Source organism: Carnobacterium divergens DSM 20623 (genome assembly GCF_000744255.1).
Taxonomy (GTDB): domain Bacteria; phylum Bacillota; class Bacilli; order Lactobacillales; family Carnobacteriaceae; genus Carnobacterium; species Carnobacterium divergens.
On record NZ_JQLO01000001.1, the window covers coordinates 1 to 57,671 of the forward strand.

Sequence of the window (57,671 nt, forward strand, 5' to 3'; positions counted from 1 at the left end):
TGCGTGAATATCATGGTTTATATCATGTCCTACATGGCGTATTGTCACCAATTGAAGGCACTGGTCCTGAAGATATCAACATTCCAAGTTTAATCAAACGACTTCAATCGGATGAAATCAATGAAGTGATTATTGCTACAAATGCAACCGCAGAAGGCGAAGCAACCGCTATGTATTTATCACGTTTAATTAAGCCAGCAGGAATTAAGGTGACGCGTTTAGCTCATGGATTATCTGTAGGTAGTGATATTGAATATGCCGATGAAATTACGTTATTGAAAGCTGTTGAAGGACGTAGAGAACTTTAAGGAAGAGGGAAGCGAAAATGTTTTTTAAGAAAAATAAAAAAGGATTATTGCGTAAAGAATACGATGAAGCCCTTTTAAACTTGATGTATCGTACAAAAGACCAATGGGAAAATAAGAAAGAAATTGAAGAGGCTGTATTTGATAAAGATGGGTTATTATTTGCAGAAACGAAATTAGCTGAAGCTAAATACTTCTATTTATTTAAAGAAGCACGAATTCGTAAAATTAAAAGTACAAAAATTAGATAGGTTTGATTAGAGGAGGTCATTAGCCGATGGAGAAAGAACAACTTAACCAACAGCAACGGCCTCTTTTTGACGCTTTGAGAAAGCACAAAAAAGTGGAAAAACAATCATTTCATGTTCCTGGACATAAAAATGGTTTAAATTGGCTAGATGAAATGAGTGAATTTAAACAGCTGTTGGCGTATGATCAAACCGAAGTAAGTGGCTTAGATTATCTGCATGAACCAACAGGTGTGATTGAAGCAAGTCAAACCTTGTTGTCTGATTTTTATAAAAGTGAGAAGAGTTATTATTTGGTTAACGGTTCAACAGTAGGAAACTTAGCGATGATTATGGCATCTGTGAAACGAGATGACCTCATTTTAATGACGCGTGATGCCCATCAGTCCGTTATTCATGGGGTTGAATTGGCAGGGGCAACTCCTTTGTTTTTAGGTCAAGTTAGTGATGCGGAGGGCACCATTAAAGCAGGAATTAAACCGGCAGATTTAAAGGCAGTATTCAAACAAAATTCAGGAATTAAAGCGCTGGTTATGACGTATCCAACTTACTACGGCGAAATTTATCCTTTAAAAGAGTTGATTGAACTTGCAAAAGCAAATAATTGCTTGGTGCTAGTCGATGAAGCGCACGGGGCTCACTTTACGTTAGGATCACCTTTTCCAGTTTCTGCACTGGAACTTGGAGCAGATGTAGTGGTTCATTCTGCACACAAAATGTTGCCGGCACTAACGCAAGGCTCTTATTTGCATATTGGAAAAGGAAGTTCCATAGAATTCCAAAGGGAAATAGAACATTATTTACACATACTTCAATCTAGTAGTCCTTCATATTTGTTGATGATGTCTTTGGAGTATGCACGTTACTTTTTAGCTAATTGGACATTGGATGATCTTAAGCAGACGCTTGCCTATGTGACTTTTTGGGAAAATAAATTAGAGCAAGCTGGATTTGATGTACTGAAAACAGCTGATCCGCTTAAATTGAACATTGGTAAAACAGGCTATTTAGGAGAAGAACTAGCTGTTTATTTTGAAGAAAAAGGGTTGTTCCCAGAGCTTTCGACGGAATTCTTTATTTTGTTGACATTTCCCTTGTTGAAAGCGCAGCAACCTATTCAACTACCAGAGGTAGAGTTTGCACAGCTTGAGAGCCGAGAAGTTGCAGTAAAAAAACGACCGATTGTCAGATACCCTCAAATGGCAACTTTAGCGTTATCTTATGAACAGCAAAAGATGAAGGCTGTTGAATTCGTTGATTTAGAACAGGCAATAGGGTGTATTTCAGCAGTTACGGTAACTCCTTATCCACCAGGAATTCCATTGATTTTAAAGGGAGAAGAAATTAAACAAGAGCAGCTGGCTGTTTTAAAAGCGGGGTTGGCACAGTTTAATCGAGTTGTAGGATTGAAAAATAAGAATAAAATCCTGGTTTTTTCTCATTAGGATATTAGATTGAAATTACAGAATTGAAAGAGGTTAAATTATGTTATCATTTGCTGAAAAAAAAGCGATTTTTGATGAATTTGAAGAATTAACGATGCACGAAGTTTCCCTTAAACGTTTGAATTACCATTTTGAAGAAAGTGCTGTTCCGAAAACAACAGTAGTCAAATTTTTACATCCTAATGGAAATGCCTTTATTTATGCGGGGTATTTGCCAGAAGAAGATACAATGAAAGGCTACATTTCTGTTTTAGAGGAAGATGCAGAAATGATTCGTCAAATGACAGCTGATGCGATTGAGTATTTAAAGAAAACGGTTGATGGCTATGAAGAAGGATACCAAGAAAATTGGGTGGAAGATCATGGCGATTATTTAACGCTAGAATATCGTAATGGTATGTGGTCCATTATCATGTCTAGTGGGGCATTAGAGGCTATCTTTAAAACTAGAGATGCTGCGGTTGGCTATTTGGAAGATGAAGGTTTTTTTGAGGAATAAGCAAGAAGACTATTCTAAGTGAATAGTCTTCTTTTTTTAGAATAAATTCATCCAAATAAGGATTTCAATTAGACTGATGACACTAGATAACGTATAATAAGAACTAAGAATTAAAGTAGATAAGGAGTACGATAAAGTGGCAGGTATTTTTATAACAGTAGAAGGTCCAGATGGTGCAGGAAAGACAAGTGTCTTAAGGGAGTTGTTGCCACTTTTAGAAAGCACAATTAAAATGAATGTAGTCGCAACAAGAGAACCAGGCGGGAGTCGGATTGCAGAAGAGATTCGTGAATTGATTCTGAATCCTCAAAACACAGAGATGGATATTCGTACAGAAGCCTTACTTTATGCAGCAGCTCGACGTCAACATTTAATTGAAAGAATCAACCCAGCTTTAGCCAAGGATGCTTTAGTAATTTGTGATCGATTTGTCGACAGCTCACTAGCCTATCAGGGGGCTGCTCGTGGTATCGGAATTTCAGAGGTAGCAGCAATCAATCACTTTGCAACAGACGGTGTAACGCCGGATTTAACCTTGTACTTAGATGTAGAGGCTAGTGTCGGAATTGAACGCATCAATCGCAATAAGGAAACACGTCAATTTGATCGTTTGGATCAAGAAAAATTGGAGTTTCATGAAGCGGTTCGTGCAGCGTATTTAACTTTAGTAGCAGAAAATCCAGCAAGAATCACCTTGATTGATGCAAGTGGTACGATTGAAGAAGTCGTAGCAGCTTGTTTAGATCAGATTAAACGTGTTTTTCCAACTAAATTTTAAAAAGAGAAAGGTTGAGTAATGATGAAATTAATTTTAGCGATTGTCCAAGATAAAGATAGTGTACGTTTGTCTAATGAATTTGTAGATGCAGGTGTACGTGCAACAAAACTCTCAACAACAGGCGGTTTTTTGAAAGCAGGAAATACAACGTTTATCGTAGGGATTGAAGACGAGCGAGTGGATGAAGTTTTAAACTTGATTCGTGAAACCTGTCAAGCTAGAGAACAATTTATGACGCCACCAATTAGTTTAGATGTTTCAATGGATACTCATATGCCTTACCCAATAGAAGTTCAAGTCGGCGGAGCGACCGTTTTTGTAATGCCAGTTGAACAATTTCACCAATTTTAAGGGATGAGTGAAGGTGACAAAATGGAAGGAACAGAAGAAAAAAAATTAGCGTGGCTTCAACCTGAATTAATGAATCGCTTTAAGCGAAATTTAAAGCATGGAGATCTTCTCCATGCTTACCTTTTTGAAGGAACAACAGGCACGGGTAAAAAAGAAATGGCTATGTGGTTAGCGCAATCACTTTTTTGTCAGGATAAAGTGGATGGTTCTCCTTGTGGGGTTTGTTTAAACTGCAAAAGGGTAGCAGATCATCAACACCCAGATGTGCTTGAAATCGAACCAGATGGCCTATCAATCAAGGTGGATCAAGTAAGAGAATTAAAAACTGAATTCTCTAAAAGTGGTGTAGAAAGTAGACAAAAAGTTTTTATTGTGACGGATGTTGAAAAAATGACCGTTGGAGCTGCTAATAGCTTATTGAAATTTTTAGAAGAACCAGATGGAACAGTTGTTGCATTTTTATTAACAACAGCTAAAAATCGAATTTTGCCCACAATCTTGTCACGATGTCAGCTAGTTCATTTTAGTCCATTGCCAAAGCAAATTTTACTCCAAGAATTGGAAAAATTAGAAATTAGTGAAAAACAAGGGGCTTTGTTGGTTCATTTGACGAATAGTTTGGATTCTGCGGTTGAAATGAATCGCAATGAATGGTTTAATGAAGCTAGGGGAATTATCTGGAAATGGTTTCACCAGATTTCCAAAAATGAGAAACAAGCATTTATTTTTGTACAAACAGATATTATCACCCATTTTAAAGAACGCGAGAACCAACAACTCGCCTTAGACATGTTGTTGCTTGCTTATCGTGATGCGTTAATGTTGTATTATCGCTCAGTTGATTTGTTAGCTTTTCCACAGCATCAAGACGTGTTAAATAGGTTCCAGCAAAAAGTTAATGGAAAAAAATTGACTGAAAGTATTGAAATGATCTTAACAAGTAAGAAAAAACTTGAAAGCAATGTTTCAGCACAAGGAGTTTTTGAACAATTGACGCTTCTTTTAATGGATTAATAGATAATGCTTGGAGTGAGGGACAAGGAATGCAAACAGTAATTGGAGTTAGATTCAAACATGCTGGCACAATTTACTATTTTTCTCCAGGAAAATATGAGTGTCATGTAGGAAATAAAGTAGTTGTAGAAACACAGCATTGTATAGAAATCGGCGTTGTTGTGATTGAAAAAAAAGAAGTGCATGAGGACGATTTAGTGCAACCACTTAAAACAATCAATGGCATTGCTTCTGATAAAGATTTAAAAAAAGAAGAACAAAATAAAGTAGACGCTGAAGCAGCTTTTAGTGTTGCAAATAAAAAGATTTCAGCACATCATTTAGAAATGAAATTAATTAACGTAGAATATACATTTGACCGAAGTAAAATGATTTTTAATTTTAGTGCGGAAGGACGAATTGATTTTCGGGAGCTCGTGAAGGATTTAGCGAGTATTTTTAAAACGAGGATTGAATTGCGCCAAATTGGTGTGCGTGATGAAGCCAAATTGCTTGGTGGAATCGGACCTTGTGGACGGATGCTGTGTTGTTCGACTTTCTTAGGTGATTTTATGCCCGTTTCAATTAAAATGGCAAAAGATCAAAACTTATCATTAAATCCAACGAAAATTTCAGGATTATGTGGTCGTTTGATGTGTTGTTTGAAATATGAAAATGATGAGTATGAATCAGCAAAACGTGAGTTGCCTGATTACGGAAAAAAAGTTCAAACACCAGATGGTGAAGGCACCGTAGTAGGTTTGAATTTATTAAGTCGTATCATCAAGGTACGCTTAAAAGGCCGCGAAACAGCTCTAGAGTATACGTTAGAAGAGTTAAATGGAGCAACTCCTAGTATGTAAAGTAAGTTTCTTTTAAAGGGATCGTAAGTTTATAATTTCATATTAAAGAACGGGTGATAATAAATGGATAAAAGAACTTTATATGATAGCTTTACAAAACTAGAACTTGAGACTGAAGCGACGCTACACCAAATTACAAGTTTAAAAAAAGGGGTAGAAGAGCTAGTAGAAGAAAATGCCGTTTTACGAATTGAAAATCAACATTTAAGAGACCGGCTAGATGATATTGAAAAACAACAACGAATTGATGAGGCAGCTATCGAACCTGAAATGACCAAGTCACGAATGAATTTAGAAAAACTTTATGAAGATGGTTTCCATGTTTGTAATGTTTTCTATGGTTCAAGAAGAGTAGATGATGAGCCCTGTGCGTTTTGTTTGGATGTTATTTATGGAGAACGACGTTAAAATAATCCTGTTTAGATTGTTAAAATAACAAGTCTAAACAGGATTGTTTTATTTTTATTAAGGAATATAAGCTAGTCTTAAAAGAAAAATAATAAGACAATTCTTTTAAGATATGATATATTATAACAAAGATAAAGAAAGCGCTTTTAGATTAAGAGGAAGGGTGAACTACAAATGAATCAAATGACTGTAGTAGAAGTAACTGAATTTTTAAAACGTCAAAAAGAAACAACTACGTTTACCTTTAATATGGTAAATCCAGATAATTTTATGATGGTAATTGAATTGAAAAATAATTCTGATGCCTATGAATTTATTGAAAAAAATACAGAATCTACTTTTGAACTCGTTGGAGCAAATGAATTAATTTAATAGAAAGTGAGGAAGGGGAGCGATTAGCTACTCTTCTTTTTATTTTTTTGAGTAAATGGGTTGACATTTTATTCTTTTGTAACTATAATAGTTACAGATGGAGAGGAAGGGTTGTTATGAGTATTTCGACAAAATTTCCTGTAGCTGTCCATGTGTTATCGATTCTCTCTTTAAATCGCCAAACAACAATTTACTCAGATTATATTGCTGCAAGTGTCAATACAAATCCAGTTGTTATCAGACGTATTGTAGGGTTACTCAAAAAAGCAGGTTTAGTTGATTCCGCTCCTGGTATGGGAGGCATTACTCTATTGAAGGAACCGCAAGAGATTACGTTGTATGATATTTACAATGCCGTAAGCGTCAAAGACAAACAATTGTTTAGCTTGCATCAAGATACAAACCCAGAGTGTGTCGTTGGAAAAAATATTCAGCAATCACTTGTTGGAGTGATGAGAACAGCCGAGGAAGCGATGGAAGATGAGCTTAAGAAAACCACATTGGCAGATACGATTAACGAGATTACCGTTTTAGAGGCTCGTTCTTTAGTGAAGTAACGTTAGAAATAGGTTGAATGTAATGTTCATCCTTTCATTTTTAGTTAAATTGTAACTGTTTCAGTTACAAAAAAACAATTAGGAGGAATTTATGATGAAAATTGGTATTATTGGAGCAAGTGGAAAAGCAGGACAAATGATTACAGATGAAGCAGTGGCAAAAGGTCATACAGTAACGGCCATTGTAAGAGATGCAAAAAAAGTAACTAATAAAGATGTCGCTGTTTTGGAGCGTGATTTATTTGATTTAACTTTTGAGGATATTGCAGATTTTGATATTTTAGTAGATGCCTTTAATGCACCCCATGGACATGAAGAGTTACACAAAACAAGCTTAGCACATTTAGTAACGCTATTAAAAAGCCATAAAGCTCCTCGTTTAATGGTTGTGGGTGGTGCAGGAAGTCTTTATGTTGATCCAGAAATGAAAGTACGCGTAATGGATACACCCGATTTTCCAGATGCATTTAAACCAACTGCAAGTAATATGGGTGAAGCTTTCGACCAATTAAAAGCAACAAATGATGTTACTTGGACGTATATTAGTCCATCAGCAATGTTCTTACCAGATGGCGCTAAAACTGGTGAGTATGTGATTGGAAAAGATCATCTATTAGTAAATGCTGCAGGTTCAAGTGAAATTAGTTATGCTGATTTTGCAACAGCATTGGTTGACGAAGCAGAAGCAGGTAAACATATTAATGAACGCTTTACCGTTGGATCTAAATAATTTTAATTGGCTACTACTCCTTTCACAGAGTAGTAGTTTTTTATTTGAATTTAACAGCGCAACTCTTTAGAAAGTTGAATCATCTATGTTACAATAATCCTACGATCACAAGAGAAAGTAGGGGAAATAGATGAAAGCAATTAGTATGAAAAAACCAGGGAGTTCTAAGGAATTAGTGTTAAAAGATAGTGGAATTCCAATTCCGAAACAAGGGGAATTGTTAGTAAAGGTAGAAACAGCTGCCGTTAACCGGACAGATATTGTGACAAGAGAAAACCAAAATTTTAAAGAACCCTATCCAATTTTTGGAGTAGAAATTGCAGGTACAGTAGTTGAAAATCAGAGCACGTTTACGGAATTTCCAAAAGGGACAAGGGTTTGTGGTTTGGTGAATCGTGGAGGGTACGCAGAGTATGCAGTATTGCCAGCAGATCGCGCCATTCTAATTCCAGAACATCTTGATTTTACACAGGCAGCAGGGGTTCCAGAAGTCTTTTTAACAGCGTATCAAACCTTGTATTGGTTAGGTGATTTACAAGAAGGTCAAACGGTGTTGATTCATGCAGGTGCTAGTGGTGTCGGCACGGCAGCGATTCAATTAGCAAAACAATTAACAAAAGCAACCGTAATTGTAACAGCAGGTTCTGTAGACAAGTTAGCATTTTGTGAAGAACTTGGAGCGGATGTTGTGATTAATTATAAAACAGAAGACTTTTCTGAACGCGTTATGGAAGTAACGAATCAAGTTGGTGTGGATGTGATCCTTGATTTTATTGGTGCGTCCTATGTAGAAAAAAATCTAAAAAGTATTAAAGTAGATGGTCATTGGGTTCTGATTGGCACTCTGGGTGGTTCTGTGGTGGAAGAATTTGATTTAAGAAGTTTGATGGCAAAACGGATTACGTTGGTGGGAACGTTGTTAACACCTCGAAGTGATGCTTACAAGGCAAAATTAACGCATGAAATGATGGCTAAAACCTTGCCTTATTTTGAATCAGGGGCGATTAAACCGATTATTGATTGTGTTTTTCCACTTGAAAAGGCAGCAGCGGCACATGATTATATGGAAGCTAATAAAAATATTGGGAAAATCATTTTAAAAGTAACGGAATAAAAGGAAGGCGTTAGAAAGGGGAATTCACCTTTTTCTAACGTTTTTTGTATCTTTTTTATGTTATAATAAATGACGATTATACTAGTGAAGGAAGTGGCTTATTTGACACAATGGTTAAAAGACGATGAACGGATGGATCGCTTAGTTCGAGCTAATTTAGATATTATTCAAAGCCCATCTGTTTTTTCCTACTCATTGGATGCCGTTTTGCTAGCGCATTTTGCAAATGTTCCACAAGGAAATCGCAGCCAAATCGTGGATCTATGTGCTGGAAATGGTGCGGTAGGGCTGCTTCTTAGTGAGAAAACCAAAAGTAAAATTACCGGAATTGAACTTCAACCACGTCTAGCAGATATGGCAGAACGAAGTATTCAGCTAAATCAGCTATCGGATCAAGTCCGTGTGATTGAAGGGAATTTAAGTGAGGCGACAAAATGGATTGAAAAGGATTCGGTAGATGTTGTCACTTGTAATCCACCGTATTTTTCATCTCCAGTCACCAGTAAAAAAAATCCCAATCCACACTTGGCAATTGCAAGACATGAAATCCATACAAATTTAAATGAAGTGATGTCAGTGACCAGTGGCTTATTAAAAATGAACGGCAAAGCTTATTTTGTTCACAGACCAGATCGTTTGATTGAAATTTTAGAAGCCATGAAGGCCAATCGTTTAGCGCCAAAAAGAATGCAGTTGGTTTATCCAAAAGTGAATAAAGAAGCCAATATTTTGTTGATTGAAGGCATTAAAGATGGGAAAGAGACAGGCTTTCGCGTGATGCCACCATTATTTGTGTACGGTGAAGATAATGAGTATTTACCAGAAATTAGAGGGATTTTATATGGCGATAAAGACTAGTTATTTCTATGTACTCCTTTGTCAGGATGGTACGTTTTATGGTGGGTATACAACGGATTTGAAACGACGTGAAAAAGAGCATAATGATGGTGTCGGTGCAAAATATACAAAGCCTTCGTACCGACGGCCTTTGAAAATGATTTACGCTGCTGGCTTTCCATCAAGAAGTGAAGCAACGAAGGCAGAGTATGCCTTTAAAAAACAAACGAAGGCTAAAAAAATAGCTTTTTTAAAACAGGCAGGAATTGAATTTCCAATTAAAAAAACACAAGTATGTATTGTTGACCTAAGCCAAGCAGAGAATGAAAAGGAGGGATAGCGCATGATTTCAAGTCAAAAAAGTTTTCAAGATGAAACAAAAGGAATTCTATACTTAATCCCAACCCCAATTGGCAATTTAGAAGATATGACGCTGCGAGGCATTCGGTTGTTAAAAGAAGTCGATTTAATTGCTTCAGAAGATACGAGAAATACGCAAAAATTACTCAATCATTTTGAAATTACGACGCCGCAAATCAGTTTTCATGAACACAATACTCAAGAGCGTATTGGTCAATTAACGGAAAAATTGTTAGCCGGAACAAGCATTGCACAAGTGAGTGATGCAGGAATGCCTTCCATTAGTGATCCGGGCCATGAATTGGTGGTTGCTTGTATCGAATTAGCCATTCCAGTGGTACCATTACCGGGAGCGAACGCTGGTTTAACTGCCTTAATCGCTTCTGGATTAGCACCGCAACCTTTTTATTTTTATGGGTTTTTACCGCGGAAAAAGAAAGAACAAATCCAAGAATTGACAAAGCTAAATCAGCATCAAGAAACGGTTATCTTATACGAATCTCCCCATCGTTTAAAAGAAGTGTTGAAAAATATGATAGAAGTTTTTGGGCCAACGCGTAAAATTGTGTGTTGTCGAGAGTTGACGAAAAAATTTGAAGAGTTCTTGCGAGGTACTTTAGAAGAGGCTTACCAGTGGGCAACTGATTCAGAAGTTCGTGGAGAATTTTGTCTGATTTTAGAAGGCAATCATGAGGGGACTTATCATGAGGAAATACGTGATTGGGAAAATTTGAGTTTGAAAGAGCATGTTGAAAAAGTCATGGACGAACAAGAATTGCCAAGTAAAAAAGCCATTAAAGAAGTGGCGTTGTTGAGAGAATTGAAAAAGCAAGAGGTGTATAGCGCTTATCACGAGCTGTAAAAAGGTATTGCAATTTAGCGAAAAGGATGATATGCTGAAATCCAATATCGGAGGGTACACGTTGTGCTGGACAAGATGGTTAACGAAAGTTAATTTTCTTGTCCAGTTTTTTTTTGTTCAGATATAAATTTAATGATGGAGTGAAGCAAAATGGAAATCAAACAGGTAGATTATACACAAAATAGCCAACAATTGTTGAAGAAATTAGATGATTACACAAAAGTAAAAGTCCCTGATTTAACAGGTTATGAAAGTCAAAAAATCAGTTTTTCTATTGAAGAAGCAGGAGAAGTGCTAGGTGGTATTGTAGGTGAAATTCATTGGAATTATTTACGGATTGAATTGTTTTATGTTGCTGAGAATACAAGAGGAAAAGGAGTAGGTAAGCAATTACTGGAGCATGTGGAGCAGTTGGCTAAAGAAGCAAAATGTCAGTTGATCGTATTAGAAACAATGAGTTTCAATGCCCCAGGTTTTTATTTAAAAAATGGGTATCAAGAAATTGGAAAAATCGAAGAACACCCATTACCGGCAGAAGCACATTATTTTATGATGAAAAGAATTGCTGTTAGCTAAAAATGCAGGTGGATAAAAAAATTGTGACGAAATGCAAAAAAGCTATTGTACTTTTCCTCAGTTATCCGTATAATAAGTCTAACGTAAAATAATGAATGGCAGAGATCATTCGTTTTAGGAGGAAAAGTGAATATGATAAGTAAAACGGCACAAGGCAAAACAGCAATGTCAGGCTACCAAAAAAGGGTATTGGCTTCGTCAGCAGCAGGATTAGGGTTAGAAAGTATGGACATCATGTTCTTATCTTTCGCATTAACATCAATCATTGCAGATTTAAATGTTAACGGCGCAGCAGCAGGCTTGATTTCTTCCATTACAAATGTGGGAATGCTTTTAGGTGGCGTTATTTTTGGCGTCTTAGCAGATAAATATGGACGAATTAAAATTTTTACCTATACGATTTTAATTTTCGCACTGGCAACAGGAGCGATGTATTTCGCAAGCAATATTTACTTGGTTTACCTCTTCCGTTTTTTAGCAGGAATTGGTGCTGGTGGAGAATATGGAATTGGAATGGCAATTGTCGCTGAAGCATTTCCGAAAGAAAAATTAGGGAAAATGACTTCGATTGTTGCAGTTGCAGGACAAATGGGTGCGATACTAGCTGCCATTATTGCGGCGATCATTATTCCGCTATTTGGTTGGCACGCATTATTTTTATTCGGACTTTTACCGGTAGTCATGACCTTTTTTATCCGCAATCATTTAGATGAAAGTGAAGAGTGGAAAAAAAGTCAAGCAGACACCGAAAATAAACCTAATGTTTCGTTAACAGAACTTTTTAAAACGCCTAAGTTGGCGCGTCAAACGATTTCTCTAATGATGATGGCGATTATCCAAATCGCTGGATACTTTGGTTTAATGAACTGGTTGCCTTCCATCGTTCAAAAGAATTTAGGGTTGTCCGTTTCGGGATCGTCTTTATGGATGATTTCCACCATAGTAGGTATGAGCTTAGGTATGTTATTGTTTGGGAAAATATTAGATACATTAGGTGCTCGCTTGGCATATAGTGTGTTCTTATTAGCTTCAGCAGCTTCAGTTTTTATCTTCGTTTATGCTTCAAATCAATGGACTATGCTGATTGGCGGAGCCATTGTCGGATTTTTTGCTAATGGAATGTTTGCAGGTTATGGCGCTATTGTGAGCCGCTTATATCCAACCTCCATTCGTTCTACGGCAAATAACGTTATTATTAATACAGGGCGTGCTGTTGGTGGGTTTTCATCAGTAGTGATTGGGTTCTTATTAGATCAATACAATTTATTAGTCGTGATGGGTTTCCTATCAATTTTGTACTTAATCAGCTTTTTGATTATGTTGAGTGTGAGTGGATTAAAGCGTGAAAATTATTTAAATCCTGATTTTAAATAGAAAAAAGTTCCTGATATTGAATTCAATATCAGGAACTTTTTTTAATGGAAAAATTTACTCTCATTAACGGCTGCATGCAATCGTTTAACGTAGACGCTAATATAAGGTTGGAAAATAATTCCAAAGATGCCAATGACTAACCCAAACATCAACAGGACGGTAATGTACGTCCAAGCATTTGCCCAGTAAATACCACCAACAGGTTCTCGTAAGAGGTTAACCGCGTAAGTAAAGGGAAGTAAGGGATTAATCATTTGGAAAAATTTACCGGATAATTCAATTGGGAAGTTTCCGCCACCTCCTGAAATCGAGAGGACAAGTAAGATAATTCCCACACCTTTTCCGAGATTTCCAAAGACAGCAGCGAGAATGTATAAAATCGACATAAAGACGAGACCAACAAAGATGGTCATCAAAACAAACCAGCCTTTTTCAGCAGTATAGGTGTGTAGCAGGTAGAGATTGCCTAAAGCAACAATCAACGCTTGGAAAAAGCCAACGGATAGGAAGCTTAACATACGTGCTGAATATTGTTCTCTTTTTGAAAAGCGCTTTTTATCTTTATCCGACAGGACAAATTCTGTACTAGCAATATTTGAAAAAAGTAAGCCTCCCACCCATAGACAAAGAGCTGTATAGAAAGGCGCACTAGCCGATCCATAATTAGGAATTGGATAGAAAGAATGTTGTTTCATCTGAACAGGTTTAGATAAAAAATCACTTTCTGCATTTGCATCAGCCTTGAGTAGCTTGATGATTTCGCCTAAATCAACATTTTGTTGCTGTTCTTTTACAACGGTAGCTGCTTTTTCAATTCCTACGCGAATAGAAGGCCAATCGTTTGTAATAAGTTCGCTAGCTGCGTTTAAGGCTGTTTCAACATCAGGGAATTTCTCGTTAACCATTGAAAGTGTTTTAGTTAAATCACTTTCAACCCCGGGCAAATCATTTTGGATAAAGGCGGTGGCCTTGTTTAAATGCTCTTTGATGCCTGGGAAATCATTTTTATAAAAATCAGCACCCTTGTTAATGCCACCGATAATTAAATCCATATTGCCATTTAAAATCGTGTTTGCATCATGAATTTCTTGTTTTAAAGCAGGTAGTTCTTGTTGGTATTTTTGTAAATAAGCAATGGCAGTTGTAATCGTACCAGAGGTACTCGTTAGCAGGCCATCGATATTTGGAATTTCTGTATTTGCAGAGTTTAACACATTGCCTGCGTTATCTAAAGCATCGCTTAATTGTGTTATTAAGCGGTCTACTTTGTCACTAATTCCTGCATTTTCAACGACTGAAACAGCATTGATAAAGGTGTCAGCCGAATTGCTGATTTCAGTTAATTGCTGTTTGATTTGTTCGGTTGTTAAGGTATCAATGGTATCATAGAGTTTTTGTACTTTCTGTTGGAGCGATTGGAGCGCCGTTTGGACTTTTTTTAGATCTTCAATAACTGGCGCTAAATCTTGATTGCCAGCTGCGGTTTGCAATTGTGTTAAATTATCAATCAAATTGCCAATTAAAGCATTTGCTGACGTTAAGTTTTCACTTAGGCGATTTAAAATTTGTTTGATAGTGGCTTTATCTTCAGGGGTTAATTCTGCTTTGTCAATAAAAGTTTGTAAGGAAGAGACAACCTCTTTAACCGTTGAAGCAATATTCGTTATGACATTCAGTCCAGAATCAATCGCCGTTTTAATTGCCGCAAAAGCTTGTTTTAGCTTAGGTAAAATTTCCTTTACAGTAGAGACCATACCACTTGCCTGCTCACCTAATTTAGTGACGTCAGGTAGAATTTTTTGAACATCAGAAATAATGCTTAAAGCACCATTAGCTTCAGTAATACCTTCATTTAAAGTATTGGCGATTCCGTCAAAATCTTGATCGATTTTTGCAAGTTGGGTTCCAGCATTTTGAATTTCTGGAATTTTTGTTTGAAGGGTTAAAATTAGTTCGCCAGTTCGATCAAATTGAGGAAGCAACTGATTGACCTCAACAACCTTTTGGGTAACTTGGTTAATTTCCGGTAAATAATCAATAAACTCATTTGCTTTAGCCAATTTGTCCTTCATTTCTGGCATTTTTCCTTGAAGATCAACCACTTCTTTTGTGTAGCCGTCTATTGTGTCTAAGTTATTATTTAAATCGAGAACAAGATTTGAAATTTTTGTAATAGCTGGCAAATTATTATCTAAGTCAATACCAATGGCGTTAAACTCAGAGACCACTGTTTTACTGACGGTCGAAACAAACTCTTGAGAAATAGTTTCTTGCAAGGTGGAAGCGCCTTTATCAGTTATTTTAGGAGCAATCGCATTGATTTTTTCATTGACGCTGTAATCAATGGTTGGTTTTTTGATATCCCCCTTAACAAAACTTAATAAATCAGCAGAAAAAGTTTTTGGAATGTAAATTCCAGCATAAAATTTTCCGCTTTTTACCCCTTTATCTAGCTCTTTTTTTGAGTCTACAAATTCCCAACCTAAATTGTGATTGTCGTGAAGGGAGGCAATTAATTTATCTCCAATATTGATTTTTGTGTCTTTAATCGAAGCGGTTTTATCTGCACTATAAACGGCAATTTTTAATTCACTCGTATTGCTATAAGGATCCCATAGAGCCGCAATGTTAAACCATGCGTAGAGTGAGGGGATAATAATCATGGCAACAATTAAAAGAAAGGCAAAGGGATTTTTAAAAATACGTTGCCAATCTAAACGATACAGTTCAAAGACATTTTTAAAGTGCTTCATAAGTAGTAAGTCTCCTTTTGGTTGTTTTATATGTAGATAAAAATAGTACTAGTAGAGAGTATTTATTTATAAATTAGTTATTTTATCTTCAATAAGTATACCTTAAAAACAATCATTTGAATAAGGATTTCCTCTTTTTTATAAAATAGAAAAAAGTATGAGAGTATTTTTTAATTAATAAAAAAAGATCTAAAATAAAAAAAGTACAGACATGAGAATTGGTCTATATATTAATGAAGGATATATTAATTAGAAGCTGAAATGATAATTAATCTGGTTGTAAATTGGTATATAAATCCAATTGGAATATATCTTAAAATATTAATATAATTTTGACTTAAATTTTGACATTTTATTTTTTTTATTATAACATGGTTGTTGAAAGCGCTTTTAAAAATAAAAGTTGATAAGGAGTTTTGATAATGAAAAAGGGAAACTTGTTTAAAAAAGGGTTAATTTTAGGAGTAACAGCATGTTCTTTATTTTTAGTTCAACAATTAAAGGTAAATGCGGCAGATGATGCTTCAGTCATGCCAAGTATTGAAAATAAACAGATTTTAATGGGATTTTGGCATAACTGGCAAGCCAATCCTAATGATGGATATAAACGTGGTTCTTCAGCAGAAATTGCATTGAGAGATACACCAGACGCATATAATGTTGTTGCAGTAGCCTTTATGAAAGGGGAAGGAATTCCAACTTTTAAACCTTACAAAGGAACAGATGCAGAATTTCGCCAGCAAGTCGGAGAACTAAATAAAGCAGGCAAACCGGTTTTGATTTCATTAGGTGGAGCGGATGCTCATGTGCAATTAAAAAATGGCGATGAAACAGCATTTGCGAATGAACTGATTCGTTTAGTCGAAACCTATGGCTTTGATGGAATTGATATCGATTTAGAACAAGCAGCCATTACAGCTGGAGATAACAAAACGGTTATTCCTAAAGCTCTAAAAATCGTGAAAGCACATTACAAAGCTCAAAATCAAAACTTTATTATTAGCATGGCACCAGAATTCCCTTATTTAAAACCTGGAAATGCGTATGAATCTTATTTAACTTCATTAAAAGATGAGTATGATTTTATCGCACCACAATTGTACAACCAAGGTGGAGATGGTGTTTGGGTAGATGAAATCAGCAAATGGGTAACACAAAATGATGATGCTTATAAATATGAATTTCTTTATTATATGGCAGATTCTTTAATTCATGGGACACGAGGCTTCTTACAAATTCCAGCTTCAAAATTAGCAATCGGTTTACCAGCTAATAATGATGCAGGGGCATCAGGCTATGTTAAAGATCCACAAGTGGTGTATAACGTCTTTGATCAATTAAAAAAAGACGGCAATCCTATTAAAGGGCTGATGACTTGGTCGATTAACTGGGATTTAGGCAAGGATGTCAATGGCGTTGCTTACAATCAAGGATTTTCAAAAGCGTATGATACATTGATTAACGGTGGTGGAGGTGTGGCAGATACGGAAAAGCCATCAGCTCCAACGAATGTGAAAGCGAGTAATATAACCGCTAACCAAGTTCAGTTGGATTGGACAGCATCAACAGACAATATTGGTGTGACAGGCTATCAGATTCTACGCGATGGCGTCGTAGTTGGAACTGCAAAGGGTACAACGTACAGCGATAGCGGTTTAAAACCAGCTACTAGTTACAGCTATCAAATCAAAGCAACAGACCGTGCTGGAAATGTTTCATTAGGAAGTGCATCGCTTGCTGTGAAAACGATAGAAGGGCCTGAAGTTCCAAGTAATGAATGGGATGCAACCAAAACCTATGTCGCAGGGGATAAAGTTACCTACAAAGGAAAAGGCTACCAAGCGCAATGGTGGACTAAAGGAGAAGAGCCAAGTTTAGCTACTTCAATTGTTTGGAAAGCGATTTAAAGCATTTTTTAATAAAGAAGGGACTTGATGTTTTTTTCAAGTCTCTTTTTTTAGTTAGATAGAGCTAAAACAGATGTATAGAGTTCAGTTATTATGATAAACTTAAAGGAAAGAATAATTTTAAGTACGAAAGGTAAGAGGATGAAAATAGATAACATACTCAAAGTTACAAGTAGACGGGAATTACGTGATTGGCTGATAACTAATTGTGAAACAGCTAAGTATTGTTGGATAACGGTAAGTATTCAACCTGAAGTCAATAAACTTCTCTATTTAGATGCTGTAGAAGAAGCGTTGTGTTTTGGGTGGATTGATGGAATAAAAAAGAAATTAGATGGACAACTAGTTCAACGATTAAGTCCAAGGTCAACCAAAAGCAATTGGACAGAATTAAATAAAGAACGTGTTCGAAGATTAGAGAAACAAGGATTGATGACTGATTTTGGGGCAAAAGTACTTCCAAACATGGATCTGTCTTCTTTTATAATAGATGAACAAATCCTTCAACGTTTAAAAGAAGACTTAGAAGTTTATAAAAATTTCACAACCTTTCCTGAGTTATATCAAAGAATTCGTATCGATACAATCCAAAGTAATAAAAAAGAAACGGAATTATTTGAGAAAAGGTTAGACAAATTGATTGATCATACAAAATTGAATAAGCTGTATGGCTCTTGGCACGATGACGGGAGATTACTGGACTACTAAACTAAAACAAGGTTTGCTTCAATTGATTCAATTAAAGCAAACCTTGTTTTAGTTAGTGTGATTGTTTTTAGCTTGGAGAGCTAATAAATCGCGAATTTCTTTCAAATATTCTTCAGAAGCTTCAATTGTAGGTTCTTCGGTTGTTTCTTCAGTAGGTTTTTTGAATTTAGTTGTTAACGTGTTGATTGCTTTAATAAAGATAAAAATAGCAAATGCAATAATAACAAAATCAATAATTGATTGTAAAAATGCGCCGTATTTTAATTCAGCAGTTCCAACTTTGACCATTAAACCAGAAACGTCATGACCACCTAAGATAATTCCAATTAAGGGTGTGATGATATTTTTAACCAGTGAAGTTACAATGGCGCTAAAAGCACCCCCAATAACAACCCCAACAGCTAAGTCAAGTACATTTCCACGTAGAGCAAATTCTTTAAATTCATTCATAAAATTTTTAAACATAACAGAGACCTCCTTATTTAAGATAGTGTATTCAATAACAGTATATAGAAAAGTGGCTTAAAATAAAAGAGAAACGTTTATGTAGAATAAACTTTTAAGATAAGATGCAGGGATCAAAATTTCGGGAAAACATTCAACTAATTTATGAAAACGAACTTCATTTATTATAGAAGCATTATGTTGATAGTTATTTTAAAATAACAACATAATAATTCGTAGTTCAATGAGTTGCTAATTATCAGACAATTCGGTACTATTGTTAAGAAGAATGCGTAGAGTAGGTGGTATTCAATGGGGAAAAAACAGCGAAAAGAGTCAATGATTAAATATCGAAATAGCCGTAAGCTCTCATTGCAAAGTACGATTATTTTTGTAGTCGTGTGTGCGACGGTTGTATCATTAATTGTATCGGCTATTTTAATTCGCAATTACGTTGTCGAAAAAGAATATGTGAATACGAAAGAAAAGATTGCAACCGTAGCGAATCTGGTTGCTGCAAATACAGAGGTTCAAGGTGGTATTACGGGAACCGTTTCTAACAATACCTTACAAGACTTTTCATTAGAAGTGTCAAAAATGACCAATGTTGATTTTGTAGTTGTTCTAAATAAAGACTTGATTCGGCTTTCTCATCCCGATGCAACAGTAATCGGACAACCCTTTTCAAACTTAGCAGATGCAAAAAAAACACTGTCGGGTAAGGGACATTATTCTGTCCAAGAGGGTGTTTTAGGAGATGGGATTCGTTACTTTAGCCCCGTGAAAAACGATCAAGGAGAGGTAATTGGTGTCGTTTGCGTAGGATTGACACTTGCAACAGTGAATAAAGAAGTGGAAGCAGCTCAAAGTAAGATTCTAATTGGCTTATTGTTAGGATTGATTGTAGGCGTTGTAGGCGCAATCTTCTTAGCTCAAAAAGTGAAATTAATCTTATTCGGTTTAGAACCAAGTGAAATTGCAACTCGTTTAGGTGAAAAAGAAATTATTGAAGACGAGGTTAGTGAAGGAATCGTAGCGATTGATGCCTATAAAAACGTAATGCTAGTGAATCGTGAAGCTACCCAAATGTTCAAAAAAATGAACCTTCAAATGGATGTTGCTGTAAATCAACCACTAGAAGAGCGCTTATACACTGTTTTATTTGAAGAAATTTTTAATACACATGTAAAAATAAAAGATCAAGTTCTTTATTTAAATGGTTTAGAAGTGATTGCAAGTATTGCACCGATGTTTATTGAGGGTAATTTTTATGGAGCAGTGGCCACCTTTAGAGATCAGTCAGAAATGCAACATATGATTCATGAGCTTAGCGGAACGCAACAATATATTGATTCATTACGAGCACAAACCCATGAATTTATGAATAAGATGCATGTAATCTTAGGCTTAATTGAATTACAAAAATATGAGGAAGTAACCGGGTTTATTCAACAGTTAAGCTATGACTACCAAGAAGAAGTTGGATTTGTAACAGAAAAAATCAAAGTCCCTGCAGTAGCAGGCTTTATCCTTGGGAAAATCAACGAGGCAAAAGAGCAAGATGTAGATATTGTGCTAGCCGAAGCCTCTTACTTACCAGAACTTAAAATGGGCAACAGTATTCATATTTTATTGCAAATTTTAGGGAATCTTCTCGATAACGCTAAAGAGGCCGTGATAAATCAAGAGTTAAAAACCGTAGAACTTTTATTGAATTATGATTTAGAAGGAGAAATTTTTATTATTCAAGTAACCGATACAGGTGTTGGTATTCCACTTGAAATAAAAGAAAAGATGTTTAAAAGAGGCTTTTCAACAAAAGGTGAGCATCGTGGTTTCGGCTTAAATCTCATTCAAAAAATTGTGACGAATCATCAAGGATTTATTGAAGTAACGACAAATGAACCACAAGGAACACGTTTTTATATTGAATTACCGTATGAAATGGGGGAAGAAGAGTGACCAAAGTCTTAATAATTGAAGATGATCCGATGGTAGCGATGTTGAATCAGCAATACATTCAACAGCTTTCGGCAGTTGAAATCGTTGGAAATGTCCGAAACGTTGCAGATGCTAGAGTGATTCTTGATCATGAAACGGTTGATTTGTTGCTATTAGATGTTTACTTGCCGGGGATGACAGGCATTGAGTTTTTAGCAGAACTGCATGAAACAAAAAAAGAACTATCTGTTATCCTAATCACGGCTGCAAATGATGTGGCTACGGTTAAAGAAGCGATATATTATGGTGTGGTGGATTATTTAATCAAGCCATTTACTTTTGAACGCTTTAAAGTAGCCTTTACTAAATACTTGGAGCTAAATAAGGTGTTTCAAGAAGATGAAAAAACCAATCAAACGCGTTTAGATAAATTTTTCAATGTAGGTCAGCTTTCAGAGCAACGAGCTACACAAGCACACGAAGACCTACCCAAAGGATTGTCTAAATTAACATTGAAAAAAATTCAAGCTCAAATTAATCAAGAAAAAATTCATTTTTCAACGGAATCACTTGCTAGTAAAGTTGGATTATCTAGAATATCTACCAAAAAATACCTCGCTTTTTTAGCTGAAATTGGCTACCTGACAGAGGAAATGGAATACCGTGAAGTAGGGCGCCCTATCACGCTTTATAAGAAAAATAAAGACCAACAACAAGTCATTGAAAAATATTTATAAAAAAAACGACTCTTTCAATTTGAAAGAGTCGTTTTTTTAAGCCATTGTTGGCAAGGGAACATTGTTTTCAGTTTGTCCTGTTGTTAAAATATCGTTGAAGTTATCAAAACTTGTTTCAATCATGTTTGATAAAGCTTCGTCTGTATTTGAACCGATATGAGGAGTTACAAGAACACGAGGATACATATCGACTAAACGTTGAACAGTTGGACTTGGAAGTGGTTCCCAAGGAGCGAATTCTTTAAAGAATAAGTCTTTTTCATTAGCAAAGACGTCTGTTCCAAAACCGGCTAATTCATTTGCTTCAAGTGCTGCTAAAATGGCATCGTCATCTTGCAATTCACCTCGAGCAGTGTTGATTAAAATGGCATCATTTTTCATTTTTCCTAAAAAGTCTGCATTGATCATTTTATCATTTTTTCCAGGGAAGTAAGGAACGTGCATGCTGACAACGTCACTTTCTGCTAATAAAGTATCTAAATCTTTAAATTCAAGAACTTCTTTTGCAGCATCACTTTCAAAGACATCGTAACCAATTACTTTAGCGCCTAAGCCTTTGAATAATTTTGCTTCAGTTAAACCAATTTTACCCGTTCCGATAATTCCAACGGTACAATTACGAATTTCACGACTAAACATTTCGCTATCAACGATAAAGTTTTTGTTGGCTGTTCTCATGGTAGCGTAAGCGGTGTGGCGTAATAACATCATTGCTAAAGTCAATGAAAGTTCAGCGATTGCATTTGGTGAATAAGAAGGGACACGAGCTACTTCCATATTGTATTCACTAGCTGCTTCTAAATCGATATGATTAAAGCCAACAGTTCTAGTGAATAAATATTTCACACCATATTGGGCCATTTTTTCAATGTTTTGACGATCAGCAACACAGTTTCCACGTAGTAACACAGCTTCGTGATGTTCAGCAGTTTCAATATTGTCATGTGTTAATAAGTCTTCAATCAACGTTAAGTTGAAGTTGTATTTGTTTAAGTTATTGAAGAAAGCTACTTCATTTGGGCGTACTCCGTAACAAGCGATTTGAATAGTCATGATAAATTCCTCCGTTAATTTTTATTTAAAGTTGTTTTAATAAGGTTTAAAATAAGCCAGTTTTACTGATTACTTCTAAAATAACAATCCAGATAGGTGTCATTACAACAGCCGTAACAGTGGAAATTAGAGAAGCATTTGAGGCAAGTAAGGCATCTTTGTCAAAGCTAATGGCATAAGCAGCAGCAACCGTTGCAGTTGGTGTAGCCATCATAATTACGATAGTAGCAAGAGCTTCGTAGCTTACTGGTAAAATATGAGTGACAGTTAATAGAGCTAGTAATACAATGTTAATTGCAGGGACTAAGATTACTTTGACAACACTGTAGTACCAAGAAGTTTTATCAGAAGCAGCTTTTTTGAAACTTACTTCGCCAAGAGTTGAACCAATTGATAACCAAGCAAGAGGTGAAGCAAGTCCAGCAAGATAAGTCATAGGTTTGAATAACCATAATGCAGTTTGGTCGATACGTAGGAACGCAACTTGATGAGCAGCTCCACCATCAATACCAGCAACAGTTACTTGTGGCAAGTAACCTTGGAAAATCCAGATGAAAAGTCCAGCGAATGTAGCGATAACGATTGGGTTTAAGAACATTGTTTTAATATTTTTAAGTTCCATTTTTAAGCCACTCATTTTAATGTAGCCATATGAATAAAGGAAGATACGGTAACCAATGTTAAAGATTGAACTGAACATCACACCAACTGGTCCATAGATTGCACTTACGATAGGTGTTCCAAAGAATGTTGTAGAGCCGAAAATAGTTAAAACACGTAAAGTATCTTGTTTATCTCCTTTGTAGCTAAGGAAAAATGGTTTTGAAACAAAAATCAAAATAATGTAGATTGCAATTCCCCAAATCAAAACGTTCATACCTTGTTTTAATGTGTCAGGATCAATATCTTGCATAAAAGCGTTAAAAGCTAAGGCAGGAAGGGCAACGGTTAAAACGACTTTAGAAAGTAATTTCCCAACTTCTGCTGAAAAAATTCCTTTCTTTCTGCAAAAGAAGCCAAGCATAATGATAAAGACAGTTGAAGTGATAGCACTAATAATATTCATATCGGTTAAAGTAGTTTTGATAATTTCACCAAGGTTCATTTTTTGTTCCTCCAAATTTATAATGTATTTTTAATCACAAACGATTTTGTTATAATTTCAATTGCTTCAAACACGGCCATGTCCTTTGAACACTCTTATCATACTGTGAGTATGTGAAATAGTGAACAATATGTAATTAAGTTAAACTTATGTAACTTACGTAAGTGAAATGAATCACAAATAAACTGCTTTTTTGATATAAAAACGGATTTATCAAAATTTTTATTAACATTTAGTTGAGCATAATAGAACGAATTAGTAAGATTTTTTTAATATTAAGGGATATTGGATGGGTTGCGAAGTTAAATAAGGTATAATAAAAGTATAAAAAGAAGGATGTTATGGGAGGAGACGATAAAAATGAAACAAGTAAAAAATAAAGTAAGTGTTGTGTTGGTAATGATTATGAGTATTTTTGTATTAGCGGCTTGTAACAATGGCAGCGGAGAAGCTACCACATCTAAGAACGATCAGTATGATACAGCGATGCGCGAGGGACAATTAGCAATTAGTAATAAAGACTATACTGAGGCAGAAAAATCATTTGAAAAAGCCTTAAGTTACAAAGAAAAAGATACAAAAGCAACAACCTTCTTAGATCAGACTAAAAATTATGTTAAAGCAGAAAGTGATTTTAAAGCTGAAAAATTAGATCAAGCTAAAACCGAGGCAACGAATGTAGTGAACGAGAAAAAAGGTTCAAAAGATTTAATCAAAGCTGGAGAAAGCCTATTAGCTAAAATAGAAGCTACAACGAATAAAGAGGTCTATCAAGCTTTGTACGATACAAGTAAGAAACAATTTGATGCAGGTAAATTAGACGATGCGGCTGGAACCATTGATGAGTTGTTAGCAAAAGATTTAACTGCAGCTAACTTTAAATCATTAAAACAAGAAGCAGAAGCACTAAAAGTGAAAATCAATCAAGCGCAAGCAGCGTTAGTTAAAGAACAACAGCAACAACAAGTTACAACGAGCTCAAAATATAAAACAGAACGCAATTCTGAACTTGCTGCAACTGAATTTAAAAAAGCAACAGGAAAAGACATCAAACAAGCAACGGACGATGAGATTGCTGCTTGGTTAGCGCAAAAATCAGACAGCGAAAAAGCTACCACTGGAACGATTGACTCTTCTAGCTCGTCAGATAGCAGTGCCGCAAGTAGTGACAGCTCTGCTGCTACAAACCCAGATAGTGAAAAAATAAAAATTATTACAGCAGTATCAGGTTTGACTGGCTATTCGTATACAGATAATCAATACTATGTAACCAAAGAAAATGCTGATTTGTTCCAAGTTGAAATCAGACATGCTCATACCGTAGATGGAACTGAAATTTCAAATATGGTTGGAATGTTCCAATACACGCCTTCAACTGGAGGTTTGGAAAAAATGGATCCAATTACTGGTGAATATGGTCCTTTCAAGAAAGACAATACAGGTGTTTAATTAAATGCATAAAAAAACAACGGATACAAAAGTTTTAAAGACTTTTGTGTCTGTTGTTTTTTGTTTAGAGCTCTAATAATTGCCGTTCCATTTTTTTAACCCCATGTTGATAGACTATTTTTAATAGGAAATACATTAGAAAAGGTGCGGAAACAATCATTGGGAAGAGTAGAATTGCCAAGACTAACGAATTAATCTTTAAAATAAAGAGCAAATCTAGACCTAAGCCTAAACAGGTGATGGGCAGAACAAGTAGCGTAAAAATAGCCGATACGATTGGTGGCACGATGGCTTGTTTGGCCAAATAAAAACAAATATAAGCATTCGCTATACAAATGGGTAATACAAATAGCTGAAAATAAGTGAGGGGAACAGTGTAACCCCAATGGGTTTTTAAAGTATCTAATAGAATGGAACCTATGATAGCAGTCAGTAGTAATCCCGTGAAACTAATTTCTAAAGCTTTTAGGTATTCTTTTGACTCTCGTTCATCAAGTGCTTCATCTTCCTTCTTATTGAAACCTTTAATCAATAATTGTACGAATGTCATATTTTATCGGACTCCTTCCAAAATAAAGCATCTAATTTTTGTTCCAAAGCGTAACAAATGGCTAAACAAAGGTGTAAAGAGGGATTGTATTTTCCCAATTCAATCAAGCCAATTGTTTGCCTAGTAGCTCCTACAAGTTGAGCTAGTTCTTGTTGTGAAAGATCTTTGTCAATTCGTGCTTGTTTTAAATTTAAATTTTTCATCTACTTCCAACTTTCTAATCATAAAAAAAAAAATAGTATTTATAGTTAAAGTATACAACAACTTCAATATAAAGCAATATATATATTGCTTTATTGTTTTCAAATCTTAAGATAAAATTAGCAAAAAACAATAAAAATAAAGAAACTATCTTTGTTATTATAAAATAGGTCTTAAGCAGTAGACAAAGTTCCAACTAGAGATTGTTATGTATGAGTTAGAAGTTTGTTATACTTAAAATATCATGAAAAGAATGGAGGAGGAGCTATGGAAGAAAAAGTTTTGGTTGCAAATGGTTTAACAAAGCGAGTTGGAAATAAGGTTATTGTTGAAAATGTTGATATCACAGTTCAAAAAGGTGAAATTGTTGGGTTATTAGGGCCGAATGGAGCAGGTAAAACCACGATTATCAGAATGTTGACAGGCTTAATTAGTCGCAATAAGGGGACTGTTGAAATTGCATCGAATGATTTAGATAAAGAGTTTAACAAGTGTATGGAAAATATTGGAGCAATTATTGAGAACCCAGAATTTTATAAATATTTATCTGGATGGGAAAATTTAAAACAATTTGCACGAATGAGTCCACGGAGAATAACTGATGAGGTGTTGATGGAAGTTGTGACGAGAGTTCGTTTGACGGAAGCTATTCATCAAAAAGTAAAGACATATTCTTTAGGTATGCGTCAACGTTTAGGAATCGCCCAAGCGATTCTACATCAACCAGCTCTTTTAATTTTAGACGAGCCGTTAAATGGTTTAGATCCTAAAGGAATGTATGATTTTAGGAAACTAATTGAAGAAATCGCTAAGGAAGGAACGAGTATCTTGATTTCCAGTCATCTTCTATCAGAGATGGAATTGCTTGCCGATCGAATTATGATTATTGAACGTGGGAAAGTAACCCATATCGAAAATTTAGCTGAAACGACTTCAAGCAATGGTCGCGTTCAAGTAACCATTGAAACGCCTCAACAAGCCCAATTGCAAAAAGAAATTGCGTTAATGGGATTGTCCATTGTCCAAACAGCTGGAGACACCTTGACAATTGAAATTGAAAGAGATCAAATTCCCGCATTGATTGAGCATGGTGTTCAAGTTGGGATATCTTTCTACGGCATCACACCACATAAGGCGAATCTTGAAGAGCGATTTTTAGAACTCACTAAAGGAGGCAGCTTAAAATGATAAATTTGGTTGTGAATGAAACGAGAAAATTAATCTTTAGAAAATCATTTTATGTATACCTTGCTTTAATCTTCGTGTTAACTTTAGCTGCTGGAAGTTTACAAGTTTATTTTTCTCAACAATCAGCAGAATATACAGTTGAAGAAAATGGGAAATCTGTAACAAAAACACTGAAAAAAGATGAACCACTTTTTACTTTTGATGACGAGGGAAAACCAGTTACCAACCTAGAAGATGCGATGTTACTTAGTCGTGATCGCTATTTAATAGCGTCTAAAAAAGATAAACTAGAACATCCGGAAGAGCTAAAAAGTGCTAAAAATGAACTTGCTTATTATGAGAAATACTATGAAAGTGGTGTCACTCCTATTACATCAAATAATGGTGGGCAATCAGCAGGATCTTTCTTTGCAAGCTTGGCAGGTATGTTAAGTATTGTGAATATGGTTGTAGTAATCGTTGCAAGTATTTCAGTTGCATCTGAATTCAGTGATGGAACAATTAAATTACTATTGATTCGTCCATTTAAACGCAGTCAGATTTTACTATCTAAATTTATTGTCTGTTTGTTATTTGGAGCATTCGTCACATTGTTTACGATGCTTAGCGCAGGAATTGTAGGATTGATTTTATTCCCAGTACAATCATTTATGTTGCCGGCTTCAGCAAGTTTAGGAGCTGTCTCTGCAATAAAAGCAGCTGGAATGTTGGCTGCTACAAACTATCTACTAATTGTTTTTTATAGTGCAATTTCATTAATGATTTCAGCTGTTTTCCGTTCACAAGCATTAGCTGTTGGAATTGGAATGTTAACGGTCTTTGCTAGTTCAATCATTAATGGAATGTTAATGATTGCTATTCCAAAATGGCCTATTTTAAAATGGAGTATTTTTAATCTATTAAATGTAAATACTTTCTCACAAGGTGGCGTGATGCCAGGAGAATTAAGTTTGATGCAAACTAGTATTGCATTACTAGGATATAGTTTAGTCATTTATCTAGCAACGACATTTATTTTTAAGAAAAGAGATATTGCATTGACTTAAGAAAATAAGTAGAATTTTATTTTTAATTACTGAATAATAGAAGGAAAAATGATAGGATAATAAATAAGAGTGTTTGATGAAGGAGAGGTTAAACATGACGGGACTTATTTATTTTCTTATCATTATTTTTGCGAATACGATAGGAGCTATTTCAGGTATGGGTGGCGGTGTAATTATTAAGCCACTGTTAGATGCAATTGGTGCTCATAGTTTAAGTGCTATTTCGTTTTATTCAAGTATTGCTGTTTTTACAATGGCAATTGTCTCGACTATTAAGCAACTAAATAATGGTATTAAGGTTCAGCTTATTCCTGTACTTACTTTATCGATAGGCTCAGTTATAGGTGGATTTTTAGGTAATGAATTGTTTGAGGGAGCTTTGCGTTTATTTGGTGGAGAAGTACGTGTCCAGTGGTTGCAGATTTTAGTAACAATCGCATCTTTACTTTTTGCACTGCTTTATACTAAAAAAAAATGGAAACCACTTGCCTTTCAGTCAGTACTTGTTTATCTTTTGGTAGGCGCGTTTTTAGGTGGATTATCAACTTTTTTAGGTATTGGTGGTGGTCCAATAAATGTAGCTATATTGATGCTTTTCTTTGGATTAGATATTAAGGATGCCACTGTGTACTCGATTATTACGATTTTCTTTTCACAGCTTGCTAAATTAGGCATTATTGGTATTTCTGGAAGATATAGGCACTATGATTTAACGATGTTGTATTGGATTATCCCTGCAGCGATTGTAGGTGGTTTTATGGGGGCTAAATTAAGTGGACTATTTTCTGAACAAGTTGTTTTAAAAATCTATCAAGTTGTTGTTATTTTTGTGATTATATTGAATGGGATAAACGGAATAATGTTGTTAAAGTGAAAAAATTTAAAATCAACAAGTAAATAGGTTATTTTTTCTATTTTAATAAATATTATTATAGTTGTTTTTTTGCATAAGATGGAAATATCTAATGAGTAATAAATTGAAATGGAATTCCATTTTTATGATTCATGTGTATTGTTTGTTATTCTAATTGTTTATAAGATAGTTGATATGAAAAAAAAGCAATCTGAGGATGTAAATTCCACATCAGATTGCTTTTTTTTCATTTTAATTTGAAGAGCACTGGGAATACTTAAATGAAAAAACATGTCAAAAAAGAGATAGTTGTTATTTTTTTTTGAATAATTGAAATGTTTTTCTTCTCTTTTTTATTAAAATAATCAAATTTTATATTAAAATATATTTAATTTTAAATTAAATTTAACTTGCAGTAGTTGGAAACCTCTGTTATGCTTTGTATGAAGATAGCATTTTAGCTATCTAAAATTACAAGCAGATAGAAAATAGTATATAAAATCAGAGAGAAACCAAGACACTCTCAAAGGCTACCAACCTTTGGTCGACGTGTTTTGGCGAACTCTAAACATAGGATTAGTATGTTTAGGTGTCAATCTCCCTTTGTAACTATTAATAGTCACTGAAAGTAGTATAACACATTTATAAGACAATTTTGTATTAAAACTCAAAATGGAATTTTTTGATAATTAAAATTCTTGGAGATTTAAATACTTTATTTGTTATGTTTTTTGTGATACATTTCAGAATGATTTTTAATAGAACAGAAGGTAGTAGTCACTAAGATATAGTGATTGCTGCCTTTTTTTATTTGCTTGTTAAAGGTTAATGGAGGTGATTTGTTTGTAGTAGCACAATGAGCTGTTATTAAGAGAAATGGAAAGGGGGGGCGCGAGATTGAGGGTTAAAAATTTTGAAATGAATAGTGGAAATATTCAAAAATATGGCTATTTGGTCCACTGTTTTTCTGGAGAGCAGCTTTTTGTTAAGGAGGCAAGCCTTGAATTAAGGCAGAATATTTTTGGGAGCAACGACTATAAAGTTGTAAAGTCATTTAAGATAGCTGATTGTTATTCAAATATTCAAAAAGTAATGGATAAGGATAGACAAGTAATTGCTAGAAGAACAATCGGTGGAAAACTCTATTATACTGGAAAAGGAACTTGCTCAATAGAGCTAAGTGCTCAGGTAACATCAAAGAAAAAGCAACTTTTTCAAAAAAATGAACGTAAACAATTACAAGCAAAGCTAAAAAATAATCCTGCTGTTAAAGAAGTTGTATTTTATAATTTGAGCTTACAAAATCGAAAATTAGTCAACTATGTGTTGAAGAAATCTGGGGCAGATAAAGTTATTTTTGAAGATGTAGAGGAAATAACGATTGTTAGTACAATTCCTCGAAGTAAAATTAAGTACATTTTTAATTTTGACATATAAACCAAGCGTCCCCTGTCAAGATCTTAAAGTAAGTAATAGTCTATATTACTGAAAGTAAAAAGTGAATAACCAGTCAGCGACATTTTGACTGCTTTCGTTATCAGTGCAGCTCTAAGGCGAAAGGGAGGACCTACATAAAAAAGGTGTGCTGCGTACATGCAAGAACTTGATAAGTATTCTATCTTGCTAGAGTTTGAGGTTACGATTGCTATAAACCTTACGTGTTCTATTTATGAACCAACTTATTTTAATTACGTACACACATTAAATGAAAAAGGAGTCAATCAATATGAGAAAAAAGCTTAGTCAATTAACAACGATTATTATTTTATTTTTAACTTTAAATACAACTTTTGTTCCCTCTGCGTTGGCAGTGAGTGATGAATTAAAGAACGAAACACAAGAGCAGGTGATAGAAACTGAAACGAGTCATCCTGAAACGGAAGATCCTCCTTTGAAACAGGAAGTGAATGAATCAGATAATCAGGTGCAGCCTGAAGATACAGATTTAAATACAGATAAAACAAAAATTAACTATCCTATCATTGGGTATAATACTCGAAGTACTGGAGTAATGGCAGATAAATTTCCACAATATTATGTAGCCAGTAGAAATGGTGTAGTTGCAAGTCAATCTGTATTTGGTTATTTTGAAGTGGATGGTCAAGTAGCGTATTGTGTTCAGCCAGATGTCCTATTTGCAGATGGAAATTTCACTCCACAAACAAGTTTTGCAGGGATATCAGAAAGTCAAGCTAGTCGAGTTAATGAGATTGTAAACTTCGGTTCAGGTGGGGCAGGAACAGCGGGTTTTTCAAGAGAATTTTTTATTACAACTCAAGTAATGGTTTGGGAAGCCTTAGGTTGGAACATTGAAATTAGTATGCCAGGCCTTGCTGAGTATCGAAATCAAATAGAAAATGCTATTAATCATTATCAAACAATTCCATCAATTAATCAGTCTACACAATCAGTAGTCGTAAATGAGAAAAGCTCATTTGCAGATACAAAAGGTGTTTTAAGCCACTATCGTATTGCTAGTGATGGAACCAATTCAGGTGCTAAAATCAATGGAAATGCTCTTGAAGTAACCCCTAAAGTGACGTCAACTAATGGAACGATTACTTTAGTAAGAGATCGTCCTTATTCAGGCTCACAATATTTTTGGGTAAATCCAGGCTCACAAACAGTTACTACCGGTGGGAATAATAATCCGATTACAATCAGAGTTAATTTAAATGTCATCAAAAATGGTCATGTAAAATTAATGAAAAAAAGAGAGGATGGAGAACTTATTCCGGGAGCCATTTTCCGTTTAACTTATAATGGTCAAACGAAAGAAGTAACAACAAATGCTAAAGGTGAAGCTGAATTAAAAGATGTATTAGATGGAACTGAAGTTACCGTTCAAGAAATTAAAGCAGCATATGGATATGTCATCAACCGCACTCCGCAAAAAGTTATTATTAAAGCGAATAAAACAGCCACGTTAACATTTAACAACAAACGCCAACGTGGTGTGGCAAGAATTCATAAAAAAGATTCAGAAACAGGAGATCATCCACAGGGGGCAGCTACTCTAAACGGCGCAGTCTACGGACTGTTCAAATCCGATGGGACTAAAATAAAATCGATTACGTTAAGCCCTAAAGCAGGCATTGTCCAAGGTGAAATCAAAGATTTATATCTAGGGAGTTATTATTGGTTAGAAGAAAAAGCTCCTGTTGGCTATAATTTAAATCCCAATAAAATTCCATTTACAATTGAATATGCAGGTCAAGAAGTAGCGGAATCGATTAAAATGATTGAAGCTAAGGAAGACGTTATTAAAGGTAACATCGATGGCTATAAAGTCGGGAACAAAACCTTACTGAATAACGACTTAACAATTAATCCAGACATAAAACCGCCACTATCTAATGTAGAAATTACAGCAACTTCAAAAACAACTGGTATTGCCTACTCAACTTTAACCGATAAAGATGGTTATTTTATACTGAAACAATTACCCTATGATACGTATAAAATTACTGAAACAAAAGGCAAAGAAGGCTATAAATTATTTGTCCCTTTTGAAGTTAAAATTGAAAAGCAAGGCTACACACATCATTATGTATTAGAAGATAAAGTGATTGAGTCAAAAATTCAAGTTTTCAAAGTAGATAGTGAAACAAACAAAACCATTCCTCGCAGCGGGGCTAAGTTTAAAATTTTTGACCGTAAAGCAACTCAATGGGTAGAAATGCTAAAACCAAATTCAGTTGAGAAAACCACTATTTTTGAAACAAATGAAGAAGGGTACCTTGTTACTTCTGAAATGTTAAAATGGGGCGAAAAGCGATATGAATTACATGAAATAGAAGCTCCAGAGGGCTATGTATTAGCCAAAGAGCCTGTCGTTTTTTCCGTATTAGAAATGAATGCCGATGGTATTATTGTGATTAAATTCAAAAATGACAATCAAAAAGGAAAAGTGAACCTGCATAAAAATATCCAACAAGCCTCTGAGGTGAAAGAAAAAGACAGTGAGTTTGGAAAATTAACAGAAATTAATTATACGCTACAAAATGGCGAAGGCTTTGAATTCAAAATTCGTCCAGCTAAAGACATTATTACACCTGATGGAACAGTTCGTTATAAAAAAGGTGAATTTATTCAAGTAGATAAAACAGATTTTATTTTAAAAACAGATGCATCAGGAAATGCAGAATCACCAGAATTTCTCTATATTGGAGAATATGAACTTGTAGAAACAAAAGCTCCTTATGGCGTAGTGAAATTAAAAGAGCCTATTAAATTTGAAATAAAGTATCAAGGGCAATTGATTGATTTGACGAGTGCATCAGTAAAAGCGGATAACTATTTGCAAAAAATTGATGTTTTAGGCTACAAACAACAAGAAACAGTAACAGAATGGAAAGACAATTCACCGGTAATTCAGTTAGAAGCAGCCAATAATGGCCAAGTGTTTGCTCTAAAAAACACACATGAATTAGTAGTTGGTGATGTAGCGATTCCCGCAGATACAACGCTAAATTACGCAGTTGTAAAAGATGGAATCGTGAAATTCGAGGATATTTTGTTGCCAAATGTAGATGGTAACTATTACATTCAAGAAGTGGACAGTAAAGCAAACCATATTCTTGATACCCATCACTATCCATTTGAATACAAAGCTTACAATAATGAAGACAAACAAACTATCCATGTGTGGAAAGATTCCTTTGCAGTTGATAAAAATGCATTGACTAAACAAGTTCGTAATCAATTAATCAACGAATTATTCAAAACAAATGTATCCTTTAAAAAAATCAATGAATCCGCAACTCTTAAACCAAATGAAGGTTATGTCTACGCATACGATCAAGTTGGAAAAGGAGCTACATTTGAATTGTTGGATGAAGCTGGAAAAGTGATTCAAACTACTCAAACAGATGATGAAGGTATGGCTAGTTGGAAAGAACTGATTGTTGGTACGTACTATCAAAGAGAAGTAAAACCTTCTGATCAAAGTCATGTCTTAAATACAGAAAAATTAAAAATCATTGTTACGAAAGAAAAAATCAGTCTATTTAATGAAAAAGGGACTTTATTAAATGAAATGGATGTAACTGAAAATGAAGAGGTATTCCCTTTAATTGAGTTAAAAAATGAGCATGTTAAAGGAATTGTGGAGCTATCAAAAAGTGATGTTTCTACAGGTGAAGTTTTACCGAATACAGGAATTAAAATTCTTGATAAGGACAACCAAACAGTCGTAGAAGGCAGAACCGATGAAAATGGCAAATTTACCTTTGAGAACTTACCAGATGGGGAATATGCCTTTGTAGAGTTCGATGCACCAGAAGGATATTTGATTGATGAAACGCCAGTACTATTTACCATTAAAAATCATGGAGAAATTGTTAAATGTCAAATGACAAATAAACGTAAGCCGCTTGTTTCGTCAGGAGTAAACAATCCTCAAGTTACAAAATTGGTATTAGGAAGTTTAATGATAAGTGCAATCAGTGGTGTTTTTGTTTTTGAGCGAATTCGTAAAAGAATCAAAAAATGAAAGAAGCCATTAAATTTGTATGTAAAGCAGCAATAGTCTTTTTATTGTTGCTTTTCCTATATAAGAATTATCAACAAACAAAATTACCACAGATTGGACTGACTCAAAATGAATATAAAGAAGTCATACAAAAAAATAGAGCTAGTGATGAAACTCAAAATGAATATGTAACCTCTAAAAAACAACAACTTTCGTTAACAGGGGTCATTGTGATTCCAACCTTAGATCTAGAAATGGGAATCAAAGAATATAGCGATAATCAACAGCTATTTAATCAAGGGATGAGTGAAACTGCAATTGAATACAAACCCCGGCAAGTAATGGGAGAGAAGAACTATACGTTGATTAGTCACAATTATTTAAATACCTTTGATAAACTACTCTCTATCAAAGAGGGCAGTTTAATTTATGTAACTGATTTTCAAAAAGTATACGAATACCAAACAGAAGAAGCTTATAGAATTAATGAAGCAGATTCATCGGTTGTTAATGACCAGGCTAAAAAAGAAATCACATTGATAACATGTGTGGGAGAAGTCGGAACTGTTTGGCGGTGGATTGTGAAAGGCAAGCTAGTGAAAAGTTATGATGTGTCAAATGTCTCTCCAGAAATTAGGAATGTTTTTAGTAAAGGTTCACTAGGGAAATAGATTTTATAGATGTAGTAAAAAGTATGACCACTATGTAACAAGAAACGAAAAAACGTTATCTAAAAAATTTCCAAATATGGAACTTTTAGATAACGTTTTTACATATAGTTATTAGATGATGTTTTTTATTTAAAGCAATTTGGATTGTGTAAAATGTAAAAATAACAAATTTGTTAGACAAAAAAGGGAATTACTTATTTTCCCGATCAACAACATAATCAGCAACTGGATAATCTGCAAAATCCAATTCCGTTTCTTCTTGGTGAATTGCTTGCGCGAGCATTTTTCCAATAATAGGTCCAGTTGTTAAACCAGAAGAACCTAATCCACTTGCAACATAGAGTTGAGGACATTCTGAGACTTGACCAAAAAAAGGTGAAAAGTCAGAGGTATAGGCTCTTGTACCGACCTTGGTGGATACTTGAATTGCTTGCTTTAATGAAGGAGCTAATTCACTTGCTTCGGCTAGCATTAATTTCAGCTCTGGTGCTGTGGGTGTTAAATCATAGCCTTTATCATTTTCGTGAGTTGCTCCTACGATGATTTTGCCGTTATTAAAAGGAATAATATCCTTTTCGCCATCTGGCATCACCACAGGCCAGTTCGTAGTTTCTTCAGGAATGTCTAAACAAAGAAGCTGTCCTTTTTGTGGGCGAATATCTACTGTAAAGCCAAGCGGTTCTAATAGTTCAGGCAACCAAGCGCCCACGGCAAGAACGACCTGTGTATATTTCTTCGATTGAACAAAAAGCTGATTTTCTGCGTCAATTGTTAAAGCAACCTTTCCTTGTTGAAAAGTTGCGCCTAATTCAACGGCTTGCTCAATGAGTTTTCTAGTCAGCAATTCGCCATCTACTCGAGCGCCCCCACTTGCAAATAAAGCCGCCTGTGAGCTATTCAAAATCGGTACGTAATCGTGTAACTGATCGCTAGCAACAATCGTTAAATCCCCTATTTCAGGAGCCGTTTCTCTACGTTCTTTTGCTAATTTTTCTAATTTTAAAAGCAACTTTTCATTTTTCTTGAATAACAACGTTCCCACTTGTTGATAAATGGCTGAGTCCGTTAAAGATTCTCCAAGATCCGTCATTAATTCAGGATAAAATTTTGCCCCACTTGCTGCTAAGTGGTACCATTTTTTATTTCGTCTTTGAGAGAGCCACGGACAAATGATACCGGCAGCAGCGGCAGTTGCTTGACCTGTGCCTTCATCGTAAATGGTGACGGAATAGCCTTTTTTCGCTAAATAAAAAGCCGTTGTCGCGCCTACGATTCCAGCACCGACGACTGCGATTTCTTGATTTTGAGTCACTATTTTTCCTTCTTTCATCAGTTGATTTTCTAATTTAAGTGTATCATAAAAGTTGAATCAGGAGAAAAGAATATCAAGATGTAAGCGGATTTATGGTAAACTTAAAGCAATCAACGAAAAGTGAGGGGATTTTTATGAAACGTCTATTAAATTGTCATGCTAGTGATTTTGAAAAAATGAGCAAAGAAGAGTTAAAGCAAGCGATTTTAGCCAGTGAAGGCCGGACAGTGTTATCGGAAAACGTAGTGATTTCACAGCCTTTATTAGGGGATTTGACGAATGCAGAAACAGCTGCAGCTTTTGGGGCAGATTTAATTTTATTAAATGTACTGGATGTTTTTAATCCAGTGATTCAAGGGTTGGAACAGGGGCTAAAAGATCCGATTCAAACGTTAAAAAAATTAGTTGGACGACCTGTCGGAGTGAATTTGGAACCAGTCGATGTGACCGCTGAAACTGTGGGAGACTTACTTCAACTTCCGTTAGGACGCAGAGCCACTAAAGAAACTCTTATTAAAGCAAATGAGCTAGGGTTTGATTTTATCTGTTTAACAGGAAATCCATCAACAGGTGTGAGTAATCAAGAGATAGAGGCCGCTATTCTTTTAGCAAAAGAGCATTTTGATGGATTAATTATTGCTGGGAAAATGCATGGAGCTGGCATTTCGGAGTCGGTAGTTGATCAACAATCAATTGAAAATTTTATTGCAAATGGAGCAGATATTATTTTAATGCCGGCCGTTGGAACGGTCCCAGGTTTATTGGAAAGTGAAGTCCATGAGGCAGTGAAATTGATTAAGTCCAAAGGAGCCTTATCTATGCCGGCAATTGGAACCAGTCAAGAAAGTTCAGACCCTCAAACAATCCGAGAATTTGCCTTATCAAGCAAACGAGCTGGTGTGGATATTCAGCATATTGGTGATGCGGGGTATTCAGGTGTGGCAGATCCTGAAAATTTAATGGCCTTATCGATTGCTATTCGTGGGAAACGTCATACGTATTACCGCATGGCTCAATCAATTCGACGTTAATAGAATTAAAAAAAGAAGCTGGAGGATTAGTTCGTAAAAGCTAATCAATCAGCTTTTTTCTTTTTAATTTGCTTATTAAAACAAGCAAAGACCAATCACTTTTAAAAAGGTGGCTATCAATTAAGTCTCAATTAAGATAGAATATGAAAGCGTTTTATTATACTCTAAGGATAAGAGGAGGGCAAGCATGTTAACAAATGAAATCGTTACGTTTATTGATTCATTAATGGAACATGATCATGTATCAGTTAACGCTTTTTCCAGAAAGCAGTCAATCTCTAAGAAAAAAGCACACTATGAAATTCAGCAAGCCAATATGGAACTTTCCAATCTTCAATTACCTACGATTCAATTAGTACAAGGAAAGATTATGATTCCAGAGGGGCTAAAAAGGGAGTGGAGCAACGAACAAAAGCAATTGAATCATCGCGATGTTTTGATGCAAGAAGAGCGTATTTATTTAATTATTCTCTATACATTTATTAAAAAAGAACCTATTTCCCACAGCCATTATCAAGATTTAATGCAGTTAAGTAAAAGTTCTGTCATTTTAGATTTAAAAAAAGTAAGGCAGTTGTGTCAGACAAATAAAGTTGCTTTTAATTATTCAAGAAGCGAGGGTTATGATTTTCAAGGGACAGAAATGGACATCAGAAAATTAGCCGAATATTCTCTTGGGAAGCTTTTACAACTTTCAATTGGAGAATGGATGATTCAGCTGATTTTTAGCAATTGGCAGATAACGTTGCCCATCGATTCAATCAGTGAAAGACTGTATCAAATGGCAAAAAGCTATAAAGTTGAATTTGTATCTGAAAGAATAAAAGAATTTTTATTTCTATTGTGTTTTTTAATAGAGAGAGAGTCTGTGAATGAACCGTTATTTTCGGAAGTGGAGCGGCATTTCATTCAAAGCCAGCCGCTCTATGAACTAGGCGAAAAACTAGCCATTGAATTTTTTCAAGATGAATCAGAAAATGAAGCCATTTTCGTTACAGTACATTTATTAAGTGCTTTACAAGGAACGCAACAGTTTTATAAGGATGAGACTTTACTGAAAGTAACGTACGATATCATCAATCGTGTTCAAATGATTACAGGCAATAATTTTGCGGATAAAAAAGAATTGCAATTGAGCTTATATGAACATTTGGTGCCTGCATATTTTCGGATATTGTTTGATATTCATTTAGAAAATCCTTATGCAAAGCAAATCATGACGGAATATGAGGAACTTTATTATTTAGTTTCAAAAGGACTATTGCCTTTTGAGGAGCTATTAAATAAACCTATTCCAGCAAATGAACTGGCATATTTTACGATTCATTTTGGCGGGCAATTAAAACGGAATCAGCCGATTTCTCGAACTTTAAAAGCGTTGTCGATTTGTCCGAATGGCATCAGTTCATCTTTAATTATGAACCATCAACTAGAAGAATTGTTTCCAATGATTCAATTTAATCGAATTCATGATTTGAAGCAAGCAAAGCAAATTAATGAGCAGGAATACGATATGGTTTTTTCAACGACTTACTTTCACACGACGAAAAAATTATATCTTTCAACCCCCATGTTGAATTACGTAGAGCAAGAGATTTTAAAACGTAAAGTGTTTGATGATTTTGCAATTGAGGCTGTGAACAAATCGATTGAAGTTTCTAATTTAATTAAGATTATTGCTAGAAATGCTACGATTCATCATGAAAAAGAACTTTATGAAGCCTTGTCTCGTTCAATATATGGCGCTGGGTTAAATCAATTATCGGGAGGAAAAGTTTTGACAGAATTATTAGAAGAACGATTTATTCAATTTAGTGATCAAAAGTTGGAGTGGCAAGATGCCATTGCATTAGCAGCAAAACCCTTGAGGGAAGCAGGGTACATTACGGATCAATACATTACCTCAATGATTGACAATGTTCATGACATGGGAGCTTATATTGTGTTGGCACCAAAAACAGCAGTACCGCATTCCAGACCTGAGGATGGTGTCAAAGAACTAGGCATTAGTTTGCTTCATTTGGAGACGGCAGTCGATTTTAACTTAGGAGAAGAACAAGACGACGATCGTCAAGTTCAGTTGATTTTTGTGCTAGCAGCAGTTGATAGTGTGGGACATTTAACAGCGCTAAAACAGCTGTCAGAAATACTGGAAGACGAAGAAAAAATTGACGCCTTGATTGAAACCAAGGATCCTACAACAATGTATAAAAAAATAAAACAAATAATTGAAAAACAATAGGGAGTGCTTAAGATGATTAAAGTCGTAACAGTTTGTGGAAATGGGATTGGAAGCAGCTTAATGTTGAAACTAAAAATAGAAGAAATAGCAAAAGAAAATGGCATTGCAATTGATGCAGAATCAATTGATTCTAATGCTGCAACAGGAAAAGATGCTGATTTATTTGTAACGGTTAAAGAATTTGCCGATATTTTTAAAAATGGCCAAAAAGTTGTTTTTACTAGAAGTTATATGAATAAAAAGAAAATTATAGAAGATGTATTGCCGACTTTAATTGAAATGAATAACAACTAAAAAAGAAGGTAGGGGTAGTAAATGGCAGTATTAGAATTTTTAAAAGATGTATTAAGCGAGCCGGCTATTTTAATGGGCTTGATGGCAATGGTAGGATTGATTTCGCTTAAATCACCCGCACATAAGGTATTAACTGGAACTCTTGGCCCCATTTTAGGATATTTAATGTTAGCAGCAGGAGCAGGGGTCATTTCATCTAATCTTGAACCGTTATCGAAAATGATTGAGGCAGGCTTCCATATTAAAGGCGTTGTGCCTAATAACGAAGCGATTACTTCAGTAGCTCAGGATTTGCTTGGCGTTGAAACGATGACAATCTTAGTATTTGGACTAATCTTTAACTTGTTGATTGCTCGTTTTACGCGCTACAAATATGTGTTTTTAACCGGGCATCATAGCTTCTTTATGGCGTGTTTACTTTCAGCCGTGCTAGGAGCAGTTGGTTTTAGTGGGTGGCAAATGATTTTAGTTGGAGGCTTTTTCTTAGGTGCTTGGAGTGCTATTTCACCAGCTATCAATCAAAAATTCACGTTACAAGTAACCGATGGTGATGAAGTCGCAATTGGTCACTTTGGCAGCTTAGGTTACTTTGTTGCAGGTTCGATTGGGAAATTAGTTGGAAAAGGCAGTCGAAGTACAGAAGACATTAAAGTACCTGAAAAATGGAGTTTCTTGCGAAATACGACGATTTCAACAGCATTGACAATGGTCATTTTTTACTTGATTGCGGCAATTGCGGCAGGTTCTAGTTTTGTTGAAACATTGTCTGACGGTAAGTCGCCGTATCTATATGCAATTATTTGTGGCTTGCAATTTGCAGTGGGCGTTACCATCGTTTATGCCGGTGTACGAATGATTTTAGCCGATTTGATTCCAGCTTTCCAAGGAATTGCTACGAAAATTATCCCAAATGCAGTGCCAGCAGTAGATTGCGCGGTATTCTTCCCATATGCTCCAACAGCGGTTATTCTAGGATTTGTGAGCAGCTTTATCGGAGGATTATTAGGAATGTTTATTTTAGGATTCGCAGGAAGCGTGTTGATTATTCCAGGTTTAGTTCCTCATTTCTTCTGTGGAGCAACAGCCGGCGTGTATGGAAATGCTACTGGTGGACGTCGTGGTGCAGTCTTAGGCGCTTTCGTAAATGGCTTAGGCTTAGCTTTCCTACCTGCATTGTTATTACCCGTTTTAGGTAGTTTAGGATTTAGCAACACCACTTTTGGTGACATCGACTTTGGCGTGATTGGCATTACTCTCGGAAAAGTAGGCGAATTTATGGGAACATTTGGAATTTATGGATTAGTCGGTATTTTGGTAGTTGTTCTAATTTTACCAAGTATTATTCGACCATCAAAAATTGCGATTAACAATGTTGAAATGGACCAAGAATAAATAAAATAAGAAGGAGCGATTTAAATGACACAAGAATTAACAATAAAAGTATACGCAGACGGAGCAGAAATTGATAAAATGGTAGCCGCTTATGAAACGGGTAAAATTACTGGTTTTACAACGAATCCTTCTTTGATGAAAAAAGCAGGGATTACAAGTTATACAGATTTTGCAAAAGCAGCACTAGAAAAAATTACAGATTTGCCGATTTCTTTTGAAGTATTTGCCGATGATTTTGAAACGATGGAAAAAGAAGCCGAAAAAATTGCAAGATTTGGGAAAAATGTGTATGTAAAAATTCCAATTACAAATACAAAAGGAGAGTCTGCAGTACCGTTAATTAAAAAGCTTTCTGAAAAAGGGCTATCCTTAAATGTAACAGCAATTTTAACGATTCAACAAGTCGAAGAAACGGTGGCAGCATTTAAAGAAGGAACAACGAATATTGTTTCCGTTTTTGCAGGAAGAGCAGCTGATACTGGAGTAGATCCAATGCCATTAATGAAGGCATCAGCAAAAGAATGTCATACAAAACCAGGAACGGAATTGCTTTGGGCAAGCTCAAGGGAAGTATTAAATATTTTCCAAGCCCAAGAAACAGGAGCTGATATCATTACATGTACACCAGAAATTATTAACAAAATGTCGATGATTGGCATGGATTTAAATGAACTTTCTTTAGACACTGTTCGAATGTTTAACAGTGACATCAAAACATTAGGATACAGTATCTTATAAAATAAACACAACAAAAAAATAGCTAGCTTATCTTTTTATGAGATAAGCTAGCTATTTAGTCGTTTTTATTTTTTAGCAAATTCTCTTTTAGCAATTGCTGGCAAGATCATTCCTAGTGCAACAAAAATGATGGGTGTAACAATATTTAAGCTTAATTGGAAATACCAAGCAGATGGATTTGCATCGAAATCTGTTTTTGGTACCATTCCTAAGATACAGGCGAAAGCAGTAAATAAGAAACACCATGCCCCAATTAGGAAACCGACTTTTGGATTTTTAACAAATTTATATTCAGACGTAAAGTTTTTGTGTAATTTATTTAACATCATATAAGCTAAGAATACCCATAGATATCTTAGAGGCATTACAACTGAGTTTAAGTTTAACAACCAGTTGTATAGTTCGTTCATATTGCCAATTCCGATTGCTGGAACAACGATCAAGATACTAACTAAAATTCCTGTCATAGCGTATCCATTTACTGGCGTTCCTTTGCTGTTTAATTTAGCAAGTTTACGAGGAATAAATTCTTCGTCAGCGTCACCTAATAAAATCTTAAGTGGAGCATCGATTGAAAAGGCTAAAGCTGAAATTTGCGCTAACGTATTAGCAATTGCATAAAGAATCATAAAGAAGTTTCCTACATTATAATAGACACCTAATTTTTGGAAAGCGACATATGCTCCATTGGCCATTAAATCCTTTGGAATATTGTTGCTATCAAAAATCATCCCCATTGCAAATGAACCAAGTAACGCACAAATGGCTACCATTGCAGCAAGAGCTAGCATTCCTTTTGGAAATTCTTTAGCTGGATTTTTAGTGTTGTTTACATAAGGAGAAATTTTTTCTGCACCACCAACAGCGAAGACAAGCATTGAAATCGTTGTAAAGTAAGCGAAGTTAAAAGTTGGTAAATAGGTTTTAATGTCTCCCATATTAGGTGTTGCAAAAGAAGCACCTGTAATCGCTGGAGCAGTAACCGCTAAGAGAATAAATAATAATGACATAACAAACATTGACATACCTGCAATACTACCAATACGTTTTAATGTTGTTAATCCTTTAGAAGAAACCCATAAGAAAAATAAGAAAATGACTAAACTAATCAATGACACTTGTAAAGCGGGTGTTACATTTACTAAGTTTCCATTTCCACGTACGGCCCAACCTAAGGCAATTAAAATTCCTTGTGGTTTTTGTGCTAAGTATGGAATATGCACGACCCAATAGGTCCAAGCAGCGTAATAAGCTAAGCGCTTCGTTGTCGTTTCTTTAATCCATGTACTAACGCCACCGTTTCCATCTTTAAAAGTGGAGCCAAGTTGACCAACGATTAAGGCATAAGGTACAAAATAAAGGAGCATAATTAAAATCCATGATGTAATAACGGAAACGCCTTGATTCGCGTAGTTGTTTACAACATTACCTAGTCCCCAAACTGAAACAAAGGCGATTAGGGCAACATTATACCACCTTAACTTTTTTTCTTCTTTCATTAAAGCAAACATCCCTTCTTCTCAAAAATATGATAGTTATAACCAATTTATCATAAGCTTAAAACGAAGGGGAAACAATCCTTTTTAAAGGATTATGAAAAAATTATTAAGTATTTGTTAAATTATTGTTATTTATTATAAATAAGCAGTTTACAAAAAGTAAGTAAAGTGTTAGAATAAAACTAAGAAATGAATTAGAACGTTTTAACTCGTTTCATTAATTAAAAGAGGTGACGAAATGGAACAATTATTAATGCAAATCAACCAATTAGCGAACAAATCAAAAAAAGAAGGATTATCATCTGCCGAAAAAGAACGACAAGTAGAACTACGCCAAATGTATTTAACCCTATTTCGTGGCAGTTTGGACGATATTCTATTAAATACAACCGTTTATGATTCCACAGGAGCAGATGTTACGCCAGTAGCGTTAAAAAACAAACAAACGAAACCAACTATTCAAGTGATTAAAATGGAGCAATGGGAGGATGAAATAAAATGAAAAAAAGTTTAGGAATTCATCACATTACGGCAATTGTTGGAAATCCACAAGAAAATGTCGATTTCTATGCTAGTGTTTTAGGGTTGCGCTTAGTTAAAAAAACGATTAATTTTGACGATCCACAAACCTATCATTTATATTTTGGAGATGATGGAGCAAATCCAGGATCTATTTTAACGTTCTTCCCTTGGCCAAATGCCTATAATGGAAAAAAAGGTGCTGGGCAGGTAGAGGTTATTTCATTTATGGTTCCTAAAAATAGTTTGACTTTTTGGGAAAATCGATTACATGCTTATCAAATAGAAACACATAAAGAAGTTCGTTTTGATGAAAGTTATTTAACTTTTAGCGATCCTCATGGGTTAAAATTAGAAATTGTCGAAAGAGAAAGTTCACAACTCAATCAATGGAATTTCAATGGTGTTGCTCCAGAAGTAGCCATTATCGGCTTTGCAGGAGCAACGCTGAACTCTAGAAGACCAGAACGTACTGGAGAGTTGTTAGAAAACACGATGGGCTTAGAAAAAATAGCTGAAAATGAAACCCATCTTCGTTTTAAATCAACTAGTGAAATTGGAAATACGATTGAAGTTTTGAAAAAAGTTGCTGAAAGAGGGACGATGGGAAGTGGAACTGTTCATCATATAGCATTTCGAGCAAAAGATGCTTCAGACCAACTTGAATGGAAGCAAGTACTGAGTGAGGATGGTTACCAAGTTACACCAGTCCAAGACCGGAATTACTTTGAAGCTATCTATTTTAGAGAAAAAGGTGAAATTCTTTTTGAAATTGCGACAGATACACCAGGTTTCGCTCATGATGAATCAATTGAAACAATGGGAGAAAGCTTGATGCTACCAGAATGGTATGAGCCACAACGTGAGCAAATACAACAAGTATTGCCAACTTTTACCGTCAGAGAGACACAGCCTACAATTAAATAAGAAGAAAAAGAACTTGTTTTTTTGCAAGTTCTTTTTTTGATAAAATCATATCTCTTTCAACTGAAAATAAGGCATGAGATAATAGAAGTTGAAATGGAGTGATTAGAATGAAAAAAGCCATTTGGCTGATACAAGATACTACCGCAGAGCAACTTTCCGAAATGAAAGAACGTGCTCCTGAGTTCGAGTTGATCACCGTTCAAGATCCTCAAGAAATGTTAGCGGTTGTTGAGATTATTTACGGTTGGAAAAAAGAACTAACGGAGCTAATTTCAGAAAATAAACTTCCTCAATTAAGATGGATACAAGCAAGCTCGGCTGGTGTAGATTATTTAGATTTAGACTTATTTCAAAAGCACAATATTACCTTAACAAACGGTAGTGGGATTCACGGGATACCAATAGCAGAATCTGTTTTTGGGATGCTATTGTTCTATACAAGAGGTATCAAAAAAGCAAGTGAAGACCAAAAAGATGCGATGTGGGAACAAGTCACTCGTTTAATTGAATTACAAGGAAAAACTATTATGATTGTAGGAACTGGAAAGATTGGTTTTGAAGTAGGACGTCTTGCCAAAGCTTTTGGAATGGAGACGATTGGGGTTAATCGTAGCGGACGCCAAGTTGAGTATATGGATACGGTTATCAGGCAAACGGAGATTACGGTAGAATTGCCTAAGACAGATATCGTGGTTAATAGTTTACCTTTAACAGATGAAACAAATGGTTTTTATAACGAAAAACTCTTTAATCAAATGAAAAAGCATACGCTATTTATCAATGTAGGTCGAGGTGCGTCTGTAAAAACGAATGATTTGATCCAAGCGATTAAATCAAACAATATTGCATTTGCAGGGTTGGATGTCTTTGAAGAAGAACCTTTAGCAAGCGATTCTCCGTTGTGGAAGATGCCAGAGGTATTGATTACGCCTCATATTAGTGGAATCGCAGAACATTTTAAAAAACGTTTAGGAGCGATTTTTCTAGAAAACTTGACGGCATATATAGGAAAAGAGAGTTTGCCAAAAAATGTAGTTGATTATAGTCGGAGTTATTAAAGGATAGAGGAATTCTCTATCCTTTTTTTGTTTCAAAAAAACAATATTGTATTTTAAAAGAATAAGGAAAGCCTGATAAACTCTAGTTGAGAGAGACATAAGAAATAAATAAATTTATCAAAAACATACTACAAATTGACACAGTTTCTACCTGCTGTTATATTCTTTAAAGCGCTATTAAAACAGGCGCGAATAAAGAAAAAGGAGTTTTGATAGTGAATAAAAGAAAACAAAAATGGATTGCTGCTTTAGTGATTATGCTAGCAGTTATAGTAGCAGGTTGTAATGGAACAAAAAATAAAGAAGAGGCAACACAAAATACTGAAAGTGCCAAGAAATGGGCGAAAATTGAAAAAGCTGGAACACTTAAAGTAGCTACTCCAGGAACGCTTTACCCAACTTCTTTTCATGATAAAAAAACAAATGAGTTAACAGGATATGTTGTTGATACAATGAATGAAGTGGGCAAACGGTTGAACTTGAAAGTGGAATACTCTGAAATTGGAGCAGATGGAATGTTTGCTGCAGTTAATAATGGACAAGTGGATATTACAGCAAGTGATGTTGAAATCACAAAAAGTCGTGAGAAGAAATTTGATTTTTCAGAACCAATCAAATATTCATTTGGCAGTATGATTGTACGTAAATCAGATCAATCTGGGATTCATTCATTAAAGGATTTAAAAGGTAAAAAATCAGCTGGAGCAGCAACGACTGTTTACATGGATATTTCTAAAAAGTATGGAGCAGAGCCGGTTATTTATGATAATGTGACCAATGATCAATATTTATCAGATGTGGCTAATGGTCGTACGGATGTGATCTTAAATGACTACTATTTACAAAAAATGACTGTGGAAGCTATGCCTGAAATTCCAGTGATGATTCCAGAAATTTACTACAAACCAACAAGTATTGGGTTAGTGATGAAAAAGAATGACACAGAATTAAAAGCAAAAGTAGATGAACAATTAAGCGCAATGCAAAAAGACGGGACACTGACAAAACTATCAGAGAAGTATTTTGGCGGAGCAGATGTTTCTAAAAAGACAGATGTTAAAATTACAGAAGAAATAAAAGTAGACTAGGAGTTTTAATCATGAGGGACATTCAATGGAGAGCTATTTTTAATCCTGAATTAGCGTTAGATAGTTTACCCTTTGTTTTAACAGGATTAGGTTATACGGTGTTCATTGCGGTTTTTAGCATGATTGTAGGCTTGATTTTGGGATTCTTTTTAGCGCTGATGCGAATGTCTTCTATTAAAGTGCTAAATTTTATCGCGAGGCTTTACATTTCTTTTATGCGAGGAACACCCATGATTGTTTTTTTATTTCTATTGTATTTTGGGTTGCCTTTCATTGGAATTCAATTTTCAGCGATTACAGCAGCATTAATTGGTTTTAGTTTGAATAGTTCAGCGTATATTGCTGAGATTTTTAGAGCCTGTTTAAATAGTATCGATAAAGGGCAATGGGAAGCGTCCTATGCATTAGGGTTAACGCATTTTTTCATTATGCGTAAGATTATCCTTCCACAAGCGCTAAGAACAGCCGTAGGACCTCTAAGCAATGTTTTATTGGACTTGATTAAGGGAACCTCATTAGCAGCGATGATTACAGTACCGGAGATTTTTCAACAAGCTAAAATTGTTGGTGGACGAGAGTTTGATTATATGACAATGTATATTTTAGTCGCATTGATTTACTGGGGAATATGTAGTTTATTTTCAGTGATTCAAGTTGTTTTGGAAAAGAAATTTTCTGAATATACGTAAAAAAATAAAGCAGCGTTGCGAACTTTTGCCACGCTGCTTTATTTTGTTGTATGTCGTTTGATTAAATGGAAATCTAATGGTATTAATGGGTTTTCACGATGAGTTAATTGATTGAAAATAAGAGTAAACGCATTTTGAGCTTGTTTTTCAATGGGGTAATCAATCGTTGTAATATCTAAGAGACGGGCAATTTCAATATTATCAAAGCCAACAACTGAAAAAGCATCAGGAACTCGCACACCTAGCCGTTTGGCTTCGGTAATTAAACCAGCTGCAACGGCGTCAGAGCTTGTTGCAAAGCCATCTGGTTTAGTGGATTGTTCTTTCCACCAATGGGCCACTTTTTCTCCATCCTCGCTTGAATTCAATCCTTTAAACTGAGGTTGAAGATTAGGATTGAGATGATATTTTTCACAAAAATCAAGATAGGCTTTCATGCGACTTTTAGTGTTTAAGCCACTTGTACTGCCATATAAATTCACAATATTTCGGCAACCAGTGGCATAAAGATGCTCTAAGCCTAACATATAACCGTCGTAATGGTTCATAAAGACGGAAGGAATATGATCAGACTCTACACGTTGCCAAGTCACGATAGGACCATATTTTGTGAAAGGCTCTAATTGTTTCCAATCATTTAAACGAATCAGCAGTAAAAGACCATCTAATTGCTTGCGACGAAGCATTTCAAAAGCATCTAGCTCTTTTTGTTTATCGTCACCAGTCATAAATAAAGTGACGTTGTATCCTTCTTTTTGGGCAGAAAGAGTAAAACCTCGTAAAAAAACAGTTAAAGAATCTGAAAAATAAGGAGCAACAATGCCAAGGGTTTTTGTAGCTCCTTTTTTTAAATAAACGGCATTTAGGTTTGGAACATAATCTAATTGCTGGATAACCAACTCGACTTTTTTTCGCGTTTCTTCACTCACATAACCATTTTGATTAATTACACGAGACACGGTTGCTGAAGAAACACCTGCAGCTTTTGCAATATCTTTGATATTTGCCACCAAAACACGCCCTTTCGTTTGATTCCTTTATAGTAAGTATAGCAAAAAGGGGATTGAAAGAGTAGGACTTAAAAAAAGAGGAAAGTTACAAATTCACTTGCGATTTTTTTTTAAACAGGCTACCATTGGTTAAGAGTATTTTTTTAAATCTGAAATAGGGAGAGTTTGGATGGATAAACGATTGTCATTATCATCTTATATATTTATAGGATCAATGTTGTTTGGATTATTTTTTGGAGCTGGAAATTTAATTTTTCCAGTGCATTTAGGGCAAGAAGCAGGAGTCAATGTTGGACCTGCAACACTTGGGTTTTTAATTACTGGAATCGGGTTGCCGTTTCTAGGTGTTGTAGCGATTGGAGTTTCAAAGAGTGATGGATTATTTGATTTAGCAAGTCGGGTACACCCACTGTATGGCATGTGTATGACTGTGTTACTTTATTTAACAATAGGGCCATTCTTTGCACTGCCAAGAACTGGAACAGTTTCCTACGAAATTGGGATTGCACCTTTTATTTCATCAAGCTATCATTCACTTGGATTAATTATTTTTACAATTCTTTTCTTTGGTGTTGCACTTATCTTTTCAATGAAACCTACTAAGATTTTGATGTATGTAGGGAAAATTTTAAACCCATTATTTTTAGTCTTTTTAGGGGTTTTGATTGTGACGGCTTTTATCAAACCGATGGGAAGTATTCAAGCAGCTGATGTTCATGGAGCTTATGTAACAAATCCTTTCTTTAAAGGATTTACTGAAGGTTACAATACCATGGATGCGTTAGCATCTCTTGCTTTTGGAATCATTGTTGTTCAAACAATCAAAGGTTTGGGGGTTCACAATCCACGGAATATCGCGCTTGATACGTTGAAATCGGGAACAGTTAGTTTGATTTTAATGGGAATCATTTATGGAAGTTTAACGTATATTGGAGCTATGAGTGTTGGTAAATTTAAGCTGTCAGACAATGGCGGTGTAGCTTTGGCTCAAATTGCAGACTATTACTTTGGATCGTTTGGCAGTATTTTGTTAGCTATTATTGTAACGGTTGCGTGCTTGAAAACAGCGATTGGGTTAATTTCTGCTTGTTCAGAGACGTTCCATGAGATGTTTCCTAAATTCCTAAGTTATAAGCAGTTTGTTGTAGCTTTTACGCTATTAGCATGCGGTATTGCAAATGTCGGCTTAACCAATATCATTACGCTGTCTATTCCTGTCTTGATGTTTTTATACCCATTAGCAATTACCTTGATTTTATTAGGATTGCTCTCACCACTGTTTAAAAATCGCCAAATTGTCTATGTCTTAACAACAATTTTCACCATTTTTGTTAGTTTTGCAGATGGATTAAATGCGATGCCTGAAAGTATCAGAGAAACGGGAATTGCACAAGGTATTTTATCTTTTTATACGACCTACTTACCGTTATTTGATATTGGAATGGGCTGGGTACTGCCAGCAATAGTCGGCTTAGTACTTGGCTGGATGATTAGTATCTTTAAAAAAAATGAATTGCGTTTTTAAATTTGGTAGCCAAGAAATGTTCATTTCTTGGCTATTTTTTTAAAGTGCTTGAGTTTAACGTTACGTAAGGGTGTATCTTAAATGTAGTTAGGAGGAGAAAAATGGAATATACTATTAAAAAAATAAGTGAATTAGCTGGTATCAGTAGTCGAACATTACGATTTTATGATGAAATTAAGTTATTGAAGCCAGCTCGAATCAATTCATCAGGGTACCGAATTTATGCTCAAAATGAAGTAGATCGACTGCAACAAATCCTAGTTTACCGCAAATTGGGGTTATCTTTAGAAGATATAAAAGCAATCATGGATAATCCTGATTTTGATGAGATAAAAACATTAAGAAGCCATTACCGAGCATTATTAATTCAGCAACAACAATTGAGTAAGCTAATTGATACTGTTGAAAAAACACTTATGACAAAAGAAGGGACTGGTAGTATGACGAATATAGAAAAATTTGAAGGGTTGAAAAGAGAACGGGTTCGAAAAAATGAAGATCAATATGGTACAGAAAGTAGAGCCCTTTATGGAACAAATCAAGTCATTGACTCAAATCAAAAGATGTTAAACATGAATCAAGAAAAATTCCAAGCTTTTGAAGAGTTAGAAGAAGCCATTTTTGTACAATTAAAAAAAGCGATGAACACAAAAAATGTGAGCAGCATAGAGTCACAAAAACTAGCTAGAATGCATAAAGAATGGTTATCTTATACATGGACGACCTATTCTACTAAAGCCCATGTAGGGTTAGTGAATCTGTACCTGGCAGACCCACGATTTGTTTCTTACTATGATAATCGAGTTGGCCAAGGAGGCACTCAATTTTTAAAAGATGCAGTGATTCATTTTACAAATAAGTAACTTATAAGAGTACGTAACAGCTATTCTTAATGAATAAATGAAAAAAATAGTTCCTGAAGGGGAACTATTTTTTTTGTCTTAATTTGAAATGATTAACGGTATTTTTTTAATTTAGCGAAGAATAAAACGAGTTAAATAACGTTATCAATAAAACTTGTAAATGTTTATTTCAATAGGATTTAGCCCATTTTTTACCAAAAAATTGGAAATATAGCAAAGAAATATGAACGCATATTTGTTTTATTTTGTTATTTTTTTGATACTATTATTAAGAGCGAGCTGAAAAAATTAATAATTATTAAAAAAATAAAAGTTAGATTTTATTTATTTTGCAAAATATCTTTATAAATAGGGGGAATTAATTTTACAAATATTGAAATATATAAGGAAGGGGGAATTTAAATTGGGAAGTAAGAAAAACATAAAAAAAGTAAAGCGTTATATTAAATTGTTAGGAGTTCCTTTTATAGTAGGTACTATCCTATTAGGCGGAATTTATTATTACAGTATAGAAAATCAAAAAATCTCAATTTTAGCAGATTCAGGGTTGAAACTAACGACTTCTAAAAATGAAGTTACTGTTAATAGTCCTTTTATCGTGAATGTTACAGATACTGGTGCGACAAATGCGACGAGTGACAGTGAGGATCTTGAAAGTGAAAAAACAGTAGATACGGATTCTGAACAACTTGAGGTAACAACAACGGAACCTATTAAACAAGTATCAAAAACAGTTATTTATTTGCCCTTAGGGATTGAGTTTGACGAAGTTGGTACAAATCAATTGAACGATGGAAAAAAAGTAGCAACGATTTCATTTGATTCAAATTCAAGAAATATAGAAATTGATTGGATTGCAGCAGAGCAAAAAGAACTGCCCATTTCTTTAATTTCAAAAAATATTGGACATTACGAAATAACTGCTCAAAAAAGTGTAAATAATCAACTAAACGAATCAGAAATACTTTCTATTCAAGCGGTAGGAATCGAAGAATCGGCCACTTCATCGGATGAACCAAGCTCATCAGTTGTAAGTGCCAGAAGCATAGAAAAGGCTCAGGAAACCTCTGCTCTAGCAGTTGGAACGTCAGTTGTTACGAATGCAACAGAGTTAAGTACCGCAATCAAAGATTTAAGTATTACTCAGATTTATTTTGGGAATGATATCAATTTAAATCAAAGCATTCAAATTCCAAATGGTAAGCCTTATTTACGAATTTCTGGGAAAAATCCCTCAACAGGAGAAATACACACCCTAACAGAAAATAATGGAACTGGTGGGGGAACCGATAATATCTATGTAAGCAATGGAAATTCAGATCCAAAAGATTATGGTTTAGAGGATATGAAAATTATTGGACGCAATTATTATGGTCCTTTGAATGTACAAGACAATACAAGAGAAGTAAGTTTATCCTATACAAATGTTGATTATCAAGGTCCACAAATTACGCATAATGTTAACGGAATCACGAAGTATTTAGGGGATACAAGTATTTACATTGCTCGTGTTCAAAGTACCTCAGCACCAAATCAAGAGGTAGCTGAAGCAAGAAACGTTATTATGGATGGTAATATCACAATTAATCATACATCAAATTCCGACAGTATGTTTTGGTTAGGATTATCAGGCGGGTCAGAGAACTCTTTTACAGTCAAAGCAAATTCAAATGTTGTAATTGATTCTAAAGGGAATGGTATGTTTTATCGTGACGGATCAAATCCAATTAAGATGGATATTGAACAAAACGCCAACGTTAAAATAACAACTAATAACGGATTGTTTCGTAATAATCCAGGGCAATATTTACACGTTGGAGAGAATGCAAATGTCGAGTTTGAAAAAACAGGTGGAGATCAACCGGTATTGCGTTTAACAGAAGACTTAAATGTAGCCAAGGGTGCCCGACTAGTGATGAAAGCAACTGGCGGAAGTGGGAATTTTGCGCGCTTTGAAAGTGCCTACGCTGGAACAAACTTAAACTTTGATGATCCACTAAGTGTTTTACTTTACAATAAAACCTCGCAACAAATGTTTGCTTGGCAAGGATCCGGAAATTCCTCTGGAAAAATGCACATTAATGCACCAATCGTAAATTACTGGAGAGTTGCAGGTACTGGTGATCGTGATGATTTGCCATTGTTTAGCTGGTCCATGCCAGATCGGTCAAACGTAGTAACAGATGTTACAACGAACGGAAGCAGTTCAACTGTTATCAATTCGACAAATGCAGGAATGAATGCAACAGATTTCAATCTGGGAACTGCAAAAGTGATTTCATTAGGGACTATAGACGTTACATTAGATCCAATTACAGATGCACAGAGTACAATAACTGGTACAGCGACAAAAAATTCTAAAGTCTACATTGATTATACTGAGGTTGGTGTTAAAAAAACTTTAACAGGTTATGCTGGAACAGATGGGGTATATAGTATTCCGATTCCTGATGGGTTTATCAAGCCATACACCTCAGTAACTGCAACAGCCAATTTAGATTTTAAAACCAAAGTATCTGCTCCTGTTACGGTAGAAGATGTAACACCTCCTGAAGGCACTGCGATTATCCAAGTTTTAGAAAAAGGCAGTGCATTTCCAAGTGATGTCACAAAATTTGTTAAAGACATTAAAGACAAATCAGATGGGACAACAGGAGCAGGAGTAACTGTATCTGCTGGAACGATTCCTCAACCCGATATGAATCAATCTGGCCCCGTATTACCGATGTATGAGGTTATTCTAACTGATAAAGCAGGAAATAAAACAGCTATAAAAATACCTATCTTCATTAAAGATGAAGACACGGTTGTTTCAGATACAACAGCGTTAAAAGCCCATAATATCACTTTTAAACTGCCACAATATCCACAAACAGAAGCAGAATTGAAAGCCTTTATTCAAAAAGAATCAGCCGTGCAAGCTTGGGAATTAGCAACGGGCAACGAATTGACTGATTTAAGTGCTCTTACAATTGATACTTCTAAAATGAAACAAGCAGTAGGAACATACCCAGTCATGTTGACGCTTGGCAATGTTCAAAAAGAAATCCAAGTTGACGTCACACCTGGAACGGGAACCGTCGTGTTCCATTACCAAGATGAAGAAGGCAATAAACTTGCAGAAGATAAAACGATTGTAGACGATATTGGAAATAGCTACAATGAAAAACCAATTGATTTAAATGGTTATCTATACGTGCGTACCCAAGGAAATGCAACAGGGGTTATTGAAGATCAGACCCAAGAAGTTCTGTTCATTTATCAACAAAATCGCTTCAAATTAACTCAAACTGTTACAAAGATGGATGGAAGTTCTGCTGAAAAAGCGGCATTGACAGAAGTTCTTAAAGTGAAAACAGTGTTAGACAGTCAATTAACGAGTGTGACGCCAAGTGTATTCTATAAAGACTTAACGATTACAGTACCAATTGACGATGCATTAATCGATGTTGGAACCTTCTCTTTAAATAGAGCAGATGGAACATCAGTAGGTCAGGTATCTTACGATGATTCTACTAAATCTGTAAATGCCACAATTACTGAAGCAGATCAAATTCCATGGAATGAGAATGTATCGATGAGCTATCAAGCAACAGTTAAAGAGGATGCGCCACTAGCAAGTACAATCACAACAGTAGGCGAAGCTAGTGGAAGCTATACAAATAATTGGGTAGCTAATCCGGTCAAATCAAATACGACAAAAACCGAAATTGTAGATGGAAAATTAGCTTTTGTTTCAGCACCGACAGATTTGGATTTTGGTGAAAACTTAAAGATACCAGCTGTTGATAAAAACTATCCTCTACAATCTCTAACTGGTAGTTTAACCGTACAAGATACGCGTTCAATCAAAGGATCATGGACATTGAGTGCGAAGATGGATCAAGTATTAACAAGTACAAGTAATAAAACTTTGCCTACAGCTGTTCAGTACACGAATAAAGGTCAAAAAGCTATATTGGGAACCTCTTCAATTATTATTTACCAACAAACAAATACTGATAGCAAGCCCATCTCGATTACAGATAATTGGCTGCCAAATGGCGATGGTTTAGCTTTAGATATCAAGCCAGGAACTACTTATCCAGAATCCTATACGGGTTCAATCGAGTGGACCTTGCAAGACACACCATAGGAGGGGAACGATGAATAAAAAAAGAGGGACATGTCTTCTTTTGATGATTGCATTATTCAGTTTCTCTTCATTTATGGAAGCTAGTGCAGAGGTAAGTCAGAAGAGCCATACTACAACTGGGGATATCAGCTTTTACGGAGAATATGAAAAACCAAAAGAGACTCAATCAACAGATACAAAAGAATTAAAAAATAGAGAGACAGTCCGAACAAATTTTCCGCAAACAGGGGAACAATCAACACCATCTTATTTTATAATAGGAATGATTGTTTTTGTGGGAAGTTATCAATTGTATCAAAAAAACAAAATAGGGGGATTTAAAAATGAAATTAACTAAAATAATGACAAGTACGGTGTTATTAGCAACAGCTGTCAGCTTTTCAACAGTAGCAAACGCTGCAGATGGTGGAACTTATCAGTCAAAAGGGTCAGTAGAATTTGTTCCAAATAATACGGTTACTCCACCAACAGATCCAGAAAATCCAGGCAAGGAAGTAACACCGACTAACCCAGATGGAACTGATCCAGATCCAGGGACAGCAGGTCCCTTAAGTATTGATTACGCTTCAAGCTTAAGCTTTGGAAGCAATAAAATTACGAATAAAGATGCCGTTTACTTTGCAGAACCACAAAAATTAAAAGATGGGACTGTAAGAGCTAATTACGTGCAAGTTACAGATACCCGTGGGAATAACGGTGGTTGGACATTGACAGTTAAACAAGAAGGTCAATTAAAAAATGAAACAACGACCAATAAAGAGTTGACTGGTTCAGTTTTATCTTTAACAGGGGGAGCAGCGGTAAGCAATACAACAAACGTTGTGGCACCAACAGTTAGCGACGTGATTCTAGATTCAGCTGGAGCAGCTTCTGAAGTAATGAGTGCTAAAGTAGGGCAAGGAGCATTAACTTGGTTAAATGTTTTTGGAACATTGGAAGATACCCAAGTGGAGGGTGAAACAGTTAAGAAGAATAAAGCAATTACGCTATCCATCCCAGGAACAACACCAAAAGATGCTGTTAAATATACAACAAACTTAACATGGACATTGAGCGACGTACCAAGTAAATAAAAATAAAAAAATTTAAAAAAAGGGAGATTTACACATGAATAAAAAAATAATGACACTTAGCGCAGCAACTTTATTAGCTTTAACAATTGGAGGAAATGTTGTAAGTGCAGCAACAGCAGGCACGTATAAATCAAATGCGAAAGTAACCTTTGAACAAGATACTTCTGTTACACCACCAACTGATCCAACTAATCCAGGTAGTGAAGTAACTCCAACTAATCCAGATGGAACAGATCCAAATCCAGGAACAGCTGGCCCATTAAGTATTGATTTTGCTTCTTCATTTGGCTTTGATAAACAAAAAATTACAACAAAAGATGAAGTTTACAATGCAAAAGCGCAAATGCTATCAGATGGAACATTACGTCCTAACTACTTGCAAGTAACAGATAAACGTGGTGGCGCAAAAGGCTGGACTATTCAAGTGAAGCAAGAAACACAATTAACATCCGCAACCAGTAAAAATAAATTAGATGGCGCTTTAATTTCCATTGCAAATGGTGAAGCCGTTTCAGCTTCAACTTCAAAAGTACCTTCTGTTTTAAATGCAACAGGTCAAAAATTAAATTTATCAATAAATGCTGACGGTGAAGGGGTAAGTCAAGAGATTATGGCAGCTAAAGCAGATGAAGGAGCTGGAACATGGGTTTATCGTTTTGGTGACGATACAACAAAAGACACAAGCGTAACCTTATCAGTACCAGGATCTACAACGAAATATGCAGAAGAATATGCAGCAGAAGTAACTTGGACATTAGCTGATATTCCAACAAATTAATCAAACATGAAATAAGTTGAAAAGCATCGCTTTATTGTGGATGCTTTTCAGTTCATTTCTAAGAAGGAGTTTATTATTATGACAAAACGAAAAATAAGCCTGATTTTTTTAAGCATGTGCCTGCTTTTGAGTGCCTTAAGTCAAGCTCCTATAATTGGAAAAGCTTCTGAACTAAATTTTGCTGTGGAATCCATTATTCCAGATAATCAGCGAGATAAAACGAAAACTTTTTTTGATTTAAGAGTAGCCCCTAAAAGTGAACAAGTCGTTGAATTAAAATTACGAAATGACACAACGAAAGACGTAACAGTAGAACCAAGCGTGAATTCAGCAACAACCAATTTAAATGGCGTTGTAGAATACGGAGCAACAAAGGCCAAAAAAGATTCAACCTTGCCAATTGATTTAAAAGAAATTGTCAGCGTTGCATCGGAAGTTACGATACCAGCGAATCAAGAAATAAAATTGCCTATCACAATTAAAATGCCAGATCGTACTTTTGATGGTATATTAGCTGGAGGTATCACAATTAAAGAAAAAGATACCTCTAAAAGTGATTCGAATACTTCGTCAGATACACAAGGGCTAGCCATTCAAAATAAATATGCCTATGTAGTAGCCTTATTATTAAACCAAAATGATCAACCTGTTGAAGCAAAATTAGAATTAAATGATGTTGTTCCTTCACAAGTGAATGCACGTAACGTAATCAATGCAAATTTGCATAACGTAAAATCTGATTACATC

At 35.2% G+C, this 57,671-nt stretch carries 55 protein-coding genes (1 of these 55 running past the window's edge); 46 read left to right on the plus strand and 9 right to left on the minus strand.

The genetic code is table 11. From position 1 onward, the window contains the following. The 18 genes from BR52_RS00005 to BR52_RS00090 all read left to right on the plus strand — a co-directional run. Positions 1 to 308, plus strand: a 308-nt coding sequence (locus BR52_RS00005) for a toprim domain-containing protein (protein WP_034568158.1), incomplete at its 5' end; no start/stop codon positions are given. Between the two features lie 17 nt (positions 309 to 325). Beyond that, a complete protein-coding gene (locus tag BR52_RS00010) occupies positions 326 to 556 on the plus strand; it encodes a YaaL family protein (protein ID WP_034568159.1) in 231 nt (76 codons plus the stop codon). Positions 557 to 582: 26 nt separating this feature from the next. Further along, positions 583 to 1,998, plus strand: coding sequence for an aminotransferase class I/II-fold pyridoxal phosphate-dependent enzyme (locus tag BR52_RS00015; RefSeq protein ID WP_034568160.1), 1,416 nt, complete (start codon positions 583 to 585; stop codon positions 1,996 to 1,998). Between the two features lie 40 nt (positions 1,999 to 2,038). Then, positions 2,039 to 2,497, plus strand: coding sequence for a hypothetical protein (locus BR52_RS00020; RefSeq protein WP_034568161.1), 459 nt, complete (start codon positions 2,039 to 2,041; stop codon positions 2,495 to 2,497). A 136-nt stretch (positions 2,498 to 2,633) separates the two neighbouring features. Next, the gene (gene tmk, locus BR52_RS00025) at positions 2,634 to 3,275 is read left to right on the plus strand and encodes a dTMP kinase (RefSeq protein ID WP_034568162.1); all 642 of its coding nucleotides are present in this window, start codon (positions 2,634 to 2,636) and stop codon (positions 3,273 to 3,275) included. A 21-nt stretch (positions 3,276 to 3,296) separates the two neighbouring features. After that, complete coding sequence (gene darA, locus BR52_RS00030) at positions 3,297 to 3,626, plus strand: cyclic di-AMP receptor DarA (protein ID WP_034573295.1); 330 nt, start codon at positions 3,297 to 3,299, stop codon at positions 3,624 to 3,626. A gap of 21 nt (positions 3,627 to 3,647) precedes the next feature. After that, the gene (holB, locus tag BR52_RS00035; RefSeq protein ID WP_034568163.1) at positions 3,648 to 4,640 is read left to right on the plus strand and encodes a DNA polymerase III subunit delta'; all 993 of its coding nucleotides are present in this window, start codon (positions 3,648 to 3,650) and stop codon (positions 4,638 to 4,640) included. A gap of 29 nt (positions 4,641 to 4,669) precedes the next feature. Continuing rightward, complete coding sequence (locus BR52_RS00040) at positions 4,670 to 5,482, plus strand: PSP1 domain-containing protein (protein ID WP_034568164.1); 813 nt, start codon at positions 4,670 to 4,672, stop codon at positions 5,480 to 5,482. A 63-nt stretch (positions 5,483 to 5,545) separates the two neighbouring features. Continuing rightward, complete coding sequence (locus tag BR52_RS00045; RefSeq protein WP_034568165.1) at positions 5,546 to 5,890, plus strand: initiation-control protein YabA; 345 nt, start codon at positions 5,546 to 5,548, stop codon at positions 5,888 to 5,890. Positions 5,891 to 6,064: 174 nt separating this feature from the next. After that, positions 6,065 to 6,262 (plus strand): hypothetical protein, encoded by a 198-nt coding sequence (locus tag BR52_RS00050; RefSeq protein WP_034568166.1) that lies wholly within the window; start codon positions 6,065 to 6,067, stop codon positions 6,260 to 6,262. A 116-nt stretch (positions 6,263 to 6,378) separates the two neighbouring features. After that, positions 6,379 to 6,819: an Rrf2 family transcriptional regulator gene (locus BR52_RS00055; RefSeq protein ID WP_034568167.1), complete on the plus strand. Its 441-nt coding sequence runs from the start codon at positions 6,379 to 6,381 to the stop codon at positions 6,817 to 6,819. Positions 6,820 to 6,913: 94 nt separating this feature from the next. Continuing rightward, a complete protein-coding gene (locus BR52_RS00060) occupies positions 6,914 to 7,549 on the plus strand; it encodes an NAD(P)-dependent oxidoreductase (RefSeq protein WP_034568168.1) in 636 nt (211 codons plus the stop codon). Between the two features lie 130 nt (positions 7,550 to 7,679). Next, positions 7,680 to 8,663, plus strand: coding sequence for an NAD(P)H-quinone oxidoreductase (locus BR52_RS00065; protein ID WP_034568169.1), 984 nt, complete (start codon positions 7,680 to 7,682; stop codon positions 8,661 to 8,663). Between the two features lie 69 nt (positions 8,664 to 8,732). Next, on the plus strand, positions 8,733 to 9,521 hold the full coding sequence (locus tag BR52_RS00070; RefSeq protein WP_051915572.1) for a tRNA1(Val) (adenine(37)-N6)-methyltransferase: 789 nt from the start codon (positions 8,733 to 8,735) through the stop codon (positions 9,519 to 9,521). Continuing rightward, positions 9,505 to 9,840: a GIY-YIG nuclease family protein gene (locus BR52_RS00075; protein WP_034568170.1), complete on the plus strand. Its 336-nt coding sequence runs from the start codon at positions 9,505 to 9,507 to the stop codon at positions 9,838 to 9,840. Before BR52_RS00070 ends, BR52_RS00075 begins: the two co-directional genes overlap by 17 nt. 3 nt (positions 9,841 to 9,843) lie before the next feature. After that, on the plus strand, positions 9,844 to 10,722 hold the full coding sequence (gene rsmI, locus BR52_RS00080; protein ID WP_174222334.1) for a 16S rRNA (cytidine(1402)-2'-O)-methyltransferase: 879 nt from the start codon (positions 9,844 to 9,846) through the stop codon (positions 10,720 to 10,722). A gap of 150 nt (positions 10,723 to 10,872) precedes the next feature. Continuing rightward, positions 10,873 to 11,298 carry a GNAT family N-acetyltransferase gene (locus BR52_RS00085; RefSeq protein WP_034568171.1) on the plus strand — a complete coding sequence of 142 codons (426 nt, stop codon included), beginning with the start codon at positions 10,873 to 10,875 and terminating at the stop codon, positions 11,296 to 11,298. Positions 11,299 to 11,430: 132 nt separating this feature from the next. Then, a complete protein-coding gene (locus BR52_RS00090; protein ID WP_034568172.1) occupies positions 11,431 to 12,672 on the plus strand; it encodes an MFS transporter in 1,242 nt (413 codons plus the stop codon). A 41-nt stretch (positions 12,673 to 12,713) separates the two neighbouring features. Here the strand turns inward: BR52_RS00090 and BR52_RS00095 are convergent, their stop codons facing one another. Then, complete coding sequence (locus BR52_RS00095; protein WP_034568173.1) at positions 12,714 to 15,425, minus strand: YhgE/Pip domain-containing protein; 2,712 nt, start codon at positions 15,423 to 15,425, stop codon at positions 12,714 to 12,716. 422 nt (positions 15,426 to 15,847) lie between these two features. On the opposite strand from BR52_RS00095, the gene BR52_RS00100 reads away from it, so the two are divergent. Next, positions 15,848 to 17,332 (plus strand): glycosyl hydrolase family 18 protein, encoded by a 1,485-nt coding sequence (locus BR52_RS00100; protein ID WP_034568174.1) that lies wholly within the window; start codon positions 15,848 to 15,850, stop codon positions 17,330 to 17,332. A gap of 141 nt (positions 17,333 to 17,473) precedes the next feature. Beyond that, the gene (locus BR52_RS00105) at positions 17,474 to 18,040 is read left to right on the plus strand and encodes a YdeI/OmpD-associated family protein (RefSeq protein WP_034573301.1); all 567 of its coding nucleotides are present in this window, start codon (positions 17,474 to 17,476) and stop codon (positions 18,038 to 18,040) included. Between the two features lie 48 nt (positions 18,041 to 18,088). Here BR52_RS00105 and mscL read toward each other — a convergent pair whose 3' ends face one another. After that, a complete protein-coding gene (mscL, locus tag BR52_RS00110; RefSeq protein ID WP_034568175.1) occupies positions 18,089 to 18,505 on the minus strand; it encodes a large conductance mechanosensitive channel protein MscL in 417 nt (138 codons plus the stop codon). Between the two features lie 291 nt (positions 18,506 to 18,796). Between mscL and BR52_RS00115 the strand changes: the two genes are divergently transcribed. Both BR52_RS00115 and BR52_RS00120 read left to right on the plus strand, forming a co-directional pair. Next, positions 18,797 to 20,446, plus strand: a complete 1,650-nt coding sequence (locus tag BR52_RS00115) for an ATP-binding protein (RefSeq protein ID WP_081890670.1) — start codon at positions 18,797 to 18,799, stop codon at positions 20,444 to 20,446. Then, positions 20,443 to 21,162 (plus strand): response regulator, encoded by a 720-nt coding sequence (locus BR52_RS00120; protein WP_034568176.1) that lies wholly within the window; start codon positions 20,443 to 20,445, stop codon positions 21,160 to 21,162. The genes BR52_RS00115 and BR52_RS00120 overlap by 4 nt, the downstream gene beginning before the upstream one ends. Before the next feature lie 36 nt (positions 21,163 to 21,198). Here BR52_RS00120 and BR52_RS00125 read toward each other — a convergent pair whose 3' ends face one another. Together BR52_RS00125 and BR52_RS00130 are read right to left on the minus strand one after the other, a co-directional pair. Further along, entirely contained in the window at positions 21,199 to 22,209 is a 1,011-nt protein-coding gene (locus tag BR52_RS00125; RefSeq protein WP_244266945.1) for a 2-hydroxyacid dehydrogenase, read from the minus strand. 52 nt (positions 22,210 to 22,261) lie between these two features. Then, positions 22,262 to 23,320: an AEC family transporter gene (locus BR52_RS00130; RefSeq protein ID WP_034568178.1), complete on the minus strand. Its 1,059-nt coding sequence runs from the start codon at positions 23,318 to 23,320 to the stop codon at positions 22,262 to 22,264. Positions 23,321 to 23,680: 360 nt separating this feature from the next. Here BR52_RS00130 and BR52_RS00135 point away from each other — a divergent pair, with 360 nt between their 5' ends. Further along, positions 23,681 to 24,769: a hypothetical protein gene (locus tag BR52_RS00135; protein ID WP_034568179.1), complete on the plus strand. Its 1,089-nt coding sequence runs from the start codon at positions 23,681 to 23,683 to the stop codon at positions 24,767 to 24,769. 64 nt (positions 24,770 to 24,833) lie between these two features. Here BR52_RS00135 and BR52_RS00140 read toward each other — a convergent pair whose 3' ends face one another. Beyond that, on the minus strand, positions 24,834 to 25,319 hold the full coding sequence (locus BR52_RS00140; RefSeq protein ID WP_034568180.1) for a hypothetical protein: 486 nt from the start codon (positions 25,317 to 25,319) through the stop codon (positions 24,834 to 24,836). Then, on the minus strand, positions 25,316 to 25,522 hold the full coding sequence (locus tag BR52_RS00145) for a helix-turn-helix transcriptional regulator (RefSeq protein WP_034568181.1): 207 nt from the start codon (positions 25,520 to 25,522) through the stop codon (positions 25,316 to 25,318). Before BR52_RS00145 ends, BR52_RS00140 begins: the two co-directional genes overlap by 4 nt. 265 nt (positions 25,523 to 25,787) lie before the next feature. On the opposite strand from BR52_RS00145, the gene BR52_RS00150 reads away from it, so the two are divergent. From BR52_RS00150 to BR52_RS12465, 6 genes are all read left to right on the plus strand, one after another. Further along, complete coding sequence (locus BR52_RS00150; RefSeq protein WP_034568182.1) at positions 25,788 to 26,708, plus strand: ABC transporter ATP-binding protein; 921 nt, start codon at positions 25,788 to 25,790, stop codon at positions 26,706 to 26,708. After that, complete coding sequence (locus BR52_RS00155; protein WP_034568183.1) at positions 26,705 to 27,754, plus strand: ABC transporter permease; 1,050 nt, start codon at positions 26,705 to 26,707, stop codon at positions 27,752 to 27,754. The genes BR52_RS00150 and BR52_RS00155 overlap by 4 nt, the downstream gene beginning before the upstream one ends. A gap of 94 nt (positions 27,755 to 27,848) precedes the next feature. Continuing rightward, positions 27,849 to 28,628 carry a sulfite exporter TauE/SafE family protein gene (locus BR52_RS00160; protein ID WP_034568184.1) on the plus strand — a complete coding sequence of 260 codons (780 nt, stop codon included), beginning with the start codon at positions 27,849 to 27,851 and terminating at the stop codon, positions 28,626 to 28,628. A gap of 876 nt (positions 28,629 to 29,504) precedes the next feature. Next, the gene (locus BR52_RS00165) at positions 29,505 to 30,044 is read left to right on the plus strand and encodes a hypothetical protein (protein ID WP_034568185.1); all 540 of its coding nucleotides are present in this window, start codon (positions 29,505 to 29,507) and stop codon (positions 30,042 to 30,044) included. A 289-nt stretch (positions 30,045 to 30,333) separates the two neighbouring features. After that, a complete protein-coding gene (locus BR52_RS00170) occupies positions 30,334 to 34,101 on the plus strand; it encodes an MSCRAMM family protein (protein WP_051915573.1) in 3,768 nt (1,255 codons plus the stop codon). Beyond that, positions 34,098 to 34,751 carry a class A sortase gene (locus tag BR52_RS12465; RefSeq protein WP_051915574.1) on the plus strand — a complete coding sequence of 218 codons (654 nt, stop codon included), beginning with the start codon at positions 34,098 to 34,100 and terminating at the stop codon, positions 34,749 to 34,751. Before BR52_RS00170 ends, BR52_RS12465 begins: the two co-directional genes overlap by 4 nt. Positions 34,752 to 34,941: 190 nt before the next feature. Here the strand turns inward: BR52_RS12465 and BR52_RS00180 are convergent, their stop codons facing one another. Continuing rightward, entirely contained in the window at positions 34,942 to 36,063 is a 1,122-nt protein-coding gene (locus BR52_RS00180; protein WP_236707153.1) for an NAD(P)/FAD-dependent oxidoreductase, read from the minus strand. 134 nt (positions 36,064 to 36,197) lie between these two features. Here BR52_RS00180 and BR52_RS00185 point away from each other — a divergent pair, with 134 nt between their 5' ends. From BR52_RS00185 to BR52_RS00205, 5 genes are all read left to right on the plus strand, one after another. After that, positions 36,198 to 37,094, plus strand: a complete 897-nt coding sequence (locus BR52_RS00185) for a DUF7916 family protein (RefSeq protein WP_034573311.1) — start codon at positions 36,198 to 36,200, stop codon at positions 37,092 to 37,094. Positions 37,095 to 37,281: 187 nt separating this feature from the next. After that, positions 37,282 to 39,336 carry a BglG family transcription antiterminator gene (locus BR52_RS00190; RefSeq protein WP_034568187.1) on the plus strand — a complete coding sequence of 685 codons (2,055 nt, stop codon included), beginning with the start codon at positions 37,282 to 37,284 and terminating at the stop codon, positions 39,334 to 39,336. A 12-nt stretch (positions 39,337 to 39,348) separates the two neighbouring features. Further along, positions 39,349 to 39,630, plus strand: coding sequence for a PTS sugar transporter subunit IIB (locus BR52_RS00195; RefSeq protein WP_034568188.1), 282 nt, complete (start codon positions 39,349 to 39,351; stop codon positions 39,628 to 39,630). 21 nt (positions 39,631 to 39,651) lie between these two features. Continuing rightward, a complete protein-coding gene (gene ulaA / locus BR52_RS00200; RefSeq protein WP_034568189.1) occupies positions 39,652 to 41,022 on the plus strand; it encodes a PTS ascorbate transporter subunit IIC in 1,371 nt (456 codons plus the stop codon). A 24-nt stretch (positions 41,023 to 41,046) separates the two neighbouring features. After that, a complete protein-coding gene (locus tag BR52_RS00205; protein ID WP_034568190.1) occupies positions 41,047 to 41,760 on the plus strand; it encodes a transaldolase in 714 nt (237 codons plus the stop codon). 65 nt (positions 41,761 to 41,825) lie between these two features. Here BR52_RS00205 and BR52_RS00210 read toward each other — a convergent pair whose 3' ends face one another. Next, positions 41,826 to 43,259, minus strand: a complete 1,434-nt coding sequence (locus BR52_RS00210) for an amino acid permease (RefSeq protein ID WP_034573313.1) — start codon at positions 43,257 to 43,259, stop codon at positions 41,826 to 41,828. 238 nt (positions 43,260 to 43,497) lie between these two features. Here BR52_RS00210 and BR52_RS00215 point away from each other — a divergent pair, with 238 nt between their 5' ends. The 5 genes from BR52_RS00215 (at position 43,498) to BR52_RS00235 (ending at position 47,540) form a co-directional block, all read left to right on the plus strand. Further along, the gene (locus BR52_RS00215; protein ID WP_034568191.1) at positions 43,498 to 43,761 is read left to right on the plus strand and encodes a DUF896 domain-containing protein; all 264 of its coding nucleotides are present in this window, start codon (positions 43,498 to 43,500) and stop codon (positions 43,759 to 43,761) included. Next, positions 43,758 to 44,705, plus strand: coding sequence for a ring-cleaving dioxygenase (locus BR52_RS00220; RefSeq protein WP_034568192.1), 948 nt, complete (start codon positions 43,758 to 43,760; stop codon positions 44,703 to 44,705). The genes BR52_RS00215 and BR52_RS00220 overlap by 4 nt, the downstream gene beginning before the upstream one ends. A gap of 107 nt (positions 44,706 to 44,812) precedes the next feature. Beyond that, positions 44,813 to 45,763, plus strand: coding sequence for a phosphoglycerate dehydrogenase (locus tag BR52_RS00225; protein WP_034568193.1), 951 nt, complete (start codon positions 44,813 to 44,815; stop codon positions 45,761 to 45,763). A 257-nt stretch (positions 45,764 to 46,020) separates the two neighbouring features. After that, positions 46,021 to 46,851 (plus strand): transporter substrate-binding domain-containing protein, encoded by an 831-nt coding sequence (locus BR52_RS00230; protein ID WP_051915728.1) that lies wholly within the window; start codon positions 46,021 to 46,023, stop codon positions 46,849 to 46,851. 11 nt (positions 46,852 to 46,862) lie between these two features. Next, the gene (locus BR52_RS00235) at positions 46,863 to 47,540 is read left to right on the plus strand and encodes an amino acid ABC transporter permease (protein ID WP_034568195.1); all 678 of its coding nucleotides are present in this window, start codon (positions 46,863 to 46,865) and stop codon (positions 47,538 to 47,540) included. 38 nt (positions 47,541 to 47,578) lie between these two features. On the opposite strand, the gene BR52_RS00240 is transcribed toward BR52_RS00235, so the two are convergent. Further along, positions 47,579 to 48,550 (minus strand): LacI family DNA-binding transcriptional regulator, encoded by a 972-nt coding sequence (locus tag BR52_RS00240; RefSeq protein ID WP_034568196.1) that lies wholly within the window; start codon positions 48,548 to 48,550, stop codon positions 47,579 to 47,581. Positions 48,551 to 48,719: 169 nt separating this feature from the next. Here BR52_RS00240 and brnQ point away from each other — a divergent pair, with 169 nt between their 5' ends. The 7 genes from brnQ to BR52_RS00275 all read left to right on the plus strand — a co-directional run. Beyond that, positions 48,720 to 50,075, plus strand: a complete 1,356-nt coding sequence (gene brnQ / locus BR52_RS00245) for a branched-chain amino acid transport system II carrier protein (protein WP_034568197.1) — start codon at positions 48,720 to 48,722, stop codon at positions 50,073 to 50,075. Between the two features lie 101 nt (positions 50,076 to 50,176). After that, positions 50,177 to 50,938, plus strand: a complete 762-nt coding sequence (locus BR52_RS00250; protein ID WP_034568198.1) for a MerR family transcriptional regulator — start codon at positions 50,177 to 50,179, stop codon at positions 50,936 to 50,938. 403 nt (positions 50,939 to 51,341) lie between these two features. Beyond that, positions 51,342 to 55,073: a MucBP domain-containing protein gene (locus tag BR52_RS12470; protein WP_051915575.1), complete on the plus strand. Its 3,732-nt coding sequence runs from the start codon at positions 51,342 to 51,344 to the stop codon at positions 55,071 to 55,073. Positions 55,074 to 55,083: 10 nt separating this feature from the next. Then, the gene (locus tag BR52_RS00260; protein WP_034568199.1) at positions 55,084 to 55,410 is read left to right on the plus strand and encodes an LPXTG cell wall anchor domain-containing protein; all 327 of its coding nucleotides are present in this window, start codon (positions 55,084 to 55,086) and stop codon (positions 55,408 to 55,410) included. Further along, entirely contained in the window at positions 55,397 to 56,146 is a 750-nt protein-coding gene (locus BR52_RS00265) for a WxL domain-containing protein (protein WP_034568200.1), read from the plus strand. The genes BR52_RS00260 and BR52_RS00265 overlap by 14 nt, the downstream gene beginning before the upstream one ends. Positions 56,147 to 56,180: 34 nt before the next feature. Then, on the plus strand, positions 56,181 to 56,924 hold the full coding sequence (locus BR52_RS00270) for a WxL domain-containing protein (RefSeq protein WP_034568201.1): 744 nt from the start codon (positions 56,181 to 56,183) through the stop codon (positions 56,922 to 56,924). 78 nt (positions 56,925 to 57,002) lie between these two features. After that, positions 57,003 to 57,671, plus strand: partial view of a WxLIP family cell surface protein gene (locus tag BR52_RS00275; protein ID WP_034568202.1) — the 5' portion only. Its footprint extends 450 nt past the window's final position; only the first 669 of its 1,119 coding nucleotides appear in the window; its start codon is at positions 57,003 to 57,005; its stop codon lies off the right edge, out of view.

Bases quoted from the DNA above. Each gene is read 5' to 3' on its own strand.
- BR52_RS00015 (WP_034568160.1), top strand. From the start codon at position 583: ATGGAGAAAGAACAACTTAACCAACAGCAACGGCCTCTTTTTGACGCT.
- BR52_RS00220 (WP_034568192.1), top strand. From the start codon at position 43,758: ATGAAAAAAAGTTTAGGAATTCATCACATTACGGCAATTGTTGGAAAT.
- BR52_RS00060 (WP_034568168.1), top strand. From the start codon at position 6,914: ATGAAAATTGGTATTATTGGAGCAAGTGGAAAAGCAGGACAAATGATT.
- BR52_RS00210 (WP_034573313.1), bottom strand. From the start codon at position 43,259: ATGAAAGAAGAAAAAAAGTTAAGGTGGTATAATGTTGCCCTAATCGCC.
- BR52_RS00075 (WP_034568170.1), top strand. From the start codon at position 9,505: ATGGCGATAAAGACTAGTTATTTCTATGTACTCCTTTGTCAGGATGGT.
- rsmI (WP_174222334.1), top strand. From the start codon at position 9,844: ATGATTTCAAGTCAAAAAAGTTTTCAAGATGAAACAAAAGGAATTCTA.
- darA (WP_034573295.1), top strand. From the start codon at position 3,297: ATGAAATTAATTTTAGCGATTGTCCAAGATAAAGATAGTGTACGTTTG.
- BR52_RS00145 (WP_034568181.1), bottom strand. From the start codon at position 25,522: ATGAAAAATTTAAATTTAAAACAAGCACGAATTGACAAAGATCTTTCA.
- BR52_RS00205 (WP_034568190.1), top strand. From the start codon at position 41,047: ATGACACAAGAATTAACAATAAAAGTATACGCAGACGGAGCAGAAATT.
- BR52_RS00150 (WP_034568182.1), top strand. From the start codon at position 25,788: ATGGAAGAAAAAGTTTTGGTTGCAAATGGTTTAACAAAGCGAGTTGGA.
- BR52_RS00100 (WP_034568174.1), top strand. From the start codon at position 15,848: ATGAAAAAGGGAAACTTGTTTAAAAAAGGGTTAATTTTAGGAGTAACA.
- holB (WP_034568163.1), top strand. From the start codon at position 3,648: ATGGAAGGAACAGAAGAAAAAAAATTAGCGTGGCTTCAACCTGAATTA.
- BR52_RS00045 (WP_034568165.1), top strand. From the start codon at position 5,546: ATGGATAAAAGAACTTTATATGATAGCTTTACAAAACTAGAACTTGAG.
- BR52_RS00185 (WP_034573311.1), top strand. From the start codon at position 36,198: ATGAAACGTCTATTAAATTGTCATGCTAGTGATTTTGAAAAAATGAGC.
- BR52_RS00105 (WP_034573301.1), top strand. From the start codon at position 17,474: ATGAAAATAGATAACATACTCAAAGTTACAAGTAGACGGGAATTACGT.
- BR52_RS00070 (WP_051915572.1), top strand. From the start codon at position 8,733: ATGACGATTATACTAGTGAAGGAAGTGGCTTATTTGACACAATGGTTA.
- BR52_RS00090 (WP_034568172.1), top strand. From the start codon at position 11,431: ATGATAAGTAAAACGGCACAAGGCAAAACAGCAATGTCAGGCTACCAA.
- mscL (WP_034568175.1), bottom strand. From the start codon at position 18,505: ATGTTTAAAAATTTTATGAATGAATTTAAAGAATTTGCTCTACGTGGA.
- brnQ (WP_034568197.1), top strand. From the start codon at position 48,720: ATGGATAAACGATTGTCATTATCATCTTATATATTTATAGGATCAATG.
- BR52_RS00140 (WP_034568180.1), bottom strand. From the start codon at position 25,319: ATGACATTCGTACAATTATTGATTAAAGGTTTCAATAAGAAGGAAGAT.
- BR52_RS00115 (WP_081890670.1), top strand. From the start codon at position 18,797: ATGGGGAAAAAACAGCGAAAAGAGTCAATGATTAAATATCGAAATAGC.
- BR52_RS00230 (WP_051915728.1), top strand. From the start codon at position 46,021: ATGCTAGCAGTTATAGTAGCAGGTTGTAATGGAACAAAAAATAAAGAA.
- BR52_RS12465 (WP_051915574.1), top strand. From the start codon at position 34,098: ATGAAAGAAGCCATTAAATTTGTATGTAAAGCAGCAATAGTCTTTTTA.
- BR52_RS00155 (WP_034568183.1), top strand. From the start codon at position 26,705: ATGATAAATTTGGTTGTGAATGAAACGAGAAAATTAATCTTTAGAAAA.
- BR52_RS00225 (WP_034568193.1), top strand. From the start codon at position 44,813: ATGAAAAAAGCCATTTGGCTGATACAAGATACTACCGCAGAGCAACTT.
- BR52_RS00040 (WP_034568164.1), top strand. From the start codon at position 4,670: ATGCAAACAGTAATTGGAGTTAGATTCAAACATGCTGGCACAATTTAC.
- ulaA (WP_034568189.1), top strand. From the start codon at position 39,652: ATGGCAGTATTAGAATTTTTAAAAGATGTATTAAGCGAGCCGGCTATT.
- BR52_RS00195 (WP_034568188.1), top strand. From the start codon at position 39,349: ATGATTAAAGTCGTAACAGTTTGTGGAAATGGGATTGGAAGCAGCTTA.
- BR52_RS00130 (WP_034568178.1), bottom strand. From the start codon at position 23,320: ATGAACCTTGGTGAAATTATCAAAACTACTTTAACCGATATGAATATT.
- BR52_RS00270 (WP_034568201.1), top strand. From the start codon at position 56,181: ATGAATAAAAAAATAATGACACTTAGCGCAGCAACTTTATTAGCTTTA.
- BR52_RS00055 (WP_034568167.1), top strand. From the start codon at position 6,379: ATGAGTATTTCGACAAAATTTCCTGTAGCTGTCCATGTGTTATCGATT.
- BR52_RS00190 (WP_034568187.1), top strand. From the start codon at position 37,282: ATGTTAACAAATGAAATCGTTACGTTTATTGATTCATTAATGGAACAT.
- BR52_RS00095 (WP_034568173.1), bottom strand. From the start codon at position 15,425: ATGAAGCACTTTAAAAATGTCTTTGAACTGTATCGTTTAGATTGGCAA.
- BR52_RS00265 (WP_034568200.1), top strand. From the start codon at position 55,397: ATGAAATTAACTAAAATAATGACAAGTACGGTGTTATTAGCAACAGCT.
- BR52_RS00085 (WP_034568171.1), top strand. From the start codon at position 10,873: ATGGAAATCAAACAGGTAGATTATACACAAAATAGCCAACAATTGTTG.
- BR52_RS00260 (WP_034568199.1), top strand. From the start codon at position 55,084: ATGAATAAAAAAAGAGGGACATGTCTTCTTTTGATGATTGCATTATTC.
- BR52_RS00020 (WP_034568161.1), top strand. From the start codon at position 2,039: ATGTTATCATTTGCTGAAAAAAAAGCGATTTTTGATGAATTTGAAGAA.
- BR52_RS00050 (WP_034568166.1), top strand. From the start codon at position 6,065: ATGAATCAAATGACTGTAGTAGAAGTAACTGAATTTTTAAAACGTCAA.
- BR52_RS00235 (WP_034568195.1), top strand. From the start codon at position 46,863: ATGAGGGACATTCAATGGAGAGCTATTTTTAATCCTGAATTAGCGTTA.
- BR52_RS00250 (WP_034568198.1), top strand. From the start codon at position 50,177: ATGGAATATACTATTAAAAAAATAAGTGAATTAGCTGGTATCAGTAGT.
- BR52_RS00135 (WP_034568179.1), top strand. From the start codon at position 23,681: ATGAAACAAGTAAAAAATAAAGTAAGTGTTGTGTTGGTAATGATTATG.
- BR52_RS00215 (WP_034568191.1), top strand. From the start codon at position 43,498: ATGGAACAATTATTAATGCAAATCAACCAATTAGCGAACAAATCAAAA.
- BR52_RS00170 (WP_051915573.1), top strand. From the start codon at position 30,334: ATGAGAAAAAAGCTTAGTCAATTAACAACGATTATTATTTTATTTTTA.
- BR52_RS00065 (WP_034568169.1), top strand. From the start codon at position 7,680: ATGAAAGCAATTAGTATGAAAAAACCAGGGAGTTCTAAGGAATTAGTG.
- BR52_RS00010 (WP_034568159.1), top strand. From the start codon at position 326: ATGTTTTTTAAGAAAAATAAAAAAGGATTATTGCGTAAAGAATACGAT.
- BR52_RS00160 (WP_034568184.1), top strand. From the start codon at position 27,849: ATGACGGGACTTATTTATTTTCTTATCATTATTTTTGCGAATACGATA.